Source organism: Roseovarius sp. YIN77 (genome assembly GCF_057219155.1).
The window spans coordinates 56874-114544 of record NZ_JBXVVI010000001.1 but is presented as its reverse complement, the minus strand read 5'-3'; the positions used below and the strand labels follow the sequence as shown (position 1 = coordinate 114544).

At 56.5% G+C, this 57671-nt stretch carries 49 protein-coding genes and 2 tRNA genes (1 of these 51 only partly in view); 26 read left to right on the top strand and 25 right to left on the bottom strand.

Annotation, left to right across the window (positions count from 1 at the left end; all coding sequences use genetic code 11):
* Position 1 carries a 1-nt sliver of an aminopeptidase P family protein gene (locus tag AC2D8P_RS00540; protein WP_484699517.1) on the top strand. The gene continues 1805 nt to the left of window position 1, outside the view, so only 1 of the gene's 1806 nt is visible here; the start codon falls outside the window, past its left edge; its stop codon straddles the left edge of the window (only 1 of its three bases is visible, at position 1).
* Positions 2-8: 7 nt separating this feature from the next.
* On the opposite strand, the gene AC2D8P_RS00535 is transcribed toward AC2D8P_RS00540, so the two are convergent.
* Positions 9-1673: a chloride channel protein gene (locus AC2D8P_RS00535; RefSeq protein WP_484700566.1), complete on the bottom strand. Its 1665-nt coding sequence runs from the start codon at positions 1671-1673 to the stop codon at positions 9-11.
* 109 nt (positions 1674-1782) lie between these two features.
* Here AC2D8P_RS00535 and AC2D8P_RS00530 point away from each other — a divergent pair, with 109 nt between their 5' ends.
* Entirely contained in the window at positions 1783-3153 is a 1371-nt protein-coding gene (locus tag AC2D8P_RS00530; protein WP_484699515.1) for an FAD-binding oxidoreductase, read from the top strand.
* Between the two features lie 87 nt (positions 3154-3240).
* Here the strand turns inward: AC2D8P_RS00530 and der are convergent, their stop codons facing one another.
* The 3 genes from der to AC2D8P_RS00515 all read right to left on the bottom strand — a co-directional run bounded on the left by der (position 3241) and on the right by AC2D8P_RS00515 (position 6811).
* On the bottom strand, positions 3241-4734 hold the full coding sequence (gene der, locus AC2D8P_RS00525) for a ribosome biogenesis GTPase Der (protein ID WP_484699513.1): 1494 nt from the start codon (positions 4732-4734) through the stop codon (positions 3241-3243).
* 48 nt (positions 4735-4782) lie between these two features.
* The gene (locus tag AC2D8P_RS00520) at positions 4783-6084 is read right to left on the bottom strand and encodes a PQQ-like beta-propeller repeat protein (protein ID WP_484699511.1); all 1302 of its coding nucleotides are present in this window, start codon (positions 6082-6084) and stop codon (positions 4783-4785) included.
* A 73-nt stretch (positions 6085-6157) separates the two neighbouring features.
* Positions 6158-6811 carry a hypothetical protein gene (locus AC2D8P_RS00515; RefSeq protein WP_484699509.1) on the bottom strand — a complete coding sequence of 218 codons (654 nt, stop codon included), beginning with the start codon at positions 6809-6811 and terminating at the stop codon, positions 6158-6160.
* A gap of 217 nt (positions 6812-7028) precedes the next feature.
* Between AC2D8P_RS00515 and AC2D8P_RS00510 the strand changes: the two genes are divergently transcribed.
* The 3 genes from AC2D8P_RS00510 (at position 7029) to AC2D8P_RS00500 (ending at position 13361) form a co-directional block, all read left to right on the top strand.
* Positions 7029-8141 carry an efflux RND transporter periplasmic adaptor subunit gene (locus AC2D8P_RS00510; RefSeq protein WP_484699507.1) on the top strand — a complete coding sequence of 371 codons (1113 nt, stop codon included), beginning with the start codon at positions 7029-7031 and terminating at the stop codon, positions 8139-8141.
* Positions 8138-11755, top strand: coding sequence for an efflux RND transporter permease subunit (locus AC2D8P_RS00505; protein WP_484699505.1), 3618 nt, complete (start codon positions 8138-8140; stop codon positions 11753-11755). The genes AC2D8P_RS00510 and AC2D8P_RS00505 overlap by 4 nt, the downstream gene beginning before the upstream one ends.
* A gap of 208 nt (positions 11756-11963) precedes the next feature.
* Entirely contained in the window at positions 11964-13361 is a 1398-nt protein-coding gene (locus AC2D8P_RS00500) for a calcium-binding protein (RefSeq protein WP_484699503.1), read from the top strand.
* Positions 13362-13385: 24 nt separating this feature from the next.
* Here the strand turns inward: AC2D8P_RS00500 and AC2D8P_RS00495 are convergent, their stop codons facing one another.
* Positions 13386-15218, bottom strand: a complete 1833-nt coding sequence (locus AC2D8P_RS00495) for an ABCB family ABC transporter ATP-binding protein/permease (protein WP_484699501.1) — start codon at positions 15216-15218, stop codon at positions 13386-13388.
* 101 nt (positions 15219-15319) lie between these two features.
* A complete protein-coding gene (locus tag AC2D8P_RS00490; protein ID WP_484699499.1) occupies positions 15320-16756 on the bottom strand; it encodes a LysM peptidoglycan-binding domain-containing protein in 1437 nt (478 codons plus the stop codon).
* A 106-nt stretch (positions 16757-16862) separates the two neighbouring features.
* On the opposite strand from AC2D8P_RS00490, the gene AC2D8P_RS00485 reads away from it, so the two are divergent.
* Positions 16863-17411 carry an LOG family protein gene (locus AC2D8P_RS00485; protein WP_484699497.1) on the top strand — a complete coding sequence of 183 codons (549 nt, stop codon included), beginning with the start codon at positions 16863-16865 and terminating at the stop codon, positions 17409-17411.
* A 1-nt stretch (position 17412) separates the two neighbouring features.
* On the opposite strand, the gene rarD is transcribed toward AC2D8P_RS00485, so the two are convergent.
* The 7 genes from rarD to AC2D8P_RS00450 form a co-directional block, all read right to left on the bottom strand.
* Positions 17413-18324, bottom strand: coding sequence for an EamA family transporter RarD (gene rarD / locus AC2D8P_RS00480; protein ID WP_484699495.1), 912 nt, complete (start codon positions 18322-18324; stop codon positions 17413-17415).
* Between the two features lie 166 nt (positions 18325-18490).
* On the bottom strand, positions 18491-19090 hold the full coding sequence (locus AC2D8P_RS00475) for a superoxide dismutase (protein WP_484699493.1): 600 nt from the start codon (positions 19088-19090) through the stop codon (positions 18491-18493).
* 94 nt (positions 19091-19184) lie between these two features.
* Entirely contained in the window at positions 19185-19592 is a 408-nt protein-coding gene (locus tag AC2D8P_RS00470; RefSeq protein WP_484699491.1) for a hypothetical protein, read from the bottom strand.
* Positions 19593-19691: 99 nt separating this feature from the next.
* Complete coding sequence (locus tag AC2D8P_RS00465) at positions 19692-20258, bottom strand: sarcosine oxidase subunit gamma (RefSeq protein WP_484699489.1); 567 nt, start codon at positions 20256-20258, stop codon at positions 19692-19694.
* Complete coding sequence (locus tag AC2D8P_RS00460) at positions 20251-23262, bottom strand: sarcosine oxidase subunit alpha family protein (protein ID WP_484699487.1); 3012 nt, start codon at positions 23260-23262, stop codon at positions 20251-20253. Before AC2D8P_RS00460 ends, AC2D8P_RS00465 begins: the two co-directional genes overlap by 8 nt.
* Positions 23259-23582, bottom strand: coding sequence for a sarcosine oxidase subunit delta (locus AC2D8P_RS00455; RefSeq protein ID WP_484699485.1), 324 nt, complete (start codon positions 23580-23582; stop codon positions 23259-23261). Before AC2D8P_RS00455 ends, AC2D8P_RS00460 begins: the two co-directional genes overlap by 4 nt.
* 12 nt (positions 23583-23594) lie before the next feature.
* Complete coding sequence (locus tag AC2D8P_RS00450) at positions 23595-24842, bottom strand: sarcosine oxidase subunit beta family protein (RefSeq protein ID WP_484699483.1); 1248 nt, start codon at positions 24840-24842, stop codon at positions 23595-23597.
* Positions 24843-25041: 199 nt separating this feature from the next.
* On the opposite strand from AC2D8P_RS00450, the gene ccmI reads away from it, so the two are divergent.
* From ccmI to AC2D8P_RS00430, 4 genes are all read left to right on the top strand, one after another.
* The gene (gene ccmI, locus AC2D8P_RS00445; protein WP_484699481.1) at positions 25042-26256 is read left to right on the top strand and encodes a c-type cytochrome biogenesis protein CcmI; all 1215 of its coding nucleotides are present in this window, start codon (positions 25042-25044) and stop codon (positions 26254-26256) included.
* Complete coding sequence (gene ruvX / locus AC2D8P_RS00440; protein WP_484699479.1) at positions 26253-26720, top strand: Holliday junction resolvase RuvX; 468 nt, start codon at positions 26253-26255, stop codon at positions 26718-26720. Before ccmI ends, ruvX begins: the two co-directional genes overlap by 4 nt.
* A gap of 7 nt (positions 26721-26727) precedes the next feature.
* On the top strand, positions 26728-26958 hold the full coding sequence (locus AC2D8P_RS00435; protein WP_484699477.1) for a DUF1289 domain-containing protein: 231 nt from the start codon (positions 26728-26730) through the stop codon (positions 26956-26958).
* 370 nt (positions 26959-27328) lie between these two features.
* Positions 27329-27823, top strand: a complete 495-nt coding sequence (locus AC2D8P_RS00430; RefSeq protein WP_484699475.1) for a GNAT family N-acetyltransferase — start codon at positions 27329-27331, stop codon at positions 27821-27823.
* A 154-nt stretch (positions 27824-27977) separates the two neighbouring features.
* On the opposite strand, the gene rpiB is transcribed toward AC2D8P_RS00430, so the two are convergent.
* Positions 27978-28427, bottom strand: a complete 450-nt coding sequence (gene rpiB, locus AC2D8P_RS00425) for a ribose 5-phosphate isomerase B (protein WP_484699473.1) — start codon at positions 28425-28427, stop codon at positions 27978-27980.
* Between the two features lie 194 nt (positions 28428-28621).
* On the opposite strand from rpiB, the gene AC2D8P_RS00420 reads away from it, so the two are divergent.
* Positions 28622-28915 carry a DUF3144 domain-containing protein gene (locus AC2D8P_RS00420; RefSeq protein WP_484699471.1) on the top strand — a complete coding sequence of 98 codons (294 nt, stop codon included), beginning with the start codon at positions 28622-28624 and terminating at the stop codon, positions 28913-28915.
* Positions 28916-29253: 338 nt separating this feature from the next.
* Here the strand turns inward: AC2D8P_RS00420 and tig are convergent, their stop codons facing one another.
* The 3 genes from tig to AC2D8P_RS00405 all read right to left on the bottom strand — a co-directional run bounded on the left by tig (position 29254) and on the right by AC2D8P_RS00405 (position 32606).
* Positions 29254-30588, bottom strand: a complete 1335-nt coding sequence (tig, locus tag AC2D8P_RS00415) for a trigger factor (protein WP_484699469.1) — start codon at positions 30586-30588, stop codon at positions 29254-29256.
* 144 nt (positions 30589-30732) lie between these two features.
* Positions 30733-30817: transfer RNA gene (locus tag AC2D8P_RS00410), tRNA-Leu, on the bottom strand.
* A 52-nt stretch (positions 30818-30869) separates the two neighbouring features.
* Positions 30870-32606: an NAD(P)H-hydrate dehydratase gene (locus AC2D8P_RS00405; RefSeq protein WP_484700564.1), complete on the bottom strand. Its 1737-nt coding sequence runs from the start codon at positions 32604-32606 to the stop codon at positions 30870-30872.
* A 175-nt stretch (positions 32607-32781) separates the two neighbouring features.
* Between AC2D8P_RS00405 and AC2D8P_RS00400 the strand changes: the two genes are divergently transcribed.
* The 7 genes from AC2D8P_RS00400 to serS all read left to right on the top strand — a co-directional run bounded on the left by AC2D8P_RS00400 (position 32782) and on the right by serS (position 40837).
* Positions 32782-33120 carry a P-II family nitrogen regulator gene (locus AC2D8P_RS00400; RefSeq protein WP_484699467.1) on the top strand — a complete coding sequence of 113 codons (339 nt, stop codon included), beginning with the start codon at positions 32782-32784 and terminating at the stop codon, positions 33118-33120.
* 34 nt (positions 33121-33154) lie between these two features.
* Positions 33155-34561, top strand: a complete 1407-nt coding sequence (gene glnA / locus AC2D8P_RS00395; RefSeq protein ID WP_484699465.1) for a type I glutamate--ammonia ligase — start codon at positions 33155-33157, stop codon at positions 34559-34561.
* A 150-nt stretch (positions 34562-34711) separates the two neighbouring features.
* Positions 34712-35845 carry a hypothetical protein gene (locus AC2D8P_RS00390; RefSeq protein ID WP_484699463.1) on the top strand — a complete coding sequence of 378 codons (1134 nt, stop codon included), beginning with the start codon at positions 34712-34714 and terminating at the stop codon, positions 35843-35845.
* Positions 35846-35996: 151 nt separating this feature from the next.
* Entirely contained in the window at positions 35997-37340 is a 1344-nt protein-coding gene (gene dddP / locus AC2D8P_RS00385) for a dimethylsulfonioproprionate lyase DddP (protein ID WP_484699461.1), read from the top strand.
* Positions 37337-38137, top strand: coding sequence for a HalD/BesD family halogenase (locus AC2D8P_RS00380; RefSeq protein WP_484699459.1), 801 nt, complete (start codon positions 37337-37339; stop codon positions 38135-38137). The genes dddP and AC2D8P_RS00380 overlap by 4 nt, the downstream gene beginning before the upstream one ends.
* A 115-nt stretch (positions 38138-38252) precedes the next feature.
* Positions 38253-39467, top strand: a complete 1215-nt coding sequence (locus AC2D8P_RS00375) for a bifunctional alpha/beta hydrolase/OsmC family protein (RefSeq protein ID WP_484699457.1) — start codon at positions 38253-38255, stop codon at positions 39465-39467.
* 77 nt (positions 39468-39544) lie between these two features.
* On the top strand, positions 39545-40837 hold the full coding sequence (gene serS / locus AC2D8P_RS00370; RefSeq protein ID WP_484699455.1) for a serine--tRNA ligase: 1293 nt from the start codon (positions 39545-39547) through the stop codon (positions 40835-40837).
* 275 nt (positions 40838-41112) lie between these two features.
* On the opposite strand, the gene AC2D8P_RS00365 is transcribed toward serS, so the two are convergent.
* The 6 genes from AC2D8P_RS00365 to pdxH form a co-directional block, all read right to left on the bottom strand.
* Entirely contained in the window at positions 41113-41343 is a 231-nt protein-coding gene (locus AC2D8P_RS00365; RefSeq protein ID WP_484699453.1) for a DUF2188 domain-containing protein, read from the bottom strand.
* 219 nt (positions 41344-41562) lie between these two features.
* On the bottom strand, positions 41563-45243 hold the full coding sequence (locus tag AC2D8P_RS00360) for a vitamin B12-dependent ribonucleotide reductase (RefSeq protein ID WP_484699451.1): 3681 nt from the start codon (positions 45241-45243) through the stop codon (positions 41563-41565).
* A gap of 594 nt (positions 45244-45837) precedes the next feature.
* Positions 45838-45914: transfer RNA gene (locus AC2D8P_RS00355), tRNA-Pro, on the bottom strand.
* A 63-nt stretch (positions 45915-45977) separates the two neighbouring features.
* On the bottom strand, positions 45978-46445 hold the full coding sequence (locus AC2D8P_RS00350; RefSeq protein ID WP_484699449.1) for a DUF192 domain-containing protein: 468 nt from the start codon (positions 46443-46445) through the stop codon (positions 45978-45980).
* Positions 46442-46981, bottom strand: coding sequence for a cold-shock protein (locus AC2D8P_RS00345; protein ID WP_484699447.1), 540 nt, complete (start codon positions 46979-46981; stop codon positions 46442-46444). Before AC2D8P_RS00345 ends, AC2D8P_RS00350 begins: the two co-directional genes overlap by 4 nt.
* A 124-nt stretch (positions 46982-47105) precedes the next feature.
* Positions 47106-47711, bottom strand: coding sequence for a pyridoxamine 5'-phosphate oxidase (gene pdxH, locus AC2D8P_RS00340; RefSeq protein ID WP_484699445.1), 606 nt, complete (start codon positions 47709-47711; stop codon positions 47106-47108).
* A 137-nt stretch (positions 47712-47848) separates the two neighbouring features.
* Here pdxH and fabI point away from each other — a divergent pair, with 137 nt between their 5' ends.
* From fabI to AC2D8P_RS00300, 8 genes are all read left to right on the top strand, one after another.
* Positions 47849-48655 (top strand): enoyl-ACP reductase FabI, encoded by an 807-nt coding sequence (gene fabI / locus AC2D8P_RS00335; RefSeq protein ID WP_484699443.1) that lies wholly within the window; start codon positions 47849-47851, stop codon positions 48653-48655.
* Between the two features lie 10 nt (positions 48656-48665).
* Entirely contained in the window at positions 48666-49268 is a 603-nt protein-coding gene (locus tag AC2D8P_RS00330) for a LysE family translocator (protein ID WP_484699442.1), read from the top strand.
* A gap of 4 nt (positions 49269-49272) precedes the next feature.
* Positions 49273-49791, top strand: coding sequence for a xanthine phosphoribosyltransferase (gene gpt, locus AC2D8P_RS00325; RefSeq protein WP_484699440.1), 519 nt, complete (start codon positions 49273-49275; stop codon positions 49789-49791).
* Between the two features lie 17 nt (positions 49792-49808).
* A complete protein-coding gene (locus tag AC2D8P_RS00320; protein WP_484699439.1) occupies positions 49809-50999 on the top strand; it encodes an aminotransferase in 1191 nt (396 codons plus the stop codon).
* Between the two features lie 32 nt (positions 51000-51031).
* Positions 51032-52933, top strand: a complete 1902-nt coding sequence (locus AC2D8P_RS00315) for a peptidyl-prolyl cis-trans isomerase (RefSeq protein WP_484699437.1) — start codon at positions 51032-51034, stop codon at positions 52931-52933.
* A 4-nt stretch (positions 52934-52937) separates the two neighbouring features.
* On the top strand, positions 52938-54452 hold the full coding sequence (gene trpE, locus AC2D8P_RS00310) for an anthranilate synthase component I (RefSeq protein WP_484700562.1): 1515 nt from the start codon (positions 52938-52940) through the stop codon (positions 54450-54452).
* Between the two features lie 72 nt (positions 54453-54524).
* Positions 54525-55556 (top strand): fatty acid desaturase, encoded by a 1032-nt coding sequence (locus AC2D8P_RS00305; protein ID WP_484699436.1) that lies wholly within the window; start codon positions 54525-54527, stop codon positions 55554-55556.
* A gap of 174 nt (positions 55557-55730) precedes the next feature.
* The gene (locus AC2D8P_RS00300; protein ID WP_484699435.1) at positions 55731-56522 is read left to right on the top strand and encodes a GNAT family N-acetyltransferase; all 792 of its coding nucleotides are present in this window, start codon (positions 55731-55733) and stop codon (positions 56520-56522) included.
* Between the two features lie 51 nt (positions 56523-56573).
* On the opposite strand, the gene rpsI is transcribed toward AC2D8P_RS00300, so the two are convergent.
* Together rpsI and rplM are read right to left on the bottom strand one after the other, a co-directional pair.
* Positions 56574-57062 carry a 30S ribosomal protein S9 gene (gene rpsI / locus AC2D8P_RS00295; protein ID WP_484699433.1) on the bottom strand — a complete coding sequence of 163 codons (489 nt, stop codon included), beginning with the start codon at positions 57060-57062 and terminating at the stop codon, positions 56574-56576.
* Positions 57063-57064: 2 nt separating this feature from the next.
* Positions 57065-57529 (bottom strand): 50S ribosomal protein L13, encoded by a 465-nt coding sequence (rplM, locus tag AC2D8P_RS00290; RefSeq protein ID WP_484699431.1) that lies wholly within the window; start codon positions 57527-57529, stop codon positions 57065-57067.
* Between the last annotated feature and the right edge of the window lie 142 nt (positions 57530-57671).

The following is a 57671-nucleotide window of genomic DNA, read 5'->3' as shown; positions in this document are numbered from 1 at the left end:
ACCATGGCTTAGGAATGTTCCTCTGCCGCCGTTTCAGACAATGCACGGTTAAACGCCTTCAACGCCGCCACGTGGTACACCACCCCGCGCAGCTCTGCCGCCCCATCCTGACCAGTCCAGGTGATCACCGGCAGATAGGCCGTTCCTGATTTTTCAAACATCGGCATCGCCCGTTCCAGGCTGGCAGTGGCATCCAGATATTGCTTGCCTTCAATCATCTCCCGACTTCGTTCGATAGTGCCCTTGTCCAGCTCCTGAATTGGCTTCATGATATCGGCTGCCAAAACGGTTGAAAGCAGATAGGCCTGCGGGCCTGCCGCCACATGTAACCCGCGCCGTTCCAGTTGGGTGAGGAAAAATGACCGATCAACCAAACGGCTGGCCAACGCGGTGGACAACGACACCGATACCATCACCGCCAGACCGGTTTGCCAATCGCCGGTCAATTCGAACACGATCAGGGTCGTGGAAATCGGTGCGCCCAGTACTGCTGCCGAAACCGCCCCCATTCCGGCCAAGGCATACAGCGCCTCTGATCCCGACACTTCGGGGAAAATATTTGTGGCAATCAGGCCAAATGCCAAACCGGACAAGGCCCCCAGCATCAGGGATGGTGAAAATACGCCCCCGCCCATGCGTCCGGATATGGTGATCGCGGCGGCGGCGCCCTTCAGAACTGCGAAAACCACGGCCTCGTGAAACAGCAACTGCCCGGTCAATGCGGCAGAAGTCGTTTCATACCCTACCCCGATGATATGCGGAAACCCGACTGCCATTACGCCCAGCATCAAACCCGCGACAATCGGCCTGACCCAACGCGGCAGCCGCAACTTTCTGTGCAGATGATCGGCGACATCCTCCCCCCAGAAAATCGCCAGCATAAAGGCCGCAGCGATCAATCCGCACATTAAACCCAGCAACAAAAAGGCTGGCAATTCGACGTAAAAGGCCAAGGCCCCATACTGGGGCAGGATAAACTCTGTGACATTGCCAAATTCCAGCCGGTTGATCACGGTGCCCGCAACACTGGCAATCACGATTGGCGCAAAGGCATGGACCGCGAAATGGCGCAAAACGACCTCTAACGCGAACAGGGCCCCGGCAATCGGCGCGTTGAACGACGCCGACACTGCCGCCGCCACAGCGCATCCCAACAGATCGCGGCCGGTGATCCCATCGGCCCGGATCTTGTCAGACACCCAGCTGGATATGACCCCGGCAAGGTGAACGACCGGACCCTCCCGTCCGCTTGATCCGCCGGATGACAGCGTAATCAATGAGGCCAGCGCCGATGCGATCCCGGCGCGGCGTTCCACGCGCCCGTTGTTCAGGGCTGCGCCTTCGATCACGTCCGACACGGATCGTACCCGCCCATCCGGTGTGTAATGATGCAGGATAAACCCGACCACCGCGCCGCCCAGCACCGGGATGATCACAATCCAATACCACGGTATGGTTTCGGCAAAGCTGTGCAAAATCCGCGTATCGTCTGTCCCGTAAAGTGTGGTCTGCAACCAATTGATCGCCTTGCGGAAAAACAGCGCGGCAAACCCGGCCGCAATCCCGATGATCAGCGCGATTACCCAGAACTGAAACTGGCTCGGGCCGCGTTTCAGCAAAACGCCCCATCCCTTTCGGCACGCCTGATCCGCCCGCTTGTAACTGGTGGCGATCAGTGATGGTTCCTTGTCTGTCACGCTATCTGTCGCCCTATCCGACTATGGGGTTTATCGCCGCGCGCCCTTGGCCTAAGATTTCACTGCCCAACAGAGAAATAATAAAATGCAGACTGCGGCAATCAACGCCCTTAGATCCGTTTTAGGCGATCGGCTCAGCACCTCCAAGCCTGATCTTGATCATCATGGTCAGAGCGAGGCACATTTCCCTCACACCCCGCCAGAGGCGGTGGCTTGGCCCCAGTCCACCGAAGACGTCAGCGCCATCGTCAAAATCTGCGCCGAACATCTGATTCCCATCATTGGCTGGGGGACAGGCACATCGCTGGAGGGCCAGAACCTCGCCATTCAAGGCGGGCTGGTTGTTGATTTTTCCCGAATGAACAAGGTTCTCGCCGTCAATATCGAAGACATGGACGCCGTGGTTCAACCCGGCATTACCCGCAAAGAGCTAGACACGGAACTGCGGCAAACCGGGTTGTTCTTTCCTGTCGATCCGGGGGCGGATGCCTCCATCGGCGGGATGGCTTCCACTCGTGCCTCCGGCACAACATCGGTGCGGTACGGCACGATCCGAGACAACATTTTGGCGTTAGAAGTGGTCACCGCCGATGGCCGCATCATTCGCACCGGCAGCCGCGCCCGGAAATCCGCCTCTGGCTATGATCTGACGCGTTTGTTTGTCGGGGCCGAGGGCACATTGGGCCTGATCACGGAACTGACGTTGAAACTTCATGGCCGGCCAGAGGCCACAGCCGCCGCCATCTGTGCGTTTGAAACGGTTGAGGATGCGGTCAACAGCGTCATCGCCACCATTCAAACCGGCATTCCCATGGCCAGGATCGAACTGGTCGATGCCCTGACAGCGCGCGCATTCAATCAATACGCCTCTGCCAACATGCCGGAAAAACCGCATTTGTTGGTCGAGCTTCACGGCTCTGACACCAGCGTCGCCGAAGACGCCCGCAGATTTGGCGACATCCTTTGTGAATTTGGCGGCAGCGGGTTTGAATGGTCTACAAAACCAGAGGAACGCACCCGCCTATGGGCGATGCGCCACAATGCCTATTATGCCAGCCTCGCCCTGCGGCCCGGATCAACCGGGCTGACCACGGATATCTGTGTGCCAATTTCAAAACTGGCCGAAGCGATTGAGGAAACTCGCACAGACATCAACGAAAGCCCCCTGATCGCCCCGATCGTTGGCCATGTCGGGGATGGCAATTTTCACACGGTCATGCTGCTGCAACCCGGCAATCAGGCAGAACTGGCCATCGCACAGGACCTGTCAAATCGGATGGTCGAACGCGCGCTCAGATTGGGCGGAACCGCCACCGGCGAACACGGCATTGGCTTTGGCAAGCTGAAATACATGCGCGCCGAACATGGCGAAGCATGGGATGTGATGGCCCAGATCAAACGCAGCCTCGATCCTGACAACATTATGAACCCGGGTAAAATCATCCCGGGCAACTGATTATCGGTGTCGGATGATCAGGGGCGTTGCCCCTCTTGGCCGTTGGCCAATTCACCCCAAGGTATTTTTGGCGAAAGGAGGCCGCAATCAGCCCAAGGGTTTTTTCCCAAGGTGTTTGCGCAGGCGCGAGGGCGTCGATTTTTTTCTGTTTTTATAGGGGTTTTTATCGGCCTGGCTGCGCATATGCAGACGGATCGGCGTGCCGGGCATATCAAAATCCGCGCGCAAGCCGTTGACCAGATAGCGTTTATAGCTTTCTGGCAACTTTTCCGGATCTGAACACATCACCACAAATCCGGGTGGCCGGGTTTTGGCCTGGGTCATATAGCGCAGCTTGACCCGGCGCCCGCCTGGTGCAGGAGGCGGGTGTGCCTCCAACATTCCAACGAGCCAGCGGTTGAGTTGCGCGGTCGTCACCCGGCGGTTCCAGATGTCATGGGCCCGCATCACCGCCTCGTAAAGCCGATCCATGCCACGCCCAGTTTTGGCCGAGACCGTCACCAAAGGCGCGCCAGACAATTGCGGCAACAGACGGCCGAATGCCTCTTTCAGATCGCGCAGCTTTTCCTGTTTATTGTCCTCGATATCCCATTTGTTGATCGCAAGCACCACGGCGCGACCCTCACGTTCGGCCAAATCGGCTATCCGCAGATCCTGTTGTTCAAACGGGATGGCCGTATCCAACAGAACCACGACGACCTCGGCAAACTTCACAGCGCGCAAGCCGTCAGAAACTGACAGTTTTTCAACCTTGTCCTGAACCTTGGCCTTTTTGCGCATTCCGGCGGTGTCAAAGATACGGGTGGGCGTGCCGTTCCAATCCATCGTCAAAGAAATAGAATCGCGGGTAATTCCGGCCTCTGGCCCGGTCAGCAGGCGATCCTCGCCCAAAAGCTGGTTGATAAGCGTGGATTTCCCGGCATTCGGGCGACCGATCACCGCCACTTGCAGCGGGCGTTTTTTGGTCGGTACGTGGGCAAATTGTTCAGCCTGCGCGGCCTCTTCGGCATCAGACTCGCTTAGCTCTTCATCACTTTCAACACTGACATCGGTGATCGGATCGATCTGCACGGCCTCGGCCTCGACCTGATCCACAATCGGGATAAGCGCGGCATAGAGATCTTCCAATCCCTCGCCATGTTCAGCAGACAGGCGCAGCGGTTCACCCAGACCCAGCGCATATGCTTCCAACACGCCTTCTTCGCCTGCTTTGCCCTCGGCCTTGTTGGCAGCCACAATCACATGTTTGGCGCGTTTGCGCAGGATATCGGCGAACATATGGTCGGGGGCCACCAATCCGGCACGCGCATCCACCATAAAAATGCAAATATCCGCCATATCCACCGCGCGCTCGCTCAGCCGGCGCATCCGTCCTTGCAGGCTGTCATCGGTGGCGTCTTCCAGCCCGGCCGTATCAATCACGGTAAAGCGCAAATCGCCCAGCTTTGCATTGCCTTCGCGCAGGTCACGGGTCACGCCAGGCTGGTCATCAACCAGCGCCAGCCGTTTGCCGACCAGACGGTTAAACAGGGTGGATTTGCCCACATTGGGCCGCCCCACAATCGCAAGAGTGAATGACATTTTTAGGCTCCGAACCGGATCAAGTCGCCCCGATACACCATTCGCGCGTCAACGGAAAGCGTGGAGTTTGCCCTTTTCAGATATGACATAAAGCGTACCGCCAGCCACGGCGACACCTGAAGCCGCCCCGCCCGGCAAATCAACCTCGCCCTGCTGGGTCCCGGTTTCAGGGCTAAACGAACGCAATACGCCATCGCCAGAGGCAACACGCAGCAATCCACCCGCCAGAACTGGCCCGAAATGCGGATAGATCTCACCACGGCGCTTGGGGCGTTCTTTACGGAAATAGGGCAGATCGACCGACCAAATGGCCTCTCCGGTTTCGGCGTTCAGCCGGACGAGACGGGATTCATCCGTGACGGTGTAGACGGACCCACCCGCGGGCCAGACCGGGCTCATGGCGCCTTCGGCTGCGGTCCACAGTCTTTCTCCGCTTCGCGTGTTGAACGCCGCCGTCCGACCACCCGACGTGCCACTATAGACAATTTCGCCATCGATTACTGGATCGCCGGTGATATCGCTAAACAAGGTGTAGGCACGGCCAACACGCGCACCCGACAGGCTGGCAGCCCATAATCTGACACCACCGCGCGGGAAACTTGCAACCAGGTCACCCGATCCGAAAGGAAAAATCGCCACCTGATCCGTGACGGCTGGCGCGGCGCTGGCCGTCATTCCCGCCTGTCCCGGCACACCTGGGATGGACCAGGCAATGCGCCCGTTATCTTTTCGAATGGCCCAGGCTGTGCCGTTGCGGGCAACCATATAGACCAGATCACCATAAACAGTGGGCGCACCGGAAAGTGCCCCATCAACACGTTGTGTCCAGCGGATGTCGCCTGTGGCCGCGTCCAAAGACGACAAAGTGCCAAATCCCGTCGTAACAAACACGGCATCATCCACGGCGGCCAGACCCCCGCCTGCGGCATCGCGGCCATCGTCAAAATCCGGAACCATATCTTTGGCCCAAAGCACATCTCCGGTCGCCGACACGGCAGAGACCCGAGATTGCGAATCCATTGCAAATATCCGGCCGTTCAAAACCACTGGGTCAGCGCTGATCCGATGTTTCCGATCATTTCCTGCCCCGATATCGGTGCTCCATACCAAAGACAAGTTCGTGCCTAATGCGGGGTGATCAACCTTGTGGCTGGCCGATCCATTGCGATGCGTCCAGCTGGCATTGCTCACAGGCGCGGGTGTTTCGAAACTGACGGCGCGTGCGACCGGCGCGGCATCATCCAACACGTCGATCCGTTCCCCGGTCAGCAAAATCTCTTTGTCCGAACAGGCCGAAAGCAAGGCCAATACCGCCAGGACCCCTGCAGAATTGCGCAACATCACGGCCATACCCCCGCCCTTACTTACTTTTTTACACTCCGACCAAACCTCACCCAGGCTGATCGGCTGTTTATTCAAGCGCTTAGACTGCGTCCAACGCGCCACCAAGCGCCACAATCAACTGTGTCGCGCGATTGCGCAACCCCGGTGTGATCTCGGAATCCGAAATAATCGCCTGCAATCTGGTAATTGCACCCTGCGTGTCGCCACCTTCGACATCCAAAAGGGCCAGTTGTTCTTCGGCCAAAAGACGGAAAGACGACCCGGGAACGGCCACGCCAAGCAGCAGATTGCGCCGCTCATCCATGCTCAACCGATCCCCCAGAATGATTGTGCGTTTCAATGTCGCGAGCTCTCGGTACACAACCGGCATGTCGGCATTGTCCGCGATCTGCTGCAACAATTCTGCCGCCGCTACTGGATCGCTATCAGATTGGGTTTCGGCAGCCTGAAGCATCGCCAATACCGCCCCCGCTGCCCCGTCAACTTCTATCGCTTGCAGGGCCTCAACACGCTGGACGCTTTCATCTGAGGACAGCGCATCCAGCACAGAATTTCCAAACGCTTGCGCAGTGGCCGTGTTTTGCGCTTTGCGCCATTCATTCACGCCAGCCCCGGCAACGATCAGGACAGCAACGGTGATCCCGATCCAGCCATAACGCCGCATGAGTTTGAACATCTTGTCGCGACGGACTTCTTCGCTGACTTCTTCGATAAAACTGTCAGTGTTGCTCACACCATACCTCCATCCCCGATCACCGGGGTTTGGTCTCTCTTACCCTGATCACACATAATTTGCCAAGTGGCGCAATTGGCAATTCAGTCGCTTGAAAACACGCGTGAGAACAACTATAGTGAACTGGATAGTTCAGTTTGTGGCAGATAACGGAAATCCACACGAAAAACCTATTTTCCGACAAAATTTTGCCTACAATTCAGGGTTGTGAGTATTCATGAAGATTTTTTCGTTGATAACGGCAGTCATCGTCGCCGCGGTTTTGGCGGTCCTTGTATTCAATCGCGAGGCGGTCATCGCCTTTGCCACCGGCGCGGATCCTGAAATCGCACCCATGGCCTCCGACTCATCCGCAGACGGCGTATCAGATGCTGAAAGCGGACCTAAAGTTTCTGTTGTTGCCGTGCATTCTCAATCGCAAGTCGTTGACAATGCGATTGTTTTGCGCGGCCAGACAGAGGCCGCTCGGCAAGTCGAGGTCAAGTCAGAGATATCAGGCCTGATTGTGTCTGAACCCTTGCGCAAAGGTGCACGGGTCGAGGCCGGGCAGCTTTTGTGCAAGCTGGAAGTTGGCACCAGAAACGCAGCATTGGCAGAGGCAGAGGCACGCCGGGCCGAAGCTCAGATAAACTTTACAGCGTCAGAGCGGCTGTCTCAGGGCGGATTCGCCTCAGAAACCAACCTGGCCTCTGCACGGGCACAATTGCAGGCCGCCCAGGCCGGGGTCGAAGCGGCCCAGACAGAATTGCAGCGGCTTGAAATCCGTGCCCCGTTTTCAGGACTGCTTGAATCAGACACCGCCGAATTGGGCGCATTGATGCAGCCCGGTTCCCCCTGCGCCACCATCATTCAACTCAACCCGATAAAGCTGGTTGGGTTTGTTCCTGAAACAGAGGTCAACCGCATTGAAACCGGCGCGCGTGCTGGTGCGCGCTTGGCCACCGGCGATGAGCTTTCCGGCACAGTGTCCTTTCTGTCGCGCTCATCCGATCCGCTGACCCGCACCTTCCGCGTGGAAATCCAAATTCCAAATGATGATCAGAAAATCCGCGACGGGCAAACTGTCGAGATTCTGATCGCGTCTGAGGGCAGCCCCGCGCATTTGCTTCCGCAATCTGCCCTAACCCTGGATAACAACGGGCGATTGGGGGTTCGGCTGGTCGATGAAAACGATCAGGCCGCTTTTGCCCCAACGCGCCTCGTGCGTGACACGACCCGAGGGGCGTGGCTGGCAGGCCTGCCCGAACAGGTTGACGTTATCGTATCCGGTCAGGAATTCGTGACCGATGGGGTGGCGCTGGATGTCACCTACCGCGAGGCGTCGCAATGACCGGTATTGTCGACTGGGCAGCCGGCCGTGCGCGCATGGTACTGGCCTTTATCCTGCTGTCGTTGACGGCGGGCGGTCTGGCTTATGCCACACTGCCCAAAGAGGGTGAGCCAGATATCGATATTCCGGCGATTTTCGTTTCCGTCCCCTTCCCCGGCATTTCTGCCGAAGATTCGGAAAAACTACTCGTCCAACCGATGGAAACAGAGCTTGCCGATCTCGACGGCCTAAAATCCATGAATGCCACCGCCGCCGAAGGCTATGCCGGGATGCTGCTGGAATTTGAGTTTGGCTGGGACAAACAAGCCACCATCGCCGAGGTTCGCGATGCCATGGGCACGGCAGAGGCCGAGTTTCCCGAGGGTGCGGAAAGCTATTCGATCAACGAGATCAACTTTTCCGAATTCCCAATCGTCATCATCAACCTGACCGGCCCGGTGCCGGAACGAACGCTGCTGCGCTACGCTCAGGAATTGCAGGACCGGATCGAATCTCTGGAACCGGTGTTGGAGGCTCCGCTCGCCGGTCACCGCGATGAGATGATGGAAGTCGTCATCGACCCGCTAAAACTTGAGGCCTACAACGTCACCGCCGCGGAACTGATCAATGTCGTGCGAAACAACAACCAACTGATCGCAGCCGGAGAGATCGAGAGCGCCACCGGCGCGTTTTCCGTTAAAATCCCATCCTCCTTTGATGAACCTTCAGACGTGTTCAACCTGCCGGTCAAAACCAATGGGGACCGGGTGATTACGCTGGGCGATCTGGCCGACATCCGCCTGACATTTGAGGATCGCACCGGCACCGCACGCTTTAACGGCGAAGCAACCGTCGCCCTGCAGGTGGTCAAACGCAAAGGCTATAACATCATCGACACGACCGCCTTGGTCGAACAGGAAATAGAGGCCACACGCAAATCCTGGCCACTGGAACTGCAACAGGCGATCGAGGTCGGCACCTCCAACGATCAGGCTCACACGGTTGAAAGCATGGTGCGCCAGCTGGAAGGCTCCGTTCTGACCGCAATCGCACTGGTGATGATCGTGGTTCTGGGCGCGCTCGGGGTCCGTTCGGCCCTGTTGGTTGGCTTTGCCATTCCCACCTCCTTCCTGCTGTGTTTCGTATTGCTGGCTCTGATGGGCATATCGGTTTCAAACATCGTCATGTTTGGCCTGATTCTGGCTGTGGGGATGCTGGTCGATGGCGCTATTGTGGTGGTTGAATATGCCGACAAACGCATTCAGCAGGGCACCGGCCCCATGCATGCCTATGTAGAGGCCGCCAAACGCATGTTCTGGCCGATCGTCAGCTCCACCGCAACGACGCTCTGTGCGTTCCTGCCCATGCTGTTCTGGCCCGGTGTCCCGGGCGAATTTATGGGCATGTTGCCCGTCACCCTGATCTTCGTCTTGTCCGCCTCGCTGATCGTGGCTTTGATCTATCTGCCCGTGATGGGTGGGGTGTCTGGCCGCCTGTCCCGGCATTTTCATCATGCCTCTGACTTCTTACGCCGCTTCCCTTGGTGGCAACGCGCCGTATTGGTGCCCCCATCGATGTATTTGATCTTTCTCGGCGCGATGCAATTGCTCAACCCGGGTTACCTGTTTGGCGGCACCGCCCCGATGTCTGGGATCATGTCCCTCTTGCCCGGGGCAGTTCTGTTTTTGCTGGGCTCTTCGCTGACCGCCATCACCTTCGGCGCGGCGAAAACTGAACGCGCTGCCAAGAATGTCGCCGGAGGATATCGCCGCAGCTTATTTGGCCGCTTCATCCATTTCATCGCGGCCAATCCGATCATGCCTTTGGTCACCATCGGCGCCGTGATCTTTTTCGTGATGTCAGTCTTCACCTATTTCGGGGCCAACAACAACGGAACAGAGTTTTTCGTAGAAAGCGAACCAGAACAGGCGATCATCTATGTCCGCCAACGCGGAAACCTGTCCTTGACGGAAAAAGATCGGGCCGTGCGGGAGGTCGAGGAGATCGCCCTCAGCACCCCGGGCGTCGAAAGCGCCTTTGCCTTTGCCGGCGAAGGGGGGCTCAATTCCAACACCGGCGGGGCCACCGCGCCGCGCGACACGATCGGGCAGGTGCAGATCGAACTGATCAAATGGGAAGACCGCTCTGACATCGCTGAACTCGACGGCGATATCGTGCTGGCCAATATCCAGGCCAGGCTCGACACCCTGCCGGGGATCAGAACCGAAATTCTAAACCTCAGCCGCGGTCCTGCCTCTGCAAAACCTGTGCATCTGCGCCTGAAAGGCGACAATTGGGAAGACCTGCAACAGGCCGCCGCCACCGCCCGGCAAAAATTCGAAGACACATTTGGTCTGATCCTGATCGAGGACACCACCCCCCTGCCCGGCATTGACTGGCAGATCGACGTGGACGTTGAAAAGGCTGGCCGCTACGGCGCCGACGTGGCCATTGTGGGTGGTATGGTCCAATTGGTCACACGCGGCCTCCTGCTCGATACGATGCGCGTGGACAGCTCTGACGAAGAGATCGAAATTCGCGTCCGGCTGCCAGAAGAGGACCGTTTCCTGTCCACACTCGACACGCTCAAGGTTCGCACGGCCGACGGGTTGGTGCCACTGTCCAACTTTGTCACCCGCACCCCGGTGAAGAAGCTGGGCCAGATCGACCGCAGCGATCAGCAGCGTTATTTTGACATCAAGGCCGGGGTCGAAACTGGATTGATGATCGAGGCGACGAATGCCGACGGCACATCCGTTGAACTGCCACTAACACCGACTGAACGCATCGAAACCCTGACCGCATGGTTGGAAAATGACCGACCCCTTCCCTCTGGTATCAGCTGGGATTGGACCGGCGATCAGGAAGATCAGGAAGAAAGCGCCGCGTTCCTGTCGCAGGCCTTTACCGGCGCGTTGGGGCTGATGTTCATCATCCTGCTGGCGCAGTTCAACAGCTTCTATAACGCCTTTCTGGTGCTGACAGCCGTGGTTCTATCCACCACCGGCGTGCTGATCGGGATGCTGGTCATGGATCAGACCTTTTCGATCATCATGACGGGAACCGGTATCGTAGCCCTCGCCGGGATCGTGGTGAACAACAATATTGTTCTAATCGACACCTATCAGGAATATTCCAAATATATGCCGCGGATCGAGGCGATCACCCGCACCGCTCAGGCCCGTATCCGCCCGGTGCTGCTGACCACGATCACCACGATGGCAGGCCTCACGCCAATGATGATGGGTCTTAGCCTGGATTTCATCAATGGCGGCTATTCCATCGACAGCCCGACCGCACTGTGGTGGAAACAACTGGCCACCGCTGTTGTGTTTGGTCTTGGCATCGCCACCGTGCTGACACTGGTTTTCACCCCGTCGATGCTGGCGCTGCGGGTCTGGATCACCACCTATGCCCGTTGGCTGGCGCGTCTTTTGACGAAAATGTCCATGGGTCGGACCAGCCGCGCCGCGCAAGACTGGGCCCTGAAACGCACCGCCCGCCGCGCACCCCCGCCGGAAATCCTGTGGGAGGATATGGATCATTTTCTCGATGCTCAGGACGAGAGAGCGTCAGAAGATCCGGAAAAACCGCTCGCCGCCAACAAAGACAGCCCCATTCACGCGGCTGAGTAGGCAGGCCTAACAGCAAAGTGACGGCTTTGGGTTGCCATGTCGTGTCTGCCCAAAGCGTTTCCAGATTGAAAAGTATCGACTGGCCAGATCGCCTTTGTTTCCGAAAAATTGGCATCTGACAAACTTTCGCCATCTTTATGCGGTTTTGTTTTCCCAATTCCTTTGATTTTGGCAGGGTGAGGGGCGCGACTACAGATGGATATTCACAATGCCCCCCAAAAACACAAACGGCGGTGGAAAGAATAACAATAACAGCAATCCTCCACCCGGCGCGATCGTCGGAACCGATGGAAATGACACCATTGATCTGCTGTCCCTAATCGGCCCCGCAACGGCGGGCGATGATGAGATTTGGGGACTGGGCGGAGATGACTTCATCGATGGCGGCCCAGGCAATGATATCATCGAGGGTGGCGACGGCGACGACACGCTCTATGGCAGCGAAGGGGATGACACCATAAACGGTGGCGCAGGCGCCGATCTGATCTGGGGCGGACCGGGCAGTGACACAATCGATGGCGGCGGCGGGAAATTCGACACAGCGATCTATTACGGTGTCGAAGGTGTCGATTACGAAGTCACTGAAATCACCGAAGTCAAACCCAATGGCCGAACCAACGTCATTGGCTACACCGTAACCGACCTGAACACCGGCGACGTGGACACGTTGACAAATGTCGAAACCATCCTCTTTGTTGAAACGCCATCCACGGGTGCCATCATCACCCAAGGCGACGCAGATTTCACCCAGTTTGATCAGACCGTCACGATCGATGTCTTGGCCAATGACTATATCGAGGGCTCCGATCCCGGTGTCGGCCTATCCATCAGCACCATCATCGACGTGCAGGTTGATTTGAACGGCGACAACATCAACGATGTCGATCTGATCCCCGATGGGGTGGACATCACCTATTTCAATGACACCGATGGTGGCATTCTGAATGACGGAACCATCCTGACCCTGAACCCGGATGGCACACTGACATGGGATCCCAATGGCCAGTACGACACGCCCCCAGGGGCTGGCGAAAACCCACCCGTCATCCAGTTCTGGTATGAGGCCTCTGATGGCATGGGCGGCAGTGAATACGGCGATGTCACCATTCAGGTCACCTACCCCGCGCCCTCGGGCATGATCACCTTTGAAACCATGACCCTTGACCTGGCCCTCACTTTTCTAGGCATCTACCAGTATGCTGACGGTCCAGACGGGACCTATGTTGTATCACAACTCAGTTCCGCCACTCAAAATTTTGAGCAACGCGATACTGGCACCTCCGATTATGACTATGACGGTGACGGCGATGATGAATTCCGTGTTTGGACCGAAGCCAACGGCGACACACACGAAATGAACATCCACCACCGCGACCTGGATACGTTCGATCTGGTCAGCCTGGATTTCTCTGGGCTGGGTGCAGGTGAAACCGCGACAATCTCGCTCGCCGATACATCGGGCATCATCTATGATCAGTTTACTGTGACAGAGTCCGATCTGGATGCGAACGGTGTCTATACCCTGAACGAGATAGACGTTGGTCAGCTTTCGATCGAGGCAAGCGCCGGGGATGAGTTTTACATCGACGACGTCGTAATCGCTTAATCCTCAGGCGTGATCAAACCTTGGTCACGCCGCCTCTTCCCGCTCCGCCTGTTGACGCTGCCACAGCTGGGCATAGCGCCCTTCGCTGGCCAGCAGCGCGTCATGGGTGCCTTCCTCGATCACTTCGCCCTCCTGCAAAACCACGATGTGATCGGCATCGGCAATGGTGGACAGACGGTGGGCGATGGTGATCACCGTGCGCCCCTGCCCCATTTCTGACAGCGCCTCCTGAATGCTGCGTTCAGTGTCGGTGTCCAGCGCACTTGTCGCCTCGTCCAATAACAGAATCGGCGGGTTTTTCAGGATAGTGCGCGCGATGCCCACCCGCTGTTTTTCCCCGCCGGACAGTTTCAGCCCGCGCTCACCCACTTGGGTTTCGTAGCCTTCGGGCAAGCTCATGATGAAATCATGGATCTTGGCCGCCTGCGCAGCACCGATGATTTCGTCCCGCGTCGCACCAGCCCGACCATAGGCAATATTGTAGTAAATCGTGTCGTTGAACAGCACCGTATCCTGCGGCACCACGCCAATGGCGGAATGCAGGCTTTCTTGCGTGACATCCCGCAAGTCCTGACCATCAATGCGCAGGGCCCCGCCCGTCACATCATAAAACCGGAACAAAAGCCGCCCGATGGTCGATTTACCGGAACCAGACGGCCCTACAATCGCCAGTGTTGACCCCTGTTCCACATTTACCGACACGCCCTTCAAAATCTCCCGCTCTGTATCATAGCCAAAGCGGATCGCGTCAAAACTGACCTCGCCTCCATTGACCTGCAAAGGCTTGGCGCCCGGGGCATCGACAATCTCTGCCGGTTGGCCCAACAGCTCGAACATCTCGCCCATATCGACCAGCGCCTGCCGGATTTCGCGATAGACGGTGCCCAGAAAATTCAGGGGCATGGTGATCTGGATCATATAGGCGTTGACCATCACGAAATCGCCCACAGTCAGATCGCCGCGTTGCACCCCCATCGCGGCCAAGACCATGACGCCCACCAGCCCTGTCGTGATCAACAGAGACTGCCCAAAATTCAGCGCACCCAAGGACCACTGGGTTTTCAGCGCCGCCTTTTCATACAACTCCATGGATTCGTCATAGCGTGCAGCCTCGCGCCCTTCAGCCCCGAAATATTTGACGGTTTCAAAGTTCAGCAGGCTATCGATGGCTTTTTGATTGGCGTTGGTGTCCTGATCGTTCATCTCGCGGCGGACTTTCACCCGCCATTCGGTCAGCTTGAACGTGAACCAGATGTACAGGCCAACGGTCACCACAACGATCGCCAAGTACCAGACGTCAAACACGACAAACAGGATGATCCCCACCATTGTCAGTTCCAGAATCAACGGCCCGATCGACAACAGCATAAAGCGCAGCAGGAAATCGACGCCCTTCACCCCCCGTTCGATGATCCGCGAAAGCCCCCCGGTCTTGCGGGTGATGTGATAGCGCAGCGACAGCGCATGAATATGCTGGAATGTCTCTAACGCCAGCATCCGTAAGGCACGCTGCCCCACCCGGGCAAAGATCACATCGCGCAACTGCTGAAATCCGACGGTCATGGCCCGCGACATACCATAAGCCACGGTCAGTCCGATGGCCCCGACCCCCAGCATCCACGCCGCATCCGGTGCGTCACCTGATAGAACATCAACCGCCGCTTTGTACAAAAACGGTGTGAAGACAGCGATCACCTTGGCCACAAACAGCGCCAACAGCGACAAGACTACACGCTGTTTCACCCAAGGCTGCGCATCCGGCCACAGATAGGGGGACACTTTGCGAATGGTCCGCATGTTTGCGGTTCTCTCAAGAGAGGCATCCTCTGATGTCATGGTAGAAGTCACTCGGCGCATGTCAGTCTCTCAATGGCAGGCACCCAGATTTAATGCCAACTGTCGGGATTGACCACCATCAATCCCGCAGTTTCGCCTGTGCAATCCTACACAGGTAAAGATCAGTTTTCCGGGTCTTGCTCTGGAATGGTAAAGACCTGACCGGGATAAATCAGGTCCGGGTCACGAATTTGGTCCTTGTTGGCCTCAAACAATTGCACATACAAAAAGCCGTCACCGTAGTTTCGGGTGGCAATTCCCCACAGGGTAAACCCGGGCTGAACCGTGACCAGCGCGACTTCCGGCAGCTTTGGTGTCTCTGGCGCACTATCGGCGGCCTCCACCTCTTCGGTTTCAGGGGCCGCAGGGGCCTGATCTACTGACACATCCGTCACTGCGGTCTGTGCCTCGGCCGCGGTTTCAACCGCCTCTGATGACTGTGCCTGATTGACACTTTCATCCGTAGTTTGCTGAGCCAGAGCCTGTGCAACGATATCGGGATCTTCGCGCTGGAATGGGGTTTCCACCCGGGCAACGACATCACCAGAGGCGTTCAACTGATCGATGCGCAATGTGTAAATTCCCGCGTTGACCCCACTTAGCGTCATCTTCCAACGACCATCCCGATCGATCTTGGCTGCCTGTGCCCACTCATTGTTCAGATATGCGCGCACAAAGCCTTCGGATGCGCTCTCTGCCTCGCCTTCGGCCTGCCCTTCCAAATGAACACTTTCTGTGTCCGAATAGGATATCGCATCAATGGTCAGGCGGTTCGGCGCAGTTGGCGACTGCAAAACGCGCACACCATCCTCATCCGCCAGCAACACGGCCGTTTGCTGAGGCTCTTCTGGTTCAGCAGCCGTTTGTTCGGTGGCCGCCCCGGCATCAGCATTATCCTCGGGCACCATTTCAGCCGCAGCCATTTCGATCGGGGCCAGAATGACACTTTGATCTGACGCAGCCGCCACCATACCGTCCAGCTCTGATGACAAGGTCAAAACCTTTGCCGCCCCGCCGGGCTCCACTGAAAACAGGGCCACAAATTGTCCGGCTGCATCTGCGACGGTGCGGGTTAATTCCTGCCCATCCATCAGAATGATAACCGTGGATCCCGGGGCCGCTTGGCCCGCCACCAGCGCGCGCCCATCAGGGGACAAACGCACAATGTCAAACGCCGGTACCGGCATCGGATCCAACGTGATCACCGACTCTGGGTCTGTGGTTTCTGCCTCCACCTCGGCCACAGCGCTGTCATCCGCAACACTTTCCGCCTCGTCGGTGGTTTCAACTGCATCTTCCGCCTCAGCAGGTTCAGACACCTCTTCCACGGCAATTTGCTCTTCGGTCATGCTTTCGGGTTCGGGGACAGCCTCAGCAGCCTCATCTACCTGATCCGTAGCATCGGCGCTCACGGCCTCCTCAGGACTGGGGGCCTCAACCATCTGATCAGGCGCTTCACCCGATCCGGTTGTGAAAAAATAAAGCAGCACAGCTATGACAACTGCCCCGCCTCCAATCGCATATTTTCCCATATTACCGGAAGAAGTCCCGTCAGCCATTCCCAGTCATCCCCAAAACTGATCGCAGACCCCCTCTGGTCTGCGCTTGTCGCAGAGTATCAACACAGATATCAGAGTGCAAAACAAGTCCTCTCGGGTAAACATCATGGCTTCTCTCTCTGTTTGTGTCTTCTGTGGCGCGCGCGACGGCGCAAATCCTCTGCACGCCGAACTCGCTCAAACTTTGGGGACAGCCTTGGCCCAAAACAATTGGCGGCTGGTCTATGGGGCCGGCGATGTTGGTCTAATGGGTCGCGTGGCCCGGGCGACCCAGGCGGCAGGCGGGGAAACCTTCGGCGTCATCCCCGTGCACCTGATGCAAAAAGAGGTCGGCAAACGCGACCTGTCCAGCCTTGTCGTGACCGAAAACATGCACGAACGCAAAAAGGTGATGTTCATGAATTCGGATGTCATCGTTGTTCTACCCGGCGGCGCCGGTTCACTGGATGAATTTTTCGAGGTCCTGACCTGGCGCCAGATCGGACTGCATGAAAAACCGGTTATCTTGCTAAATTCTGATGGGTATTGGGACAAGCTCGTCGATTTGATCGACCATGTGATCGAACAGGGGTTTGCCGATAAAAACCTGAAATCCTATTTGCATGTTCTAAGCAACGTTCAGGACATGACCAGCCTGCTGGCAAAACTGGCCTGATCTATCGTTGACGTCGCTTGCGCCGGGTCAGGATCAGACTTTCGATAGAATAAATCGCCAACGCCACCCAGATCATTGAAAAGGCCAGCACGTGCCACTGCGTGAACGCCTCTGAAAACACAAAAACGGCAACACAAATCTGAATTGTCGGGTTTAGATATTGCACCAGACCCACCGTGGCCAGCGATACCCGCTTAGAGGCATAAGACATCAAAAACAGCGGCAGTGCCGTAACCGGGCCGGACAATAGCAACAACCCGGTATCGCGGACAGAGCTGCCAAAAACACCCGCTTGATGCGTGTCATCAGCCCCCCACCCTGCACTATGCGCGCCAATCAGAACGACGATTGTGACAGGGGCAAAGATCATCGTTTCAAAACACACCGACAAAACCGGCCCGGCGGTGATCTGCTTTTTCAGAACACCATAAACGGCAAAGGAAGTCGACAAGGCCAGCGCGATATAGGGCGCAACACCCAGACCAAGCGTCAAGGTAACGACCGCACAAGTCGCCAACACAATCGCCAACATCCGCCATCGGGTCAGAACCTCGCCAAAGGCCACCACTCCGCCCAAAACCATCAAGAGCGGAAAGATGTAATATCCCAGCCCCGCCTCAACCCCAAATCCCAGCTGGATCGCGGTGATGAATATCAGCCAGTTGGTCGCGATCATCAGGGCCGCCACCGCCATCATTGCAAAGCTCTTGCCCCAGCGAAACAATGGTGGAATCTGGGCCAGACGGTTCTGATAGGCCAAAATACACAGGAAAAACACCATGCCCCAAAGGGTGCGATGGCTCAAAACCTCCATCGGCGGCACATGCGACAACGCTTTGTACAACAGCGGCGACAGTCCCCAAATCAGGCATGCCATCACCATCGTCGATATGCCCTTGACCGGATCTGTCATCGCCCACCCTTCCCGGTTTACCTGGGCATTTGCGGCGTTCACCGGCATGGGGTCAAGCACGAAACGTACCGGACATGCAGCAAACCCAACTGCACCGTGTGTTGGCAAAAGAAAACGACCACCAAACTGGCGGCCGCTTTCAAATTCTCAAATTGCGATGATCCAATTACATCCGGCTGGCAACATTTTCCCAGTTGACCAGATTGTCGAGGAAGTTGGTCAGATAGGCCGGACGCTTGTTGCGGAAATCGATGTAGTAGGAATGTTCCCACACATCACAACCCAACAAAGCTGTTTGACCAAAGCAAAGCGGGTTCACGCCGTTCTCCGTCTTGGTCACAGCCAGAGATCCATCAGCGTTTTTCACCAGCCACGCCCAGCCGGAGCCAAACTGGCCCGCACCGGCAGCGGAAAACTGCGATTTGAAATCATCGACAGAACCGAAGTTTTCAACCAGTGCCGCTTCCAGCTCACCGGGCATGGCGCTGTCACCCGGCCCCATCATTTCCCAGAACTGGTTGTGGTTCCACAGCTGGCTGATGTTGTTGAATATCCCATTCTGCGCCACGGACGTCGCATTATAGGTGCCAACAATGATCTCTTCCAGCGACTTACTGTCCCATTCGGTGCCCGCAATCGCGGCATTGCCGTTGGTCACATAGGCGTTGTGGTGCAGGTCGTGGTGATACTCCAGCGTTTCAGCAGACATGCCCTTGGATGCCAGCGCATCATGTGCATAGGGAAGATCGGGAAGTTCAAAAGCCATAGGTCAGCCCCTTTCAAGTTCGAGCGTTATTCTTGGCCCCTAGATGGCGGTTTGAGGGGGGGAAGGTCAAGAGCATGACTACAACATAAGTAATTTAGGACGTTTCTTCGCAGTTTCCGCTGCCCCTAAACCTGTTTTTGAACTGTCTTGGCTTTGCCATCATAGTCATTTGCATCGTGTCTTGTTCTAAAGTTGCTGTGTAACGCATTCTGGTACGTTGCGATGTACGGCTGACAGTGTGAACGTCCCAAGTCATCACGATTTTTTCGTTTCTTGAGCTGCGGATATCTACCGGAATGGGTTGATCATCGTTGTAACCTGTCACCCACCCGCTCACCTCAGGGCGATCACTGTCAAGATCAGAAAACAGAAACTCTCCTTCAGCCCATTGGTTATCATCAGTTGGACGAATAAAGCATCGATATTCCTCTGCCATTGTTTGCATAGGAAAAAGGATTGTTGCCGCTGCCAGTGCGGCGAAAACGTTAGGTCTAAAATTCAATTGGATCTCCAACAAAAAGGTTGCGGAATCGACCGATCCCACAACCCTTGGAAGATTTCAATCTGAGAATTAGCTATCGGTAGAAAATTTGATATTCCCTCACAAATACCCAACCTCTGATCCAGACATCGCCGCTGTCTTCAACAGGTTGAACACATATTCGGCCACAGAGCGGAAGGCCACGACCGTGAATTCATCCTCGCCCGACATCCAGAACGCCGCCGGCACCTGCGCCAAGCGTGATCGGCGGATTTGGCCGGGGCCGAAGGCATCTGCACCGAAATCAACCGGGGCCAGTTTGGCCAAGGCTTCGCGTGCACCAGCGCCCTGGACGCGCAAGACAACTCGCGCGTCCGACACGTTCACCGCCAACGAATGCACACCAGACAGCGCCGTGCTCAGGTCCGCAACGGCACCTTCAACCTCTGCATAGGGGGTCAACAGCAGCAATTCGTCTGGCGACATCCAGGCGGCCCCCTTGTCCCCGTTCAGCGCAATCTCTCGCTGGCCGGGAATGGCAACGCCGGTGACATCCTTGACCGCCTTGGCAATCACCTTATCCGACAGATCGCCACGCAGGGTGATCATGCCCCTCAGGCCCAGTTCCTCGACCACCGCAATGCCAGAGGCAGAAACGTGGTTCAGTGCACTTACAGCATTAGACATTCTGCTTCTCCCCGTCCTTGTCATACCAGACGGTATCGACAATCTTGGCTTTGATCATGGTTCCATCAACTTTGCCGAACTCGATCACCTCGCCCATCCGATCCGGCCCGTTATGAACCAGCCCCATGGCGATACCCTTGCCCAGCGTTGGCGAATGATAGGTGGACGTGACACGCCCCTCCATGTTCCGCTGGCCATTGGCATTGGTGCCCGCTTTGATCGCATAGGCTCCATCTGGCAGAACAGATCCGTCCAACGTTTCCAGACCGACCAGTTTCCAACGGTTCGGATCAGTCATGTGCGAACGCGCCTGCGCACGTTTGCCCAGATAATCCTCTTTCTTCTTGGAAATCGCCCAGTTCAGACCCAGATCCTGCGGAATGATGGTGCCGTCGGTTTCGTCCCCGATCATGATAAAGCCCTTCTCGGCCCGCATGATGTGCAGACATTCGGTGCCATAAGGCATCGCGCCAAACTCACCACCAGCATTGTGAAGCGCCTCCCAGAAGGCCGCGCCTTGGCTAGCTGGTACCGCGATCTCATAGCTGAGTTCACCCGAGAACGAAATCCGGTACACACGGGTATCAAAACCACCGATCTGCCCGTCACGCCATTCCATGAACGGAACCGCCTCTGCCGATACATCCATGCCGCCCAGTTTCTCCAACACCTTGCGGGCATTGGGGCCAACAACAGCGAATTGCGCGTATTGCTCCGTCAGGTTGGCGACATAGACTTTCATGTCCCACCATTCGGTCTGCAACCACTCTTCCATCCAGCCGTGAATACGGTCCGCGCCACCAGAGGTCGTATGGCAGAGGAATGTATCCTCATCGATCCGGGCCACAACACCGTCGTCAGACAAGAACCCATTCTCGGAACACATCAGGCCATAGCGGCATTTGCCGACCTTCAGCGTCGACATCATGTTGGTGTAGAGCATATCCAGGAAGCGCCCTGCATCCGGCCCCTTCACCACCAGCTTACCCAGCGTGGACGCATCCAGCAGACCAAGGTTCTGGCGGGTGTTGATCACCTCGCGATGTACGGCCTCCTCGCGGGTTTCCGCCCCACGTCGATAGCAATAGGGGCGACGCCAATGACCCACCGGTTCCCAATCCGCGCCGTTAGTGTCGCTCCAGCCATGGGCAGGCGTTTTGCGAATGGGTTGGAAAATCTCACCGCGTGCCTCACCCGCGATCGCGCCCATGGAAATCGGCGTATACGGGGGCCGGAACGTGGTGGTTCCTGTGGATGGAATAGGCTGGTTCAGCGCATCAGACAAAATCGCCAAGCCGTTGATGTTGGACAGTTTTCCCTGATCCGTCGCCATACCCAACGTGGTGTAACGTTTGGTGTGCTCAACAGATTCGTACCCCTCGCGCGCGGCCAATTGAACGTCGGAAACCTTCACGTCGTTCTGATAATCCAGCCACATCTTCATACGCAGATCAGGGCCAGCGCCCTGCGGCATGATCCAGACCGGCAGCATGGGCGCGGACAGTTCTTCAGCTGCTTTCGGGGCGGCGTTGCGTTTCGGGGTGAAGCCCGCCGCCTTGGCCGCCGCTTTCCCTGCCGTATGGGCATCGGCCAGAACATCGTTCGATGCCAGCGCACCATTGGCGGTCCCTGCTGGGATCACCATGCCCTCGCCATTGTCGCCGGTGGGCGGACGGTTCGGATCGGGTTTGAAGAACGCGTTTTCCGTATCCCAGGTCAGCTTGCCGCCGCAATGGGACCACAGGTGCACAACCGGGGACCAGCCGCCGGACATGGCAACAGCATCGCACTTGATTTCGTCCAGCGCACCGCCCTCGCCGATTTGCAGGGTCATGCCCACACCCTCGACGCGTTTGCCGCCTTTGACTTTGCCAATGGCCTTGCCGGTTTCAACGCGAATGCCCAATTCACGGGCGCGCTGCACCAGCGGACCGTTGGCCTCTTCCCGTGCATCGATCACCGCAGGTACATCCAGCCCCGCCTCTTTCAGCGTGATCGCGGTGCGGTAGGCGTCATCGTTGTTGGTGACCACAACGGTACGGTCGCCAATCGACACACCCCAGTTCACCACATAGTCCCGTACGGCAGAGGCCAGCATCACACCCGGAACATCATTCCCGGCAAAGCTTAGCGGGCGTTCAATCGCGCCGGTCGCGGTGATGGTTTGCTTGGCCCGAACCCGCCACAGACGGTGACGTGGCTTGCCATCGCCCGGGGTGTGATCTGCCACACGCTCGTACACGGTGACATAGCCGTGATCATAAACACCGGCGCCCATGGCACGGGTGCGGATTGACACATTGTCCATTGCTTCAAGGGCTTGGATCGTGTCGTTCACCCACACCTCGGCAGGTTTTCCATCAATCTCTGCCCCGTCCACAGGTGCGCGACCGCCCCAGTGGTTGGTTTGTTCAACCAGCAGAACCTTGGCACCGGCCTCACCGGCGGCCTTGGCCGCTTGCAAACCAGCAATCCCGCCGCCGATGACCAGCACATCAACGAAGGCATAGAAATGTTCGTACCGGTCGGCATCACGGTCTTTTGGCGCCTTCCCCAAACCGGCAGATTGCCGGATGAAGGGCTCATAAACATGTTTCCAGAACGGGCGCGGGAACAGAAAGGTTTTATAGTAAAACCCACCGGGCAGGAACCGCGCGAACAGGCTGTTGATCGCGCCAATGTCGAATTCCAGGCTCGGCCAGTGGTTTTGCGAGGTCGAGGTCAGACCGTCAAACAGCTCTGTCGTGGTGACGCGCTGGTTCGGTTCAAACCGATCGCCCTGCCCCATATTGACCAGCGCGTTGGGCTCTTCCGCCCCTGACGCCACGATCCCACGCGGGCGGTGATATTTGAACGACCGGCCAACCATCATCTGGTCATTGGCCAGCAGAGCCGATCCCAGCGTGTCGCCCTCAAACCCCTTCAGGCGCTTGCCATTAAAGGTGAAATTCAGCGCGCGGTCACGATTGACCAGACGGCCTTTGCCTTGCAGACGTGTGCTCATTTCCAGCCCCCCCATTCAGGGCGTTTCTTTTTGATCTTCGCCACCAGATCGGCAGGTGGTTCAGTGACTTGTGCGGAATAGGTGCCAAACACCTCCAGTGTCATGGTGCAGCGCGCGGCATGAAACCACTTGCCGCAGCCATTGGCGTGGCGCCAGCGTTCAAAGTTCACACCCTTCGGGTTTTCGCGCATGAACAGGTAGCCCTCAAACTCGTCATCAGACGAGTTCGGACCAAACCGTTTCAGATGCGCCTCGCCACCGGCGGCCAGTTCCGTTTCCTCGGCCTTCACGCCGCAATAGGGACATTCAAGTATCAGCATTTCATAATCCCCTTAGTGCGCCACACCGGCGGCCACGCTTTCATCGATAAAGCGGCCTTCGGTAAAGCGGTTCAAGCCAAATTCGGCAGCAAGCGGCCCCGGTTCGCCCTTGGCCACCAGTTCCGCCATCGCCCAGCCAGACCCCGGAATGGATTTAAACCCACCCGTGCCCCAACCACCGTTCATAAAGATATTCTGAACCGGCGTTTTAGTGATAATTGGCGAGCGGTCCCCGGTCACATCCACGATCCCGCCCCATTGGCGCAGCATCTTCAGACGGCTGATCATTGGGAAGGTCTCAACAAGCGCACGCACGGTTTCCTCGATATGGTGGTACGATCCGCGCTGGGTGTAGTTGTTGAACGCGTCGGTCCCGCCGCCGATCACCATCTCACCCTTGTCAGATTGGCTCATGTAGCCATGCACGGTGTTGGCCATCACAACCACATCCATGCAAGGCTTGATCGGCTCTGATACCAGCGCCTGCAGCGCCACAGATTCCATTGGCAAACGGAAGCCCGCCATTTCCGCCAGATGGCCAGAGTTGCCGGCCACAACAATCGCCAGCTTCCCGCAATCAATCGCACCTTTGGTCGTGTCGATGCCGACGACCTTGCCGCCCTCATTGCGCACACCGGTGACTTCGCATTTCTGGATGATATCCATGCCCATGTCGGAACAGGCACGCGCATAGCCCCAGGCCACCGCATCGTGACGCGCCGTGCCCCCACGGGCCTGCCACAGCGCCCCCAGAACTGGATAACGCGGCCCGTCAATATTCATGATCGGGCACAGCTCTTTCACACGTTCGGGGCCGATAAACTCGGTCGCCACACCCTGGAACGCATTGGCCTGTGCCGTACGTTTGTAGCCACGGATCTCATGTTCGGTCTGGGCCAGCATCATCACACCGCGTGGGCTGAACATGACGTTATAGTTCAGGTCCTGGCTCATCGTCTCATATAGCGACCGCGCCTTTTCATAGATCGCCGCAGATGGATCCTGCAAATAGTTCGACCGGATGATGGTGGTGTTGCGGCCAGTGTTGCCGCCGCCCAACCAACCTTTTTCAATAATCGCCACGTTCTTGATGCCGTGGTTTTTGCCCAGATAATAGGCTGTGGCCAATCCATGACCACCCGCACCGACGATCACAACGTCATAACGAGATTTCGGTTCAGGAGAGCGCCACGCCCGTTCCCATCCCTGATGGTAACGCGCGGCCTCTCTGGCGATAGCAAAGGCAGAATAACGTCGCATGTTCGGTCGAATCCAATCGTTCATGTGGGAGTTCGCTGTCAGTCTAAATGACTTAAATCATCGGTTCCACCGAACATGTGAGCGGCAGCTTTGACCGATATTGCGACATGTTGGGCCACATCCGGCGATGCGCGACAGTTCATCCCCTTTTGGTTGGTTTCAAACATCTATAGATACGCGCTGAACGGAGAGCATAAACATGGCGTTTTGGATTGTCGCATTGGGATTGGGCTTGACGGTCTGCGCTTTGATGGTGCTGGCCGCGCGGCGCGGCGCAGAAACGCCCGCCCCGGATCAATTCGCCTCTGATACGGCGGTTTATCGCGATCAGTTGCGGGAACTGGATCAGGACCTCGCCCGCGGCGTGATACCACAGGCAGAGGCAAACCAAACCCGCATCGAAATATCCCGCCGCCTGCTGACGGCGGATGCGGCAAAAACCAAAACGCGGCGGGCAGGATCCGAACCCACCCTGTGGCTGCTTGCGGTTTTTGCGGCCATCATGCTGGCAGGTACGGCTGCAGTTTATCTTCAACTTGGCGCCCCCGGCTTTCCTGATTTGCCCCTTTCAGACCGGATCGAAACCGCCAACGAAATGCGCCAGAACCGCCCTGACCAAACCACGGCAGAGGCTCAGGTCAGCCAGGTTCAAAACGACTACCCCGAAGAATACACCGCGCTTGTTGATCAATTGCGTCAGGCTGTCGCCGATCGTCCCGATGATCTGCAGGGCCATATCCTGCTGGTTCAAAGCGAGGCACGATTAGGCAACTTTAGCGCCGCACACCAGGCCCAGGCGCGTGTGCTGCAGCTCAAGGATGCCGCCGCCACCGCGGATGATTGGGCCGGATACGGCGATCTACTGATTTTGGCGGCGGGCGGCTATATCTCGCCAGAGGCCGAACAGGCCCTGACCCGCGCCCTGACGCTCGATCCTAAAAACGGGTTGGCGCGGTATTATTCCGGCCTGATGTTTTTGCAAAACGGACGGCCCGATTTGGGCTTTCAATTCTGGTCGGGCTTGCTGACAGACAGCCGATCGTCCGATCCTTGGGTGGCGCCCATTCGCGCGCAGCTAGAGGAAGTCGCCATGCTGGCAGGCGTTCGGTACGAACTGCCCGCCATCACGACCGCGCCAGGCCCCTCTGCCGAAGACATCTCTGCCGCAGAAGCCTTGAATGATGAAGACCGTACCGAAATGATCCAGAACATGGTCGAAGGACTGGCGGACCGGCTGGCCGCCGAAGGCGGTAGCGCCCAAGATTGGGCCCGCCTGATCAACGCGTTAGCGGTCCTGGGCGAAACCGACCGCGCCCGCGTGATTCTGGCAGAGGCCACCCAGACCTTTGCCGATGACAACGACGCAATGGCCATAATTCACGGTGCCGCTGCACAGGCCGGGCTCACCGAATGATCATCGAGGATATCAAAGATTTCGCCGCCGCCCTGCCCCCGATGCAGGCCTTGGCCGGGCTCGATCTGGGCACCAAAACCATTGGCGTGGCCATTTCCGACAGCTTTCGTTCCGTCGCAACACCCCTGGAAACCATCCGGCGCAAGAAATTCACCCAAGACGCAGATGCCCTGCTGAAGATTCTGACGAACCGCCAGATTGCCGGCTTGGTGCTGGGATTGCCCCTGAACATGGACGGGTCAGAGGGCCCCCGTGTGCAATCCACCCGCGCCTTTGCCCGCAACCTGACCCGCCTGACGGACATCCCCATCACCTTCTGGGATGAACGTCTGTCCACTGTCGCGGCTGAACGCGCGCTGTTAGAGGCGGATGCGACACGAAAACGTCGGTCTGAGGTTATTGATCACGTCGCCGCCGGGTATATCTTACAAGGAGCGCTGGACAGGTTGGCGCATCTGGGATGAGACCACAATGACCGACGAGATCTGGAAGCGAAACGAAATCCATTCACCTTGCGTGAAAATCTGCGTGGTGCATCCGGAAACGCGCCTGTGCACCGGTTGCCTGCGAACCATCGACGAAATTCGCGATTGGTCGCGCATGACCGATGATCAGCGCGCCGATATCATGGAAGAGCTACCAACCAGAGACGCCGCCCCCAAAAAACGCCGCGGCGGCCGCGCCGCCCGATTGGCGCGATAAGCCCGCAGGTCGGGCTTCAGCCCGGCATTTCGCACGTGCGGAACATCAAATGACTTCGACCGTCACGTCGTAGGATCCCAATATGGACCTGAGTCGAATGAGGGGAAAGTCTGATTAGAGCCCATCTCGACCAATGCTGCAAATTGCACGAATGACCGTTCTGGCGATTTGTTGATCTTGCGCGCAGCGACTGTCGTTGCTGTCCCCAAAATTTTGAGTTGCCGCAAAAGGTTCGTTGTCAATAACGACACAGACCGCGACGCTAGTGAGTAAGACGCTTGCAGGCGTTCCGGTTTTTTTATTCGGCAAGGTACGCGCTCCTCTTCTTTAGATGGAGATTCCATAGAATACGGCTCTAGGGAGAAGCTAAGTGCAAGAACTACAAACCGAACGACTTTTATTGAGGCAGTGGAGAGCAGAAGACATCGAACCCTATACTCGTTACTTCAGAGATCAGAGCAGAGCACAGTACTTTGGCGGCAAGCGAAACGCTGATGACGCATGGCGACATCTGGCCATGATGGTTGGACATTGGCAACTGAACGGTTTTGGATATTGGGCCGTTGAAGAGCGTACAACCCAAACGTTTGTGGTATGCGTCGGACTTTGGAAATCTCTGGATTGGCCGGAGCTGGAATTGGGTTATTGGATTGATGACCGACAGCAACGGAATGGTTTTGCTGAAGAAGCAGCAGCGGAGTGTGTCAGGTATGCACGAAATTCCCTCAAGTCACCTTCTCTGGTAAGTTACATTGCACCTGACAACATGCCTTCGCAAAAATTGGCCGCGAAGCTTGGCGCAGTGTATGAGCAAACAATTGAATTGGTCGAACAATGGCCTCATCTGGTTTATCGACATTTCTGAAGAGCTTGTCCTTAAGATCACCTACTAAAGCTGACATTGGCGCAATAACGGCGAAAGCTAGCTCCGTCCCGCTCAGCAAACAATCATGCAAACTCAACACCAACCAAAAGAAGGGCGGAAATCCACCCCCCAAATCGCAACGAGAAAGCGTGCCCTACCCCTCGATCGCCGTGATCATATCGACCCGTGTACCATGGCGGCCGCCCTCAAACGCGGCCCCCAGAAACGCATCGGCAATCTCCAGCGCCAGCATATCACCGACCACCCGCGCGCCAATGGACAGCATATTGGCATCGTTATGTTCGCGGATCATCCGGGCCGAAAACGTATCTGAACACACGCCGCAGCGCACGCCCTTGACCTTGTTCGCCGCCATCATGATCCCTTGGCCCGTCCCGCACAAAATGATCCCCAGATCGCATTCGCCCTCGGCCACCATCCGCGCCGCCGCCTCGCCGTGCTTGGGGTAATGCGTGCTCTCTGGCGTTACCGGCCCGATATCAACCACCTCGTACCCCTGTGCCGAGATGTGATCGGCAATGGCCTGACGAAGCGCGATGGCCGCATGATCACTGGACAGAACGACGCGGGTTTTGGGGGTCATGATAAAAGCTCCTGCAATCATGTCATTCAGGGTTAGCGGCCTTGGAACAGATGTATCGAAACACGTCAACCGATGACCGGTGTTTTGCATCAAAAGCCCCACGTCATTCGATGAAGCGGCGCCGCAAACCCCATTGCGATCAACTGCAGCAACTATAAAGTTGACCCAGCTTCAATCGTGCAAAGGATAGTTTCGTGGCCACCACACCGGATCAGGCGTTTTTCGATCGCGCAGACAAAGTCATCGACCTCGTAAACGCACAGTTGGACGACGAAAGCAAAGGCCGCGTCAGCGCGTCCCTCCTCTATGCCGCTGCTCGATTCAATGCATGGGTCAGCGCACGCGGGTTTTATGAGGGTTCGGAAATGGCGGAAAAAAAAGAAGAAACGATTGACTATTTCGTTGCCCAATATCGCAATATGCTTTGCGAAAACATGGATGACTATATTGATAACTTCGCCAAATACATGACCCCTCCATCCAATTGATCACCGGCATATCCCGTTCTGCCAGCGGACGACAAACCTGATCGCGCCGCCCGTCTGTCATCCCTTATCTGACCACCTTTGCGGCCCCAGATCACGGAATCAGAAAAAGATTAAAGCAACGCAGCGCCCCAGGACGCCCAATTTAGCGGACTGCCCGGCGTTTTCACACTGTCGCGATGCCGTTAAAATACCGACGCAATACCGACATGTGAATTCAAGATGCAATCCCCGTTAACCATCAGGTGAACACCCTGCCAGTCGCCCTGCAGGATCCGTGTAATCGCCCAGAAAAAAGGCCGCCCGATGGGCGGCCTTTGCGTAATAATCTGGTGTCGGGCTTACTCTTCGTCGAGCGCCTCAACAGCTTTCTGCAGATCGTCTTTTGACACTTCTTTTTCAGAAACTTCAGCCAATTCAAGGATATAGTCGACGACTTTATCCTCAAAAATCGGGGCGCGCAGTTGCTGCTGCATCTGAGCGTTTTGCTGAACGAATTCAAAGAACTGGCGTTCCTGACCCGGATACTGACGTGCCTGCGCCATCACCGCTTGGGTCATTTCTTGTTCCGTTACTTCGATCTCTGCTTTCTGGCCCAGCTCTGCCAAGAGCAGACCCAAACGAACGCGGCGTTCTGCCAATTTGGTGTGCTCATCCGTGGCTTCGATTTCGCCGTGATTGTGATCATGCACTTCCGGGTTTTCATCATGCCACAACTGGTGCGCAATCTGTTTTGCCTCTTCTTCCACCAGGGTTGGTGGCAGATCGAAAGACACGATTTCATCCAAAGAATCCAGCAACTTACGCTTTACAATAGCGCGCGACGCACCGGCATATTCAGCTTCCAGACGCTCGGCAACCTGACCCTTCAGGGCGTCCAGATCATCGGCCCCAAACTGTTTGGCCAGCTCATCATTGATCTCGGCATCTGCGGGCGCCTTAACGGCCTTCACGGTGCAGGCAAAAACAGCATCTTTGCCCGCCAGGTTTTCGGCACCATATTCGGCTGGGAAGGCCACATTGACCTCAACCTCTTCACCGACTTTGGCACCAACCAGTTGCTCTTCGAACCCAGGGATGAAGGAATTGGATCCCAGCACCAGCGGGTAATCTTCGGCAGCACCACCCTCAAAGGCTTCACCATCAACTTTGCCAACAAAGTCGATAACAACCTGATCGCCATCCTTGGCTTTGGAACCTTTGCGACGGTCTTCAAAGTTTTGCGCGGATTGCGCCAGATTGCCCAGCGCCTCTTCGACATCGGTATCACCCGCCTTGACGACCATCTTCTCCAGCTTGATCGCCTTCATGTCGACCTCTGGAATGGTGGGCAGAGCCTCATAGGACATTTCGACCTCGACGTCGTCGCCCTCTTTCCACTCTTCGCCGTTTTTCATCTCGATTTTCGGCTGCATTGCCGGGCGATCACCAGACTGTTCAAAATGCTCGCTCATCGCGCCATCAACAGCTTCTTGCATGGCTTCGCCCATCAGGCGCTGTCCGAACTGCTTTTTCAGCAGAGCCATAGGAACCTTGCCCTTGCGAAAGCCCTTCATTTCGACTTCGGGCTGGGCCTCGGCCAGCTTGGCATTCACCTTGTCATTCAGATCAGATGCCGGAATCGTGATATCATAGCCGCGTTTCAGGCCTTCGTTCAGGGTCTCAGTGACCTGCATGTTCGTCCTCATTTCATAGCAAAGGGCCGCGCAAACGCGGCGGGAATTAATCAAGGCTCTTCTATTGGGCAGCAGTCATGCTTGCAAGGGCTGAATCATCATCAAAAGGCAAAGTATGTCACATGTTTTACATCTATGCCCTGATGGTGCGGGTGGAGGGACTTGAACCCCCACGCCTCGCGGCGCTAGAACCTAAATCTAGTGCGTCTACCAATTTCGCCACACCCGCAACAGGGCGCGTCTTAGCAAAGCCCTGATTGGGATGCGAGAGAAAATTCACCTCATACCCCAAGATTTTTGAAAACCTTTGGTAATTCCTCTGGCAAATCCTCTGCGATCAGGCCGAGGCCAAAGGACAGCGCGCATTCCACATGCAGCCACGCCCCGGTTTCAGCGGCCTGCATAGGCGAAAAGCCACGCGCCATCAGCCCTGTGATAAACCCCGCCAACACGTCCCCAGACCCGGCGGTGGCCAGCCACGGTGCAGACCGTTCATAATGCGCCGAGTTAATCGAACACCGCCCATCCGGTGCGGCAATCACGGTATCCGGCCCCTTGAACAGCACAACGCACCCTGCCCTTGCCGCAGCCTCCCGCGTCGCATCGACCTTGGAATAAGCCGGGCCTTTGGTGGCCGGGGCATTCAGTTTCCCTACAATATCCGGGAACAAACGCGCAAACTCGCCAGCGTGGGGTGTCAGCACACAGCGCTCGTGCAACAGATCAAACAAAGCCTCTGGCGCATGCGCAAACGCCGTCAAGGCATCCGCGTCCAACACTGTCGCCCGCTTTGTATTCAACGCCACTGGCACCAGTTCCCGCGCCCGGTCCACACCCATTCCCGGGCCCATACACAGCGCGTTGATACGCTCGTCCGTCAAAACATCGGATAACCCCTCTGTCCCCTCCACCTCTTTCAACATAATCGCCGTCAATTGCGCCGCATTCTCTGCCAAGGCATCTGCCGGAGACCCCACCGTCACCAACCCCGCCCCGATGCGCAGCGCCCCACGAGCCGCAAGCCGCGCGGCCCCGGTTTGGGCAGAGGGGCCAGAGAGGATCAGAGCATGGCCATGGGCGTATTTGTGATGATTAAAAAACTTGGGCATCCGATAGAATGGCAGTCCGCCCCAAGGACGCTCATCTTGCACCCGGCCCAAAGGCTCAGAAAGCCTTAGGAAGCAAGGTCGGCAAGCTCCACGATGCGACTTACCAAGATAGATAAACGCGCCATCATAGGGTTCACCGTTAAAACGACGGCGTTGCGTTGCTATGCCAATGTCTTTTACTATGATTTTTCCACATAAATCAGGCCCGTTTGACATGAAGTGTCCTGGCTTTGGGCTATCAAAACAGACCGTGACCCGCGCAAATCGATCATGTAAAGCACGTGTCCCACGCGTAGAAGCAAGTTTTTGCCGCATCTCTTCAGGTAAATTCTCCAAGTACTCTAATGGCCATGCCCACAGGGGCTCCAGTTGCAAAACGCGCCCACTGTCGAGACAAAGACCGGAAGGAGCGTCGATACTGATTAGACGATCCCCATAGTGATCACCGTTCACTCCTGACAAGTGCCTCAAGACGCGGAGCAATTCGCCTTCCACTCCACGTGCTAGACCGGTTCCAAAAACAGCATCAACATAGAGATCGGCGAAACTGCCTTGGCGCACGCCCCGCTCCGTCAGTTGACTAACTTCCCCCCGCTCCAACCACCGCTCATAATTCACCCGTGCATCCGGCGGCATCTTATCCGGGTCCCCATACAGAAACACCTCCACATCCCAACCCAGCTCATACAACAGCCGCGCCACGACAAACCCGTCGCCGCCATTGTTTCCGGGGCCGCACAGAACCACGGCCTTGTGGGACGTTTTTGCAAGCTCTGGCCATTCCTCGAATATCGCCTCGACCACGCCGCGCCCGGCGCGCTCCATCAGCTCCAGCCCGGTGACCTCTCCGCTGTCAATTGCGGCCTGTTCAATTGCCCGCATCTGGGCGGCGGTCAAAAGCTCTGTCATCGCCTCTTCATCCTCAATTTCCAAAAACTGCACACAAAATAATCACATTGCACAAAAATTAGGCACGCGCCTTGATTTCGATCACTTCCCAACCGGATTCTCAGCCTACCCCATGGACGCGCACGCGGGGAAGTGGTCAGACGCCCCGGTAACCCAATAAAGGGAGTCGCGACCCATGAAGAAAATCGAAGCCATCATCAAGCCGTTCAAGCTCGACGAAGTCAAAGAAGCGCTGCAAGACATCGGCGTCCAAGGCCTCAGCGTGATCGAGGTCAAAGGGTTCGGCCGCCAGAAAGGCCATACCGAACTTTACCGTGGCGCCGAATATGTCGTGGATTTCCTGCCAAAGGTAAAAATCGAGGTCGTCCTGCCCGACGATCTGGTTGACGGCGCGATCGAGGCCATCGTTGATGCTGCCAAAACCGACAAGATCGGCGACGGCAAGATTTTCGTCAGCCCCGTAGAACAAGCGATCCGCATCCGCACCGGTGAAACCGGTGATGACGCGCTCTAACAATATTCGAACACCCCAGACAAGGACATAACTTATGAACAACGCAGACGTTCTTAAGAAGATCGAGGATGAAGGCATCGAGTATGTCGACGTCCGTTTCACTGACCCGCGCGGCAAACTGCAGCACGTCACCGTCATGGCCGATCAGGTTGACGAGGACTTCTTGGAAGAGGGTTTCATGTTTGACGGCTCTTCCATCGCTGGTTGGAAATCCATCGAAGCCTCTGACATGAAACTGATGCTGGACGCGGGATCGGCCTATGTCGATCCATTCTACGCCGAAAAAACCCTGGCAATCCACTGCTCTGTGGTCGAGCCTGACACCGGCGAGGCCTATAACCGCGACCCGCGCGGCACCGCGCAGAAGGCAGAGGCTTATCTGAAGTCCACGGGCATCGGTGACGTCGCCTATATGGGACCAGAGGCAGAGTTCTTTCTGTTCGATGACGTGCGTTTCTCTGTCGAGATGAACAAAGTGTCCTACCAGGTCGACGCGCAAGACGCCTCCTGGAACTCTGACACTGAATATGAGATGGGTAATATGGGTCATCGTCCAGGCATCAAGGGCGGCTACTTCCCTGTAAACCCAATCGATGACGCCCAGGACCTGCGCTCTGAAATGCTGTCCACGATGAAGCGCATCGGCATGAAGGTCGACAAGCACCACCACGAGGTTGCGTCCTGTCAGCACGAGCTGGGCCTGATCTTTGATAGCCTGACCAAACAGGCCGATGAACTGCAGAAGTACAAATACGTGATCCACAATGTGGCCCACGCCTACGGCAAGTCCGCAACCTTCATGCCGAAACCGATCTTTGGTGACAACGGCACCGGAATGCACGTCAACATGTCGATATGGAAAGACGGCAAACCGCTCTTTGCTGGCGACAAATACGCCGATTTGTCGGATGAGGCTCTGTGGTTCATCGGCGGCATCCTGAAACACGCCAAAACGCTGAACGCCTTCACCAACCCGGCGACCAACAGCTACAAGCGTCTGATCCCAGGGTTCGAAGCCCCGGTTCTGCGGGCCTATTCTGCTTCCAACCGCTCTGGCTGTGTGCGTATTCCATGGACCGAAAGCCCTAAGGCAAAACGTGTAGAGGCCCGCTTCCCCGATCCGGCAGCCAACCCCTATCTGTGCTTTGCCGCCCTGCTGATGGCTGGTCTTGACGGCATCAAAAACAAGATCGATCCGGGCCCGGCGTCCGACAAAGATCTCTATGACCTGCCGCCAGAAGAACTGGCCGGTATCCCGACTGTTTGTGCATCCCTGCGCGAAGCTCTGGACAGCCTTGAGGCCGATCATGACTTCCTGCTGGCCGGTGACGTGTTCACCAAAGACCAGATCGAGGGCTACCTGGCCCTGAAATGGGATGAGGTTTATGCCTACGAACACACCCCGCATCCGGTCGAGTACAAGATGTACTACAGCTGCTAAGCAGTTGAAATAAATTGTAAGTAAAGGGCCTTGTTTTCAAGGCCCTTTCTTCATTTCGACGTCTCATTCGTCATCACCTTACCCAGCCCATGCCACAGTCTGACCAGATTTAGCGATTACCACTCTGGGCGGAGGTAAGAGCGGCTGAAGATGACTTATGCATCTCCGATAGAAGCAGCGATCCTGTATCGCACCGCACCCGTTGTGAATGCCGAAGCGATTTCAACGCTTTTGGGCAGTCAGAAAGGGTGCGTTTTGTCGGCGTTAAAATGCGTGCGGGTCACAACGAACACAATCGTTCTGTCAGACGGTCAGACCATTGCCGCGGTTGAAACGCTCCCCACGCCAAGACTGGCACACAAGTTTTCGGGCATTGGATGTGATTTGGCGGCGCAATCAGACACCCTGCCCGCCTTTCGCCTGATCCGCGATCACGATCAGCATGTTCTGATCCGTGTTGCCCCGGCCGCGAAACCTGAATCGGATCAGGCACAGGATCAGTATCTAGAACGAATGCAGATATGCGCGCAGCTTTGCAATCTGCTGGCAGGCACTGCGGAACCGCTGGCCATTCACTGGCCGCACTCCCAACAAATCCTGACAGTCGCGCAGTTCCAGTCATTGTCGGACACGCCCTATGGCTTGTGTTTTGGCCTCAAGGAACTGGCACACCCGGAAGACCCCCAAGGCAATAAACAAAACGCCTTCAGCGTCACGGGCGCAGAACACCTGCTGGGAATGCCGATGCACATCGGGCCAAGCCCGCTAAATGCTGGCGACCTGAATGCACCGGTTCAGGGGTTTCTGGAAACTTATATCAAACGCGGACAACTGCCCGCGCATCAAACAACCTTTATAACAAAAACAGGGATGGAATTTACTGTGACACATACATCTTCGGGACAGGATGATACGGCCACACTTGAACTGACACCAACGGTGACCCCGGCCAAGGTTAGCGTTGAACGACGCAGAACGGATGAACCTGCAAAACCTGTTGCCCAGACGCGGGAACGCCGCAGAACCGCCCGTCAGGACGAACGCGATCTGCGCCACGCTTACCGCGGCCAACAAACCCCCCAACCCCGAAAAGTTCCGGTTTCAACCGCCCCCGTCAACCAAAACTGGCCCCCGCTTAAACGCTTTGTCGGCAGCCTCGCCTTTATCGCCGCACTGGGAATGGCGGCCGCACTTGGTGTTGGCATGAACATCTATGGCGCCGAAGGGCTCAGCGAACGGACGCAGGTCATATGGGATAAAACCGGGTTTGGTGTTTCTGAATGACATTGATAGGGCTTTGCAACTCAAACCAACCACTAGCAGACGAAACAAAGCCCAATTCGACCCCAGTCAAATAGCGACAATGACTGTCGCAATCAAAGCTGCCTTACAACCGACGTCAAAATAGGGTTCTCTCAAAACCAAGAGAGTGACCATGAACCCACATTTCCGCGACACCCGTAAAATTGACCCCACGCGCGGCGCAACTTTGGGCGACGGCACCCCCAACGACAACAACCGGGTGGAAATCGGCCCGACCCAACTGGCCTTCGCCGAATGGGCAGAGGCCGGATTGACCCTGCCCAATCTGGAACGGATGCGCGAGTTCCGCTGGAAACGTCTGGTTCAGCATATTGTGGATCGCGACTATGGCGGGCTCTTAGTCTTTGATCCACTGAATATCCGCTACGCCACCGACTCCACCAATATGCAGTTGTGGAATACTCATAATCCGTTTCGGGCCCTGCTGATCTGCGCCGATGGGTACATGGTGATCTGGGATTACAAGCAATCCCCCTTCCTGTCTGAGTTCAATCCGCTGGTGCGCGAGCAGCGATCCGGCGCGGATTTGTTCTATTTCGACCGGGGCGACAAGGTCGACGTTGCTGCCGATAAACTCTCTCAAGAAGTCAAAGCCCTGATTCAGGAACATGGCGGTGGCAATATGCGTCTGGCCGTGGATAAGGTCATGCTGCATGGCCTGCGCGCGCTGGAAGCACAGGGTTTCGAGGTGATGGAAGGCGAAGAGCTGACTGAGAAAGCCAGATCCGTCAAAGGCCCCGATGAAATCCTCGCCATGCGCTGTGCCAGCCATGCCTGTGAAACCGCCGTGTCGGCAATGGAACGCTTCGCGCGGGCCAATGTGCCCTTGGGCCATACATCCGAAGACGACATTTGGGCCGTCCTGCACGCCGAAAACATCAAACGCGGCGGTGAATGGATCGAAACCCGGCTTCTGTCGTCGGGCCAACGCACCAATCCGTGGTTTCAGGAATGTGGCCCACGGATCACGCAAAACAACGAAATCATCAGCTTTGATACCGATCTGGTCGGAAGCTACGGCATCTGCGTCGATATCAGCCGCAGTTGGTGGATCGGGGATGATAAACCGCGCCCTGATATGATCTATGCCATGCAACATGCCCATGAACACATCATGCAAAACATGGAAATGTTAAAACCCGGCATCATGATCCCGGAACTGACCGCCAATACCCATGTTCTGGACGACAAATACCAGAAACAGAAATACGGCTGCCTGATGCATGGCGTTGGCCTGTGCGATGAATGGCCTCTGATCGCCTATCCCGATCAGGCGGTCGAGGGCGCCTATGACTACCCGCTGGAACCCGGCATGGTCTTGTGTGTCGAGGCGCTAGTCAGTCCCGAAGGCGGCGATTTTTCCATCAAGCTCGAAGATCAGGTGTTGATCACCGAAACCGGCTATGAAAACCTGACCACCTATCCGTTTGATGACGCCCTGATGGGGAGAGGATGACAATGCACATTGCCGATATTCTGGATCTGGAAACCTATCCCTTGGATCAACCCAATTCTGCCGGATATCAGGCCCTTGTGAAACGATGTCAGGCCGAACTGGCCAGCGATGGCATGTTCAATCTGACAGGTTTTATGCGCCCCGAAGCCCTGCAAACTGTACTGGACGACGCGATCCCCAAACTGTCGAGCGAGGCGTTCACCCATCAACGCGACCACAACATCTATTTCAAGAAAAACATCCCCGATCTGCCCGCCGATCACCCGGCGCTGGCCATCCAGAAAACCATCAATCACACACTGTGTTCAGATCAAACTCTGGGATCTCCGCTGGAACAGCTCTACCTTTTTCAACCTTTCATTAGTTTTCTGTCAGAAGTCATGGAAATGCCAGCGCTTTATCCCATGGATGATCTGCTCGCCCGCTATAATGTGATGGGCTACAACGACGGCGAGGCGCTGAATTGGCACTTTGACCGGTCGCAATTCACCACCACTTTGTTGCTTCAGGCCCCGTTGGCAGGTGGTGACTTTGAATATCGTTCCGACCTGCGCTCTGACGACGATCCGAATTATGAAGGCGTGGCCAAGATGCTGTCAGGCCAGGACCCGGATGTTCAGTTGCTCAGACTAAAAGCAGGAACATTGAATGTCTTTCGCGGGCGCAATACGGCCCACCGCGTCACGCCGGTGCAGGGCGAAAAACAGCGTGTTATTGCGGTTTTCACCTATTATGACACTCCGGGTAAGCGTTTCACGGATGAAGAAAACATGGGGTTTTACGGCAGAGCGTCGTAATCCGGGCGACAGGCGGCACACGTTCTCTCACCTTCACGTGACGGGAAAGGCCAAACGCTTGTTTCCCGGCCCCTTTCACGCCAAGTTGTCACACTGAACCACAAGGAACAGTACCGTGCCGACAGAACGCATTACTTTTACCGGGCATTCCGGCCATACGCTGGCCGCGCGATTGGACCTGCCCGAAGGCCCTCATCTGGGAACCGCCCTGTTCGCCCACTGTTTCACCTGCTCCAAAGATATCCCCGCCGCACGCCGAATTGCAGGTCGGCTTGCCGGAATGGGGATCGCGGTTCTGCGCTTTGATTTCACCGGGTTGGGTCATTCGGAAGGGGAGTTCAAAAACACCTCATTTTCTTCTAATGTTGCGGATCTTGTTGCCGCCGCCAACTACCTGACCTCCCGCAAAATGGCCCCCGGCCTGCTGATCGGGCATTCCCTGGGGGGCGCTGCGGTGTTGCGCGCTGCCCAGGACATTCCCTCCGCCCAGGCGGTCGCCACCATTGGCGCCCCTGCCGATCCGGAACATGTCATTCACAACTTTGCAGAGGCCCTGCCGCAAATCGAAAAAACCGGGGTGGCAGAGGTTCAGTTGGGCGGACGCCCGATCACAATTCGCCGCGAGTTTGTCGACGATGTGCGTCGTGAAAAACTTGAAAAAGCCATCAGCAACCTAAAACGTGCATTGTTGGTTTTACACGCCCCGCAGGACACCACCGTCGGTATCGAAAATGCCGCCCAGATTTTCTCGGCGGCAAAGCATCCCAAAAGCTTCGTCACACTGGACACTGCAGATCACCTAATCACCAATCCCGATGACGCAGAATACGCAGCCGAAGTCATCGCCTCCTGGGCCGGTCGCTATTTGGATCTGCGCCATCCCGCCCCGCCCATTGGCGCGCCAGAGGGCGTCGTGCGCGTGTCGGAGGCTGATCTAAATGGGTATCTGCAGGACATTACCCATGGACCAGATCATCACCTTTTAGCTGACGAGCCGCTTGCCTATGGCGGGACCAATCGCGGCATGACCCCCTATGGATTTCTCAGTGCCGGTCTGGGCGCATGTACCTCTATGACAATTCGGATGTATGCCCGACGCAAGGACATCCCGCTGACCCATGTCTGGGTTGATGTGACACATGACAAGGTCCATGCCCAGGATGCCAGCGGCTCATCAGGTGGTAAAATTGACGTTTTCAAGCGGGAAATCCATTTGGAGGGCGACCTGACGGATGCACAACGCCAGCGCCTGCTGGAAATCGCAGATCGCTGCCCCGTGCACCGGACTTTGGAAAGCAGCTCACACATCGAAACCACACTTGCGCCCTAGGGTCAGGACCCCCCTTACACCCCACTGAAAAATCCGCCATAACGCGGATATACAGTGATTCAATCAGGTCCGATCCGATGCATGACATTCGCACCATTCGTGAAAACCCCGAAGCTTTTGACGCCGCTATGGCCCGTCGCGGGCTGTATGGCGTTTCCGCAGAGGTTCTGGCGATTGACGAGGCCCGCCGCGCACGCATTGCCGAGGCCGAGGAAGCCAAGGCAGAAAGCAACCGCGCTGCCAAAGAGGTCGGCGCCGCCAAGGCCCGTGGCGATGAGGCCGAATTTGAACGCCTGCGTGCGCTGGTGGCCGAACGCAAGGCCGATATCGGACGCCTGAGTGACCTGGCAAAGGTCGAGGACGCCAAATTGCGCGATCTTCTGATGACCCTGCCCAACCTGATCTACGATGACGTGCCCGATGGTGTGGATGAGGATGACAATACGGAAATCCGCAGCTGGGGCACCCCACGCGAATTTTCCTTTGCACCCAAAGAACATTACGAGCTGCCCGCTGTGCAGGATGGTCTGGATTTTGAAACCGCCGCGAAACTATCGGGTTCCCGCTTTATGGTGCTGTCGGGCTCTGTCGCGCGGCTTCACCGGGCGCTGGCGCAATTCATGTTGGATGTTCATGTCAATGAAAACGGCCTGACCGAAGCCTGGACGCCTGTGTTGGTGCGCGAGGAAATGATGCTGGGCACCGGTCAATTGCCGAAATTTGGCGAAGACAGCTATCAAACTCGCGAGGGTTGGTGGCTGGTCCCCACCGCAGAGGTGACGCTGACCAATATCGTCAATGATTGCACCGTGTCGGAAAGCTACCTACCCCGCCGTTATGTGGCCCATACCCAATGCTTCCGATCCGAGGCCGGCAGCGCCGGCAAGGACACCGCTGGCATTTTGCGTCAGCACCAGTTTGAAAAGGTCGAAATGGTCTCGATCGTGCATCCTGATAAATCAGAGGACGAACAAGCCCGCATGACCCGATGTGCCGAGGATATCCTGGAACGGTTGGGGCTCACCTACCGCACCGTGGTCCTGTGTACCGGTGACATCGGTTTTGGCGCACGGCGCACCCATGATATCGAGGTCTGGCTGCCCGGACAGGGCAAGTTTCGTGAAATCAGCTCGGTTTCGACCTGTGGTGATTTTCAGGCCCGCCGCATGAATGCGCGCTTCAAACCAGAGGGCGGCGGCAAGCCGGAATTCCTGCATACGCTGAATGGCTCTGGCCTCGCCGTCGGGCGCGCCCTGATCGCGGTTCTCGAAAATGGCCAGGAAGAGGACGGATCCGTTACCCTGCCAGAGGTTCTGCACCCCTATATGGGTGGCAAATCCCGGATTAATGCAGACGGCTCCCTAGCCTGATCCAAAGGATAGGGGCGTTGCCCCTCTGTGCCTTCGGCCCATTCACCCCAGGTATTTGCGGCGAAAGGAAAACCGCGTTTTCTTTTTGGCCCAAATACTCCCGCCGGAGGCACAAAGAAAAAAGGGGGCCGAAGCCCCCCATTTAGTTTCACTGATCAGGCTCACTATTTATACTGCCCGGTTTTCTGCCTGCGGCCTGATCCGTGTCAGGGGCGAGCGCACCCGCCCCGGGTTAAGGTGGGAGAGGACTGAGTGGTCCGTCCCAACCCTGTTAGTTAGCCTTTAGGAGGATAAGGGTCTTTTCCGTATGTGTTTCTCTCCCTAATCCGCCCCTTTGCATTTTTTAGGTAGGCCTCACCTCCGCCTGACTTTGCAAATTCCTTTGACTTGCTCCAAGCTTCAGCTTGAGTTCTCGAAACGCTAGCAGCTTTTGTCGCTCCTTCACGTTTTGATTCCCACTGACCGTCGGATCGTTTTTGGGTCCAATAGTTCTTTTCATCCGCCATAGATTTTCTCCTTTATTCACAGGCAGAAGGTTTCACACAGGGATAACCCTTGGGATAACTCTGTATGTTTAAGCACGCTATTGATCCCCAATTCAGATCATGTATCTCCTTTCGATATCGACCCTTCCGGGCCGAATTGGTTACTCCCACAGCGTGCTTAGCTAATGTGGGATGAGCCGGGGAGCGGTGTTGGCGCACTGCTCCCCAACTTTCAATTTCTCAGCTACACCCGCTGGTCGCCCCGCAAGTGTTGCACTTCATGCAGGTGCCGTTGCGCACCAGCGTATAGTTGCCGCAATCGCCGCATGGATCGCCCTCATAACCCTGCATCTTGGCTTTGACGCGGGCGTCCATGGCGACGGTGCCGCTGGCGATGGCGGTACTTGCAGTCGCTGCCTCTGGCACCAAAGTTTGCAATGCTGCAGAGGCATCACCTGACATGTCCAGCGCCGTGGCCCCCATGCCCCCCTGCAGCACCACAAGTTCCTGAGGGACCCGTTTACGCAGATACCCCGAGGAGGAAATTTGTTTCAGCACTTCCAAGGACTTGCTGGCTGCACTTTCACTGACTTCAGCGACATTTGCGTCACCCGATTTCAGCTCTTCACCGGTTGCCAGATCGTCAAAGCTCGCCCCTTCTGGCTTCACATGTGCCAGATCGGTGCGATCCAGATAAGACACGGCCAGTTCGCGGAAGATGTAATCCAGAATGGACGTGGCATTCTTGATTGAATCGTTGCCTTGCACCATGCCCGCCGGTTCAAACTTGGTGAAGGTGAAGGCATCCACGAACTCTTCCAACGGCACACCGTATTGCAGGCCCACCGACACGGCGATGGCAAAGTTGTTCATCATCGCGCGGAATCCTGCACCCTCTTTGTGCATATCGATGAAGATCTCGCCCAGCTTGCCGCCTTCGTACTCACCCGTGCGCAGATACACTTTGTGCCCGCCGACAATCGCCTTTTGGGTATAGCCCTTGCGGCGTTCCGGCATCTTTTCACGCTCGGTCTTCACGATTTCCTTGATGATGACTTTCTCGATCACCTTCTCGGCCAGAACGGCGGCTTTTTCGTGCGGCGACCCTGTGGCCAGCACCTCTTCGGCCTCTTCGTCGTCTTCGACCAGCGCCGCTGCCAGAGGTTGGGAGAGTTTCGAGCCGTCCCGGTAGAGGGCGTTTGCTTTCGTTCCCAGGCTCCATGACAGTTCATACGCCTTCTGGCAGTCCTCGATGGTTGCGTCATTGGGCATGTTGATCGTCTTAGAGATCGCCCCCGAAATAAACGACTGAGCCGCAGCCATCATGTAGATATGGCTATCCACCGACAGGAACCTTTTGCCTTTTTTGCCGCAAGGATTGGCGCAGTCGAAGATGTTCAGATGTTCAGGATCCAGATGCGGCGCCCCTTCCAGGGTCATCGTCCCGCAGACGTGATCATTGGCCGCCTCGATATCGCGACGGGTAAAGCCCAGATGGCGCAACAAATCAAAGGTCGGGTCGTTCAACTTGGCTGCCGGAATACCCAGCGTGCCTGTGCAGAACTCCTCGCCCAATGTCCACTGGTTGAACACAAACCGGATGTCAAAGGCCGATGGCAACGCCGCCTCGAGCTTTTCAATCTGTGCAGCCCCAAACCCATGCCCGATCAGGCTGGTGTGGTTGATGCCGGGGCAATTGCCCAGGGATGCGTGACCCACCGCATAGGAAATGATCTCTTCGATCTGCGCGGGGCCATAGCCCAGATGCTCCAGCGCCGCAGGAACAGACCGGTTGATGATCTTGAAATAACCGCCACCGGCCAGTTTCTTGAACTTCACCAGCGCGAAATCAGGCTCGATCCCGGTCGTGTCGCAATCCATCACCAGACCGATTGTGCCCGTGGGCGCAATCACCGTGGCTTGGGCATTGCGATAGCCGTGGGCCTCGCCCAGTTCCAGCGCCCGGTCCCATACTGCTTTGGACAGGCCCAGCAAATCAGCGTCAGGGCAGTTTTCGTGATCCAGCGGTACAGGCTTGACCGCAAGCTCCTCATACCCATCCGTTTTTCCATAGGCGGCATAGCGGTGGTTACGAATGACGCGCAGCATATGCGCTGCGTTCTTCTCGTATTTCGCAAACGGTCCCAGCTCCGCAGCAATCTCAGCCGAGGTGCCATAGGCCACACCGGTCATGATCGCCGTCAGGGCACCACACAGAGACCGTCCCTCTGGGCTGTCATAGCCATAGCCCATATTCATCAACAGCCCACCGATATTGGCGTAACCCAGACCTAAAGTGCGGAAGTCATAGGACAGTTGCGCAATTTCCTTAGACGGGAACTGCGCCATGGTCACCGCGATTTCCAGAGTCAGCGTCCACAGACGGGTGACATGCATGTAATCGCCGGATTGGAACTTGCCATCCTTCAGGAAGGTCAACAGGTTCATGGAGGCTAGGTTACACGCCGTATCATCCAGGAACATGTATTCAGAACAAGGGTTTGAGCCGCGAATTTCACCATCCGCCGGGCAGGTATGCCAGGCATTCACGGTATCGTGGAACTGAATTCCCGGATCGGCGCAGGCCCAGGCCGCATGACCGATCTGTTCCCACAGATCGCGTGCCTTGATCGTCTTGGCAATCTTGCCATCGGTCCGACGGATCAGTTCCCAATCGGCATCATCACGTACAGCCTGCAGGAAGGCATCGGTGACACGGATAGAGTTGTTGGAGTTCTGACCAGAAACCGAAGAATAGGCTTCACTGTCCCAATCTGTGTCATAGGTCGGAAACTCGATGCTGGCGTATCCCTGACGCGCATAATCCAGAACCCGTTTGATATAGGTTTCAGGGATCGCGCGTTTTTTCGCCTTGCGGATCGCGGTTTTCAGCGCTCCGTTGGTGCTGGGGTCATAGGCGTCCTCTTCCTTGCCATCCCAGGTGCCGATGGCGGCGAAGATGTCGTTTAGGCGCTCCTCATGCATTTTGGAACCAGCAACGATCGACGCGACCTTCTGTTCCTCAATGACTTTCCAGTTGATGAATTCCTCGATATCCGGGTGATCGGCATCACAGATCACCATTTTGGCGGCGCGACGTGTGGTGCCACCAGATTTGATCGCGCCAGCCGCGCGGTCACCGATTTTCAGGAATCCCATCAGGCCGGATGACTTGCCGCCGCCAGACAGCGATTCCCCATCAGCGCGCAGTGATGAAAAGTTTGTGCCAGTGCCAGAGCCGTATTTGAACAGACGCGCCTCACGCACCCACAGGTCCATGATGCCACCGTCAGAGACCAGATCATCCTTTACCGATTGGATGAAACAGGCATGTGGCTGGGGGTGTTCATAAGAGGATTTCGACCGGGTCAATTTGCCGGTTTTGTAATCCACATAGTAATGCCCCTGCCCCGGACCATCGATGCCATAGGCCCAGTGCAGACCGGTGTTGAACCATTGCGGGCTGTTGGGGGCTGCGCGTTGGGTGGCCAGCATATGGCGCATTTCGTCGTAATAGGCGCGGGCGTCATCCTCGGTTGAGAAATAGCCACCTTTCCAACCCCAATAGGCCCAGGTACCGGCCAGACGGTCAAAAACCTGCTTGGCAGAGGCCTCGCCACCGATACGCTCCTCTACCGGCAGTTCCTCCAGCGCCTTTTCATCAGCGACCGAACGCCACAGAAATTCAGGCACATCCTTTTCGCGGACCTTCTTCAGCCGCGCCGGAACACCTGCCTTGCGGAAGTATTTTTGTGCTATAACGTCAGAGGCAACCTGGCTCCATTTTTCCGGAACCTCGACCTCATCCAGGCGGAACACAATGGTTCCATCCGGGTTGCGAATTTCTGATGACGTACTGGTAAATGGCACATCTGCATAAGCGTCACGATCCGCTTGGGTAAAACGTCTTTCAATTTTCATGTTATCGCTGCCTCGTCATGCGAACTTCCCCCGAGCCGCATGCAGGATCTTAAACGCCCCGCAATGCGACCAATCTCGTGCCGGGCGAAGAGGCGCAGACAACAAAACATCCCTGCCAGACAAAACCTGTCTGACCAATACTTCGGCCCAAACCGAAGAATCGATAATCTGTAAACGTATCCCTGTCTGGCCGATCCTACTATATATAGTGGCTTCGCGGCCGGCTCATACAAATTGGCGTATAAACCCATAATCGGTCAACATTTAAATTTGGAAAATTTGGCCGAAAAACAGTTGACCAGTGCATTCTGGTTCGACGGCTCGGGTCCCGCGGTGATTCACTCACATACGCGACCAAAGGTAAATCCTTTCAATAATGGTATTTAGCGTACAAACTTGACCCGCTGCGCCCCTTTTTTCGGAAATATCTGCGTGTTGAAATTTGTTGTGGATAACGCACAGTTTCGGTCACGCCACAGGGGGCCGTGCGAGCCTTTGGATCGAATTGGGGGGAATCAAATGAACCAGGCACATCGCCCAGGTTCCTGCGCTCATCCCTGATCGGGCTGCAAAAATTGAAAATGTCTGGAAAAATGGTCGGGACGGCAAGATTCGAACTTGCGACCTACGGTACCCAAAACCGTCGCGCTACCAGGCTGCGCTACGCCCCGAACTCGGGCCTCTTACCGCGTGATCATCGGTTTGAAAAGGCCCTTCGACCCGGGCAGCTAAATTTATTTCACTTCACAAGGCCAAGAGGCCGCATCGTCAAAAAATGGGTGATCAATTTTTGACCCTATGGTGATCCCGAAACGCGACACAACGCCCCCATTGATTTCCAGAACCCCGGCAACCCTGTCACCGCCAGGAATCAGCGTCAAATCCCCGGGCACCGCATTTTCATGGATATGCGTCACCACCCCCCCCGCATCGACAAACAACATGTCCAAAGGGATCAGCGTGTTTTTCATCCAGAACCCCACCCGCTGCGGCGTTGGATACAAAAACAACATGCCATCGCGCGATGGCATCTCTCCGACAAACATCAAGCCACGTGAACGAACCTGATTGTCGCGCGCAAGGCGCACATCAAAACCTGCGCGCCCCCAGTCGCCCTCAATCGTAATGAAATCTTCGGAACATTGGTCAGCTGCGGCGGTACTGGCCCAAATCACAGCCAGTGCTGATAACAAAAGCCTCAACTTTCGTCCGTGTCGTGTTTGACCACATAATCCCAGGCCGTCACACGGGCCGCCATATGGCCGCGTTTTCCATCAACTACACGGATGCAGACAGCCTCTCCGGGTTGCAGATCTGCAAGGCCGGACCGACGCAAAACCTCAATATGAACGAACACATCTTCGGGACGACCAAAGACATTGGCAAACCCGAACCCCTTGCCCTTGTCAAACCATTTGACTCGCGCGGGTTCCAGATCGTCGTCACTGCCATCTTCGAATAATTGATCCTCGATATCTTCAAATGTCGAGATCGGCACCAAAGGCGGCTCGATATTTAAAACTGCAACCGCCTGAACACCGCGATTCGTTTGCTGCGTTTCAATTTCAATTAGTGCACCATCGGCGACAGAGCTTTGCCCAAAATTTCTCAAGACGTTGGAATGCAACAATATATCGGGGCCGCCATCATCGGATACGACAAAGCCAAACCCCTTACCTGGATCGAACCACTTTACTTTGCCACGGACGATTTGCCCGCTGTTTTCGTCTTGTTCCATTAATTCTACATAACTTACGTTAGGTTAATTTGCTATGCACACTACCTTCATCACGGGTCGATGCCTACGATGCAAGTGAAAAGTTAACGTTTTAGTAACTCTAAATTTTCACGTAACGCGAAATTCAGGGATACAGTCTTGTCGCCACCCACTCCCCTGAATCTGCACAGATTGTCCACCTAAACCTGTCATGCAATCGGAAGGCGCCATCCGCCCAAAACTCAATCTCCACCGGCTCTATTCGATATCCGCCCCAAAACGGCGGACGCTCGGGGTTGGGGCCGTGTTTTGCAGTCACTTTAGCCATCGTCGCCATCAAACTGGCACGAGAGTCCAAGGGTTGCGATTGCCGGGATGCCCAAGCCCCGAGGCGGCTTTTTATGGATCGCGACTTGTAATAGTCATCCGCGCGCGCATCATCGATTTTGCTAATATGCCCGCGCACCCGAATCTGACGGCGCAGGGATTTCCAGTGCATGACAAAGGCCGCAGCGCCACCCGTGTCCAATTCACCCGCCTTTACGCTTCCGTAATTGGTGTAAAAGACAAACCCACCGTCATCGACTTCTTTTAGCAACACCATCCGGCAGTTGGGCATCCCGTCCGGGGCCACCGTCGACAAGGCAATGGCGTTGGGATCATTTGGTTCAGAAGCTTCCGCTTCCGCCAACCATTTGCGTGAAATTTCAAACGGGTCCGTCCCCGCGAAAATGGATGGCTTGTCGCTCATGAACACACCTCGTTGCAGCAGCTTTCAGGCTACCACCATTGGAAGAGTGATGTCCATCGGATCATGTCAGACTTGCAGCCCTATCTGCGATGTCCTAAAGCTAAGTGAACAGATATAAAAAGAACCGAGGGAAACCGATGTCGAACGGACTGATGGCAGGAAAGCGGGGCCTGATCATGGGCGTCGCAAACGACAAATCGATTGCATGGGGCATTGCGCAGGCCTGCGCCGAACAGGGTGCTGAACTGGCCTTTTCCTATATGGGCGATGCGTTCAAAAAACGCGTGGTGCCAATGGCGGAATCCTTGGGTGTTGACACGCTGATCGATTGTGATGTGTCTGATCAAGATTCCATCGATGCGGCCTTTGCCGAGATCGAACAGAAATGGGGCAAGCTCGATTTTCTGGTTCACGCGATCGGCTTTTCTGACAAGAACGAATTGCGCGGCCGCTATGTCGACACCAGCCCGGAAAACTTCCGCATGACCATGGATGTGTCGGTCTATTCCTTCACCGCTGTTGCCCAACGCGCAGAAAAACTGATGACCGATGGCGGATCGATGCTGACCCTTACTTACTATGGGGCCGAACAGGTGATGCCGCACTATAATGTCATGGGCGTCGCCAAAGCAGCGCTTGAGGCCAGCGTCATGTATCTGGCCGAAGATCTGGGCAAGAAAAACATCCGCGTAAATGCTATATCTGCCGGGCCAATTAAAACGCTCGCCGCCTCTGGCATCGGCGATTTCCGCTACATTATGAAGTGGAACGAACTGAACTCCCCCCTGCGCCGCAATGTGACACAGGAAGATGTGGGAAAATCAGCGCTGTATCTGCTGTCTGATCTCAGCTCTGGCGTCACCGGTGAAAACCTGCACGTGGATGCTGGATACCATGTGGTTGGGATGAAGGCCGTCGACGCGCCGGATATCTCCACCGTATGACTCCGTCGCCATGCAGCTCGAACATCTCATAGCCTTTAACATCGCGCTGCTGGCGGCTCTTCTCAGTCCCGGGCCCGGTATGCTGGTTACTATTCGCAACACGCTTGCGAATGGGCGTCGCTCTGGGGTTGCAACGGGGATCGGTCTGGGCACCGTGGCGGCCTGCTGGACAGGTGCTGCACTTTTGGGTCTGGACGCGATATTCGCGATCTTCCCGTGGGCATATCTGACCCTGCGGATCACAGGCGCGTTCTATCTGCTCTATATTGCTTATGCCGTCTGGACAGATGCGCATACGCCCATCGCCCCCGCCCCGCACTCAGACCGTAAATCCTTTGTCACAGGATTTTTGGTCAATCTGGGCAACCCCAAATCCATTCTTTTTGCCGCAGCCGTCATTGTGGTGATCTTCCCCGCGGGCATCGGATACGGTCAAATGGCGCTGATCGTTGCCAATCAGATGGTGCTGGAATGGACATTTTACTTTATTCTGGCCCTGACGCTAAGCCATCACTCGATCCGCCAACGCTACTTGGACATCAAACCCATCCTTGACCGGATTGCCGCGACAATGCTGGGCGCACTTGGCTTGAAACTTCTGACCGACAGGTGAAACCATGACCGACAGACTGCCCCACGAAAAAGGCTTCCACATCAGCTGGGATCAAATCCACCGCGATTCCCGTGCACTCGCCTGGCGTTTGGATGGCAAAGGCCCCGATGATGGCACGTGGAAAGCGGTTGTTGCCGTTACACGTGGCGGTATGGCCCCAGCGATGATTGTCAGCCGCGAATTGGATATCCGCACCGTCGATACAATCAGTGTGAAATCCTATTTTTCGGGCGGCGGCAAACAGGATCAGCAACGTGACGCACAGGTATTGAAAGGCCCCGATGCCGACCTGATGGGTGATGGCGAAGGCATCCTGATCATCGATGATCTGGTCGATAGCGGCAAAACCCTGGAACTGGTGCGCGACATGTATCCCAAGGCTCATTTCGCGACTGTCTATGCAAAACCCAAGGGCGAACCCATGGTCGATACCTTCATCACCGGTGTCAGCCAGGACACCTGGATATTCTTCCCCTGGGACATGGCTTTGCAATATGTCCAGCCCTACCGCGGAACCGACTGACAGAAGCGGATCAATTCGTGACCACATTCAATCCGAAACTGCTGGCCACATCACCCCCACCAGTGATGGAGGCGCGCCGCTGGCTTCGGGGTGTTACCTTCCCCGCCGACCGCCCGCTGATCAATGTCAGTCAGGCGGCCCCCGTCGACCCACCGCCCGCTGAATTACGCCAGGCGATGGCAGACACCGCCCTGTCGGTGCCAGAAGCGCATCTTTATGGCCCGGTCCTGGGCCTGCCAGAGCTGCGCGAGGCACTCGCCGCTCGTTGGGCGCGGCTTTACCGGGGCGCGGTTAATCCCGATCAGGTTGCGATCACATCGGGTTGCAATCAGGCCTTTGCCGCAACCGTTGCAGTGTTGGCCGAAAAGGGGGATGAGATCATCCTGCCAACACCTTGGTATTTCAACCATAAAATGTGGCTGGATATGCAAGGTATCGGGGCCATTCCCCTACCCACCAGTACAGACCTGCTGCCTGATCCGGACCGTGCGACATCCCTGATTTCAGGCCGCACAAAAGCAATCGTTCTGGTCACACCCAACAATCCGGGCGGCGTCGAATATCCCGCCGATCTGATCCGCGCCTTCTATGATCTCTGCAAGCAGCACCGCATCCGCCTGATCGTTGATGAAACCTACCGCGACTTTCTACTGCCTGATGATCGCCCGCATTATCTGATCACCCATCCCGATTGGGATGAAACGCTGATCACGCTTTATTCCTTTTCTAAATCCTACCGCCTGACTGGCCACCGCGTTGGGGCGATCCTGTCTTCGCCTGCCCTGTTGGCGCAGGTGGAAAAGTTTCTGGATACTGTGGCCATCTGCCCCGCCCAGATCGGCCAGCACGCGGCCCTGTGGGGGGTAAATCATCTGGATACGTGGCTTGAAGCGGAACGTCAGGAAATCCTGACTCGCCGCCGCGCCATGGAAGATGGCTTTGCCCAGCAAAACCACTGGCAGTTTTTGGGTTGCGGGGCCTATTTCGCCTATGCCCGGCACCCTTTTGATATGCCCTCGGATGAACTCGCGAAATGGCTGGTAAAATCCGCAGGCATCCTTCTGCTGCCAGGCACCATGTTTATGCCCGAAGCAGACAAAACAGGGCGCGAACAGGTGCGGATCGCCTTTGCCAATATCAACACAACTGAGATTGGCGAATTTTTCAAACGTCTGGCTGCTCTTGCTCCTCCGGACACAACCGCCTAAGACGGGCAAAACAGGATTGAGGAGCCCCGCAGATGTCTCGCAAAAGCGACCATGATCAGCCAGTAAAACGTAAGCACAGTTCGTTTTCAAAGGTGATGGTCTGGGCCGTGATGGCCATGCTCGTTGTCGGTTTGGGCGGCTTTGGAGTCACAAATTTCGGCTCCTCTCTCAGCGCCATCGGATCCGTAGACGGCGAGGAAATCACCGTTAACGAATACGCGCTGGCACTGCAGCAAGAAATCCGTGCCATGGGTCAGCAAACAGGTCAGAGCCTGTCCCTGCAACAGGCGGACACCATGTCACAAATCTTCTATGGTCAGGGTGTTTCCGATCGCGTTTTAGGCCGGCTCTACGCCACTGCCGCGCTCGACGCCGAAACCACCACGATCGGCCTGTCCGTCGGGGATGACCGGGTACAGGAACAGGTGATTGCCAATCCGGCCTTCCAAGGGCTCAGCGGCAGCTTTGACCGTGAAACCTACCGATTTGCCCTGCGCCAAAACGGGCTAAGCGAGCGGGAGTTTGAAAACTCCGTACGCGAGGATCTGTCTCGTTCCATCCTGCAAGGCGCCGTCGCTGGCGGTGTGTCGGGTGAAAGCGCGATGGCAAACGCCCTAGTCGCCTATACAGAAGAACAACGCAGCTTTGTCTGGGCAAAAATCACGGCAGAGACACAAGGCATCTCTCCTCCCGCACCGACCGAAGAACAGTTGCAAAGTTTCTACGATGATAACCCCGCAACCTTTACCAGCGCGGAAATCAAGAAAATCACCTATGCGTGGCTGACGCCAAACATGCTGGTCGACACGATCGAGGTGGATGAGGATGCCCTGCAAGCGCTCTACGACGAACGGATCGAGGATTACCGCGTCCCTGAACGTCGCCTTGTCGAACGCCTGATCTTTGAAAATGACGCGGCCGCGACTGCCGCCCATGCCCGCCTGACATCTGGCGAGATCAAGTTTAATGCCCTTGTCGCCGAACGTGGCCTGTCCCTGTCCGACATTGATCTGGGCGATGTCAGCACCGAACAACTGGCGGGTGCCGCAGAGGCCGTCTTCGCCCTTGCAGAACCCGGCGATTACACTGATCCACAGCCATCCAACCTTGGCCCGGCCATCTACCGCATGAACGGTATCCTGAATGCCCAGGAAACCAGTTTCGAAGATGCCCGCGCTGATCTTCTGTCTGAATTTGCCCTCGACCGCGCCAAACGCGTGATCGAGGATCAGGTCCAAACCATTGAGGATCTGCTGGCCGAAGGGGCCACTGTTGAAGAGGTCGCAGCAGAGACTGAAATGCAAACCGGTCAGATCGACTGGACCGTCAATTCCGAAGATGGCATCGCCGGGTACGAGGCCTTCCGCAGCGCCGCCATAGCTGTCACAGAAAACGACTTTGCCGAAGTGACAGAGCTGGTAGATGGCGGGGTTTTCGCTTTGCGTCTTGACGAAACAGTCCCCCCAACGCTGCAGCCACTGGATACGGTTCGTGATGACGTGGTGGCCGGCTGGACCGCTGCAGAAACCCAACGCCTGCTGAATGAAAACGCCGCGGAACTGGCCACACAGATAGAGGGCGGGGCCAGCTTTGTCGATCTGGGGCTGACAGAACGCACCGAAACCGATCTGCGCCGCACAGCCTTTGTCGAAGAAACACCGCCGAACTTCATGAATGATGTGTTTGCCACCGATATTGACGCCACGCGCAGCATCCCATCGGAAAATGCTGCAATCGTCGTCAAAGTAACCGCCGTTACCCCGGCTGATCTGTCTGCCGACGAACATGCGGAAACCCTCGCGTCGGTGAACGAGGCGATCTCGCAAACGTTGTCTCAGGATATCTTTGCCGCCTTTATCCGCGCGCTGCAGTTGGATGCACGCATCCGCCGCGATCAATCAGCGATCCACGCAATTCACACCCAGTTTCCGTGAGGCCATAGTGGAACTCAGCCCCTCCTACTCTGACTTTGAAACCGCCTATAAGGGCGGCCAGAACCAAGTCGTCTATGCCCGCCTCGCCGCTGATCTGGACACGCCCGTCAGCCTGATGATGAAACTCGCCGACGCAGGCAAGGACAGCTTCATGCTGGAATCCGTGACCGGCGGAGAGGTGCGCGGCCGCTATTCCATCGTCGGGATGAAGCCTGACCTGATCTGGGAGTGCCGGGGCACTCAGGCCCGGATAAATCGCCAGGCCCGTTATGATGGCCAGGCTTTTGTGGATGAGACCACCGATCCCCTGACATCGCTGCGGGCGTTGATTGATGAAAGCCGCATCGACATGCCCGCAGACCTGCCCTCTGCCTCTGCCGGGCTTTTCGGATATCTGGGCTATGACATGATCCGGTTGGTGGAACACCTTCCTGATATCAACCCAGACCCGCTGGGCGTACCGGATGCAATGCTGTTGCGCCCATCCGTCGTGGCCGTGCTGGATGGGGTAAAGGGCGACGTGATCGTCGTATCGCCAGCCTGGTCAACCGATGGTCAATCGGCCAAAGCGGCCTATGCACAAGCTGCCGAACGGGTCATGGACGCAGTGCGCGATCTGGAACGCAACGCCATCAGCGACTCCCGCGATCTGGGGCACGAGGCCGAGCTGGGTGAACTCACTTCAAACTTCACCCATCAGGGCTATAAGGACGCCGTTAACAAGGCCAAGGAATACATCAAGGCCGGTGATATCTTTCAGGTCGTCCCGGCCCAACGCTGGACGCAGGATTTCCCCCTGCCGCCTTTCGCGCTTTACCGCTCGCTGCGCCGCACCAACCCGTCGCCCTTCATGTTCTTCTTCAACTTCGGCGGCTTTCAGGTGGTGGGCGCCAGCCCCGAAATCCTGGTGCGTGTCTTTGGCAATGAAATCACCATCCGCCCCATCGCCGGCACCCGTCACCGCGGCGCTACGCCTGAAGAGGACCGTGCGCTAGAGGCGGATCTTTTATCCGACAAGAAAGAACTGGCCGAACACCTGATGCTGTTGGATCTGGGCCGCAACGATGTGGGCCGCGTGGCCAAGATCGGTACCGTCCGCCCGACCGAAGAATTCGTCGTCGAACATTACAGCCACGTCATGCATATCGTCTCAAACGTCGTGGGCGAATTGGCCGACGATCAGGACGCACTTTCGGCCTTCTTTGCGGGGATGCCTGCCGGCACGGTCTCTGGCGCGCCCAAGGTTCGCGCCATGGAAATCATTGATGAGTTAGAGCCTGAAAAACGCGGCGTCTATGGTGGCGGCTGCGGATATTTCGCCGCCAATGGCGACATGGATATGTGCATCGCCCTGCGCACCGCCGTGGTAAAAGACGAAAAACTCTATATACAAGCGGGCGGCGGCGTCGTTTACGATTCCGACCCAGAGGCGGAATTTCAGGAAACCGTCAACAAATCCAAGGCCATCCGCAAAGCCGCATCAGAGGCCGCACGGTTCACCAGCGACAGAAATCGCTAACCCTTCAACGTCGCGGCACGCGCTTGTGTCATGGCCCAGCATCATTGATGCCCAGATACAAGAAACGAATATATGTCCTTAGCCGAAAACATCGAAGACCTTCCCAGCGCCCGCGACTGGGTCAGAATTCTGGCGCAATACCGCGAGCCCAATCAGGCGCGCAGCACGTTTGAACTTTGCGCCAGCTTCCTGCCCCTATTGACGCTATGGGCGGCGGCGTGGTGGCTGCTGTCGGTCAGCATCTGGCTGTCCTTGGTCGTTTCAATGTTCAACGGTGCGTTTCTGGTGCGTCTCTTCATCATCCAGCACGATTGCGGCCATGGCGGATTGTTCAAAAACAAACGCGTGGGCGATTGGATCGGCCGCTGCATCGGTGTTCTGACCCTGACCCCCTATGACGTTTGGCAAAAAACCCACGCCATCCACCACGCCGCATCCGGCAATCTGGATCAGCGCGGGATTGGCGACATCTACACGTTGACAGTCGCCGAATATCAGGCCCGTTCCGGTTTGGGGCGATTGCAGTACAGAATGTACCGTCATCCACTATTTCTGTTTGGCTTTGTGCCCACCTATCTGTTTTTCCTGCAAAACCGCCTGCCCCTGGGCCTGACGCGGTCCGGCAAAAAATACTGGATCAGCGCCCTGGGCACCAACGTCGCCCTTATCGCCCTGATCAGCGGCATCACCTATTTCGGCGGCGCGGTCACGCTTTTCGCGGTCTTTGTTCCCTCCGTCATTGTCGCCGCCACGCTGGGCATGTGGCTGTTTTACGTGCAGCACCAGTTCGAAGAAACGCATTGGTCCGACGGCGATGACTGGCAAGTCCACGATGCAGCCCTTCACGGCAGCTCCCACTATATCCTGCCGCCTGTCCTGCAATGGTTCAGCGGCAATATCGGCATCCACCACGTCCACCACCTCTACAGTCGCATCCCGTTCTACCGCCTGACCGAAGTCATCCGCGACAACCCAGAGCTCGCCGACGCCCAACACCTGACCATCCGTGAAAGCCTGGCCTGCGTAAAACTGAACCTGTGGGATGAGGCACAGCAGAAACTGGTGTCGTTCAAGGATGTGGACCGGTTAAGGGTGGTGGCATAGGTCACGGGGCTACCAGGCCCCGCGTTTTGTATCGTGACCCTGCCAAACTGTTATCAATTTACTGAACTTCAAGTATACTTCCCCCAGGATCAACGCGGCTGAGTTCTCAAGGCCAGAATCCTTCAGCCGGTCGCAATTTGATCCACAAAACAATTGCGCCGCGGGGGATTCATCATGTCACTTGATCCAGACCTGATCCGCAGAATGGACATCAACATGCTCGCCTACTGGGGGGCTTACGGCAAGAATGCCTGGTCGCACTATCACGAACTGCCCGGTGCGACGCTGATTTTCACTGACATTCCACTCTTCCTGTTCAACTCCGTCAACCTGACCGAACCCAACACCCACACGTTTCAAGAGGTGTTCAAGATCGGGGCGGATTTCACCAAACGCAGCGGCATGCCGGTACTTTGGCGCGTCAGCCCCAACGCCAAAAGCCCGGCGATCAAGGAATTGATCGAGGCCGCAGGCCTTCATTTCGAGGGTGTGCAGCCTGCGATGTTGGCCGATCTGTCTAACCTCACCACTCGGCCCGACATCCCGAACTTTCAGATCACAGGATCAGATGACGCCACCCAAAACCACGGTTGGGGCAGTTTAACATGGGAAGCCTTCGGGCTCGATCCAGACGCGACCCCCGCCATGTGCAAACACGAAACCGCCATTCCCGACGGCGAGATGGCCGATCAGATTCGCTTCACCGGCCACCTGAATGGCAAACCCGTTGGTGTCAGCTCCACTGTAATGGCCGGAGAGCTCGCCGGGCTATATGCCATCGCCACCCAGCCCGAGGCGCGCAAACTCGGCATCGGTTCCGCCTTGACGCACCACGCCATGACAGAAGGCAAACGTCGCGGCGCGACACAGGTCATCTTGCAAGCCACCGAAATGGGCAGGCCGGTTTACGAGAAGCTCGGATTTAAAACCGTATTCGAGTACGACGAATACTTGCAGCTACCCTAAAACAAAAAGGCCGCCCCAAAGGCGGCCTTTTCCATAACCATATCCAGCAAGTTAACGCTTGGAGAACTGGAAGCTCCGGCGCGCTTTGCGCTTACCGTATTTCTTCCGTTCCACAACACGCGAGTCGCGGGTCAGGAAGCCAGCGGCCTTCAGCGGGGCGCGCAGGGCGGGATCGTAAAGCTGCAGAGCTTTGGAGATACCGTGTTTCACAGCACCGGCCTGACCAGACAGACCGCCGCCTTTGACGGTGGCTTGAACGTCAAACTCACCTTCAACACCAGCGATGGTGAACGGTTGCGCCAGGATCATTTGCAGAACCGGACGGGCGAAATAGGCGTTCATTTCCTTGCCGTTCACAGTGACCTTGCCGGAACCCGGCTTGATCCAGACGCGGGCAACCGCATCTTTCCGCTTACCAGTTGCATAGGAACGACCCAGATCGTCACGAACAGGCTCACGCGGGGCGGCAACTTCGGCAACAGCTTCAACGCCGTCAACGGCTGCGTTCAGCTCTTCCAGAGATTTGATTTCTTCAGCCATTGTTATGCGCTCCGTGTGTTTTTGGAGTTCATGGATTTCACATCCAGCACTTCCGGCTGTTGTGCTTCGTGCCCATGTTCGGCACCTGCATAAACGCGCAGGTTGGTCATCAGCTCACGTGACAATTTGTTGCCCGGCAGCATGCGCTTGACGGCTTGCGTCACAACGCGCTCTGGATGTGCGCCTTCCAGGATCTGGTCAGCGGTGCGTTGTTTGATGCCGCCCGGGTGGCCAGTGTGCCAGTAATAGGTTTTGTCGCTGCGCTTTTTGCCAGTCAGCTGAATTTTATCAGCGTTGATGACAATCACGTTGTCGCCCATATCCATGTGCGGTGTGAAAGTGGCCTTGTGCTTGCCGCGCAGGCGCATGGCGATGATCGATGCCAAACGGCCCAGAACAACGCCCTCGGCGTCGATCAGGATCCATTTCTTGTCGATATCCGCCGGAGTAGCGGTAAAGGTTTTCATGTGTCTTGACCCATATCTGTCAGGATTCGACGGGGATTTCCCCGACTGGTATTAGATGGGCGGGTTTTAGAGCATTCCAGCGCACAGTCAACATCGGTTTTGTTGTATTAATAGATTGTTTTCAATTACTTATAAATTAGGT

Bases quoted from the DNA above. Each gene is read 5' to 3' on its own strand.
- AC2D8P_RS00490 (WP_484699499.1), bottom strand. From the start codon at position 16,756: ATGGCTGACGGGACTTCTTCCGGTAATATGGGAAAATATGCGATTGGA.
- AC2D8P_RS00505 (WP_484699505.1), top strand. From the start codon at position 8,138: ATGACCGGTATTGTCGACTGGGCAGCCGGCCGTGCGCGCATGGTACTG.
- AC2D8P_RS00315 (WP_484699437.1), top strand. From the start codon at position 51,032: ATGTCTCGCAAAAGCGACCATGATCAGCCAGTAAAACGTAAGCACAGT.
- serS (WP_484699455.1), top strand. From the start codon at position 39,545: ATGCATGACATTCGCACCATTCGTGAAAACCCCGAAGCTTTTGACGCC.
- AC2D8P_RS00305 (WP_484699436.1), top strand. From the start codon at position 54,525: ATGTCCTTAGCCGAAAACATCGAAGACCTTCCCAGCGCCCGCGACTGG.
- AC2D8P_RS00300 (WP_484699435.1), top strand. From the start codon at position 55,731: ATGTCACTTGATCCAGACCTGATCCGCAGAATGGACATCAACATGCTC.
- AC2D8P_RS00465 (WP_484699489.1), bottom strand. From the start codon at position 20,258: ATGTCTAATGCTGTAAGTGCACTGAACCACGTTTCTGCCTCTGGCATT.
- rarD (WP_484699495.1), bottom strand. From the start codon at position 18,324: ATGACAGATCCGGTCAAGGGCATATCGACGATGGTGATGGCATGCCTG.
- AC2D8P_RS00360 (WP_484699451.1), bottom strand. From the start codon at position 45,243: ATGAAAATTGAAAGACGTTTTACCCAAGCGGATCGTGACGCTTATGCA.
- AC2D8P_RS00495 (WP_484699501.1), bottom strand. From the start codon at position 15,218: ATGCGCCGAGTGACTTCTACCATGACATCAGAGGATGCCTCTCTTGAG.
- pdxH (WP_484699445.1), bottom strand. From the start codon at position 47,711: ATGAGCGACAAGCCATCCATTTTCGCGGGGACGGACCCGTTTGAAATT.
- AC2D8P_RS00435 (WP_484699477.1), top strand. From the start codon at position 26,728: ATGACCGACGAGATCTGGAAGCGAAACGAAATCCATTCACCTTGCGTG.
- ruvX (WP_484699479.1), top strand. From the start codon at position 26,253: ATGATCATCGAGGATATCAAAGATTTCGCCGCCGCCCTGCCCCCGATG.
- AC2D8P_RS00380 (WP_484699459.1), top strand. From the start codon at position 37,337: ATGACAATGCACATTGCCGATATTCTGGATCTGGAAACCTATCCCTTG.
- ccmI (WP_484699481.1), top strand. From the start codon at position 25,042: ATGGCGTTTTGGATTGTCGCATTGGGATTGGGCTTGACGGTCTGCGCT.
- tig (WP_484699469.1), bottom strand. From the start codon at position 30,588: ATGCAGGTCACTGAGACCCTGAACGAAGGCCTGAAACGCGGCTATGAT.
- glnA (WP_484699465.1), top strand. From the start codon at position 33,155: ATGAACAACGCAGACGTTCTTAAGAAGATCGAGGATGAAGGCATCGAG.
- AC2D8P_RS00345 (WP_484699447.1), bottom strand. From the start codon at position 46,981: ATGGAACAAGACGAAAACAGCGGGCAAATCGTCCGTGGCAAAGTAAAG.
- rpsI (WP_484699433.1), bottom strand. From the start codon at position 57,062: ATGGCTGAAGAAATCAAATCTCTGGAAGAGCTGAACGCAGCCGTTGAC.
- AC2D8P_RS00330 (WP_484699442.1), top strand. From the start codon at position 48,666: ATGCAGCTCGAACATCTCATAGCCTTTAACATCGCGCTGCTGGCGGCT.
- AC2D8P_RS00530 (WP_484699515.1), top strand. From the start codon at position 1,783: ATGCAGACTGCGGCAATCAACGCCCTTAGATCCGTTTTAGGCGATCGG.
- AC2D8P_RS00520 (WP_484699511.1), bottom strand. From the start codon at position 6,084: ATGGCCGTGATGTTGCGCAATTCTGCAGGGGTCCTGGCGGTATTGGCC.
- AC2D8P_RS00500 (WP_484699503.1), top strand. From the start codon at position 11,964: ATGCCCCCCAAAAACACAAACGGCGGTGGAAAGAATAACAATAACAGC.
- AC2D8P_RS00450 (WP_484699483.1), bottom strand. From the start codon at position 24,842: ATGCGACGTTATTCTGCCTTTGCTATCGCCAGAGAGGCCGCGCGTTAC.
- AC2D8P_RS00455 (WP_484699485.1), bottom strand. From the start codon at position 23,582: ATGCTGATACTTGAATGTCCCTATTGCGGCGTGAAGGCCGAGGAAACG.
- rpiB (WP_484699473.1), bottom strand. From the start codon at position 28,427: ATGACCCCCAAAACCCGCGTCGTTCTGTCCAGTGATCATGCGGCCATC.
- der (WP_484699513.1), bottom strand. From the start codon at position 4,734: ATGTCATTCACTCTTGCGATTGTGGGGCGGCCCAATGTGGGCAAATCC.
- AC2D8P_RS00485 (WP_484699497.1), top strand. From the start codon at position 16,863: ATGGCTTCTCTCTCTGTTTGTGTCTTCTGTGGCGCGCGCGACGGCGCA.
- AC2D8P_RS00390 (WP_484699463.1), top strand. From the start codon at position 34,712: ATGACTTATGCATCTCCGATAGAAGCAGCGATCCTGTATCGCACCGCA.
- AC2D8P_RS00365 (WP_484699453.1), bottom strand. From the start codon at position 41,343: ATGGCGGATGAAAAGAACTATTGGACCCAAAAACGATCCGACGGTCAG.
- rplM (WP_484699431.1), bottom strand. From the start codon at position 57,529: ATGAAAACCTTTACCGCTACTCCGGCGGATATCGACAAGAAATGGATC.
- fabI (WP_484699443.1), top strand. From the start codon at position 47,849: ATGTCGAACGGACTGATGGCAGGAAAGCGGGGCCTGATCATGGGCGTC.
- AC2D8P_RS00400 (WP_484699467.1), top strand. From the start codon at position 32,782: ATGAAGAAAATCGAAGCCATCATCAAGCCGTTCAAGCTCGACGAAGTC.
- gpt (WP_484699440.1), top strand. From the start codon at position 49,273: ATGACCGACAGACTGCCCCACGAAAAAGGCTTCCACATCAGCTGGGAT.
- AC2D8P_RS00510 (WP_484699507.1), top strand. From the start codon at position 7,029: ATGAAGATTTTTTCGTTGATAACGGCAGTCATCGTCGCCGCGGTTTTG.
- AC2D8P_RS00475 (WP_484699493.1), bottom strand. From the start codon at position 19,090: ATGGCTTTTGAACTTCCCGATCTTCCCTATGCACATGATGCGCTGGCA.
- dddP (WP_484699461.1), top strand. From the start codon at position 35,997: ATGAACCCACATTTCCGCGACACCCGTAAAATTGACCCCACGCGCGGC.
- AC2D8P_RS00405 (WP_484700564.1), bottom strand. From the start codon at position 32,606: ATGACAGAGCTTTTGACCGCCGCCCAGATGCGGGCAATTGAACAGGCC.
- AC2D8P_RS00460 (WP_484699487.1), bottom strand. From the start codon at position 23,262: ATGAGCACACGTCTGCAAGGCAAAGGCCGTCTGGTCAATCGTGACCGC.